At 70.7% G+C, this 53,001-nt stretch carries 51 protein-coding genes and 1 riboswitch (1 of these 52 only partly in view); of the genes, 28 read left to right on the forward strand and 23 right to left on the reverse strand.

From position 1 onward, the window contains the following. Positions 1 to 751: the 5' portion of a DUF3027 domain-containing protein gene (locus AB0J76_RS44840; RefSeq protein ID WP_352320914.1), read on the reverse strand. The gene continues 50 nt to the left of window position 1, outside the view; 751 of the gene's 801 nt are visible here — the first part of the coding sequence; the start codon lies at positions 749 to 751; the stop codon falls past the left edge of the window. Between the two features lie 125 nt (positions 752 to 876). On the opposite strand from AB0J76_RS44840, the gene AB0J76_RS44845 reads away from it, so the two are divergent. Further along, complete coding sequence (locus AB0J76_RS44845; RefSeq protein ID WP_352320912.1) at positions 877 to 2,385, forward strand: MFS transporter; 1,509 nt, start codon at positions 877 to 879, stop codon at positions 2,383 to 2,385. Here the strand turns inward: AB0J76_RS44845 and AB0J76_RS44850 are convergent. Continuing rightward, positions 2,382 to 2,777 (reverse strand): cold-shock protein, encoded by a 396-nt coding sequence (locus tag AB0J76_RS44850; protein ID WP_352320910.1) that lies wholly within the window; start codon positions 2,775 to 2,777, stop codon positions 2,382 to 2,384. The two genes, AB0J76_RS44845 and AB0J76_RS44850, sit on opposite strands and share 4 nt — an antisense overlap. Positions 2,778 to 2,867: 90 nt before the next feature. Next, on the reverse strand, positions 2,868 to 3,476 hold the full coding sequence (locus AB0J76_RS44855) for a haloacid dehalogenase-like hydrolase (RefSeq protein WP_352320908.1): 609 nt from the start codon (positions 3,474 to 3,476) through the stop codon (positions 2,868 to 2,870). 112 nt (positions 3,477 to 3,588) lie between these two features. Here AB0J76_RS44855 and AB0J76_RS44860 point away from each other — a divergent pair, with 112 nt between their 5' ends. Together AB0J76_RS44860 and AB0J76_RS44865 are read left to right on the forward strand one after the other, a co-directional pair. Continuing rightward, positions 3,589 to 3,981: a hypothetical protein gene (locus AB0J76_RS44860; RefSeq protein WP_352320906.1), complete on the forward strand. Its 393-nt coding sequence runs from the start codon at positions 3,589 to 3,591 to the stop codon at positions 3,979 to 3,981. Positions 3,982 to 4,015: 34 nt separating this feature from the next. After that, positions 4,016 to 4,633: a helix-turn-helix domain-containing protein gene (locus AB0J76_RS44865; protein ID WP_352320904.1), complete on the forward strand. Its 618-nt coding sequence runs from the start codon at positions 4,016 to 4,018 to the stop codon at positions 4,631 to 4,633. Here the strand turns inward: AB0J76_RS44865 and AB0J76_RS44870 are convergent. Then, positions 4,626 to 5,264 (reverse strand): hypothetical protein, encoded by a 639-nt coding sequence (locus AB0J76_RS44870; RefSeq protein ID WP_352320902.1) that lies wholly within the window; start codon positions 5,262 to 5,264, stop codon positions 4,626 to 4,628. The two genes, AB0J76_RS44865 and AB0J76_RS44870, sit on opposite strands and share 8 nt — an antisense overlap. Positions 5,265 to 5,330: 66 nt before the next feature. Here AB0J76_RS44870 and AB0J76_RS44875 point away from each other — a divergent pair, with 66 nt between their 5' ends. Further along, positions 5,331 to 7,661: a helicase-associated domain-containing protein gene (locus AB0J76_RS44875; RefSeq protein ID WP_352320900.1), complete on the forward strand. Its 2,331-nt coding sequence runs from the start codon at positions 5,331 to 5,333 to the stop codon at positions 7,659 to 7,661. Positions 7,662 to 7,682: 21 nt separating this feature from the next. Here AB0J76_RS44875 and AB0J76_RS44880 read toward each other — a convergent pair whose 3' ends face one another. After that, the gene (locus AB0J76_RS44880) at positions 7,683 to 9,035 is read right to left on the reverse strand and encodes a hypothetical protein (protein ID WP_352320898.1); all 1,353 of its coding nucleotides are present in this window, start codon (positions 9,033 to 9,035) and stop codon (positions 7,683 to 7,685) included. A gap of 424 nt (positions 9,036 to 9,459) precedes the next feature. Between AB0J76_RS44880 and AB0J76_RS44885 the strand changes: the two genes are divergently transcribed. From AB0J76_RS44885 to AB0J76_RS44895, 3 genes are all read left to right on the forward strand, one after another. Then, entirely contained in the window at positions 9,460 to 10,935 is a 1,476-nt protein-coding gene (locus AB0J76_RS44885) for an AMP-binding protein (RefSeq protein ID WP_352320897.1), read from the forward strand. Between the two features lie 68 nt (positions 10,936 to 11,003). Further along, positions 11,004 to 11,357, forward strand: a complete 354-nt coding sequence (locus tag AB0J76_RS44890) for a hypothetical protein (protein WP_352320895.1) — start codon at positions 11,004 to 11,006, stop codon at positions 11,355 to 11,357. A gap of 67 nt (positions 11,358 to 11,424) precedes the next feature. Next, positions 11,425 to 13,077, forward strand: a complete 1,653-nt coding sequence (locus tag AB0J76_RS44895) for a DNA repair helicase XPB (RefSeq protein ID WP_352320894.1) — start codon at positions 11,425 to 11,427, stop codon at positions 13,075 to 13,077. Between the two features lie 219 nt (positions 13,078 to 13,296). On the opposite strand, the gene AB0J76_RS44900 is transcribed toward AB0J76_RS44895, so the two are convergent. After that, positions 13,297 to 13,632 (reverse strand): hypothetical protein, encoded by a 336-nt coding sequence (locus AB0J76_RS44900; RefSeq protein ID WP_352320892.1) that lies wholly within the window; start codon positions 13,630 to 13,632, stop codon positions 13,297 to 13,299. Positions 13,633 to 13,752: 120 nt separating this feature from the next. Between AB0J76_RS44900 and AB0J76_RS44905 the strand changes: the two genes are divergently transcribed. Both AB0J76_RS44905 and AB0J76_RS44910 read left to right on the forward strand, forming a co-directional pair. Further along, complete coding sequence (locus AB0J76_RS44905) at positions 13,753 to 15,753, forward strand: AAA family ATPase (protein ID WP_352320890.1); 2,001 nt, start codon at positions 13,753 to 13,755, stop codon at positions 15,751 to 15,753. 62 nt (positions 15,754 to 15,815) lie between these two features. Beyond that, entirely contained in the window at positions 15,816 to 16,346 is a 531-nt protein-coding gene (locus AB0J76_RS44910) for a YbhB/YbcL family Raf kinase inhibitor-like protein (RefSeq protein ID WP_352320888.1), read from the forward strand. Between the two features lie 102 nt (positions 16,347 to 16,448). Here the strand turns inward: AB0J76_RS44910 and AB0J76_RS44915 are convergent, their stop codons facing one another. From AB0J76_RS44915 to AB0J76_RS44940, 6 genes are all read right to left on the reverse strand, one after another. After that, positions 16,449 to 16,985: a hypothetical protein gene (locus AB0J76_RS44915; protein ID WP_352320886.1), complete on the reverse strand. Its 537-nt coding sequence runs from the start codon at positions 16,983 to 16,985 to the stop codon at positions 16,449 to 16,451. A 152-nt stretch (positions 16,986 to 17,137) separates the two neighbouring features. Next, positions 17,138 to 18,766 carry a chaperonin GroEL gene (groL, locus tag AB0J76_RS44920; RefSeq protein WP_352320884.1) on the reverse strand — a complete coding sequence of 543 codons (1,629 nt, stop codon included), beginning with the start codon at positions 18,764 to 18,766 and terminating at the stop codon, positions 17,138 to 17,140. A 343-nt stretch (positions 18,767 to 19,109) separates the two neighbouring features. Beyond that, positions 19,110 to 19,310 (reverse strand): cold-shock protein, encoded by a 201-nt coding sequence (locus AB0J76_RS44925; RefSeq protein WP_106250594.1) that lies wholly within the window; start codon positions 19,308 to 19,310, stop codon positions 19,110 to 19,112. Positions 19,311 to 19,553: 243 nt separating this feature from the next. Continuing rightward, positions 19,554 to 19,829 (reverse strand): MoaD/ThiS family protein, encoded by a 276-nt coding sequence (locus tag AB0J76_RS44930; RefSeq protein ID WP_352320882.1) that lies wholly within the window; start codon positions 19,827 to 19,829, stop codon positions 19,554 to 19,556. A 25-nt stretch (positions 19,830 to 19,854) separates the two neighbouring features. Next, positions 19,855 to 21,087 carry a threonine synthase gene (gene thrC, locus AB0J76_RS44935; protein WP_352320881.1) on the reverse strand — a complete coding sequence of 411 codons (1,233 nt, stop codon included), beginning with the start codon at positions 21,085 to 21,087 and terminating at the stop codon, positions 19,855 to 19,857. Between the two features lie 13 nt (positions 21,088 to 21,100). Continuing rightward, positions 21,101 to 21,241, reverse strand: a riboswitch (SAM riboswitch). 80 nt (positions 21,242 to 21,321) lie between these two features. Then, positions 21,322 to 21,876, reverse strand: a complete 555-nt coding sequence (locus AB0J76_RS44940; RefSeq protein WP_352320880.1) for an RNA polymerase sigma factor — start codon at positions 21,874 to 21,876, stop codon at positions 21,322 to 21,324. A 31-nt stretch (positions 21,877 to 21,907) separates the two neighbouring features. Here AB0J76_RS44940 and AB0J76_RS44945 point away from each other — a divergent pair, with 31 nt between their 5' ends. Both AB0J76_RS44945 and AB0J76_RS44950 read left to right on the forward strand, forming a co-directional pair. Continuing rightward, positions 21,908 to 23,332: a trehalose-6-phosphate synthase gene (locus AB0J76_RS44945; RefSeq protein ID WP_352320878.1), complete on the forward strand. Its 1,425-nt coding sequence runs from the start codon at positions 21,908 to 21,910 to the stop codon at positions 23,330 to 23,332. A gap of 41 nt (positions 23,333 to 23,373) precedes the next feature. After that, on the forward strand, positions 23,374 to 24,558 hold the full coding sequence (locus AB0J76_RS44950; RefSeq protein WP_352320876.1) for a hypothetical protein: 1,185 nt from the start codon (positions 23,374 to 23,376) through the stop codon (positions 24,556 to 24,558). Here the strand turns inward: AB0J76_RS44950 and AB0J76_RS44955 are convergent. From AB0J76_RS44955 to AB0J76_RS44965, 3 genes are all read right to left on the reverse strand, one after another. Further along, the gene (locus AB0J76_RS44955) at positions 24,536 to 25,120 is read right to left on the reverse strand and encodes a hypothetical protein (protein ID WP_352320874.1); all 585 of its coding nucleotides are present in this window, start codon (positions 25,118 to 25,120) and stop codon (positions 24,536 to 24,538) included. The two genes, AB0J76_RS44950 and AB0J76_RS44955, sit on opposite strands and share 23 nt — an antisense overlap. Positions 25,121 to 25,216: 96 nt before the next feature. After that, positions 25,217 to 25,987, reverse strand: coding sequence for a trehalose-phosphatase (gene otsB / locus AB0J76_RS44960; protein WP_352320872.1), 771 nt, complete (start codon positions 25,985 to 25,987; stop codon positions 25,217 to 25,219). Between the two features lie 39 nt (positions 25,988 to 26,026). Further along, positions 26,027 to 26,326 carry a DUF3263 domain-containing protein gene (locus AB0J76_RS44965; protein WP_352320870.1) on the reverse strand — a complete coding sequence of 100 codons (300 nt, stop codon included), beginning with the start codon at positions 26,324 to 26,326 and terminating at the stop codon, positions 26,027 to 26,029. A 120-nt stretch (positions 26,327 to 26,446) separates the two neighbouring features. Here AB0J76_RS44965 and AB0J76_RS44970 point away from each other — a divergent pair, with 120 nt between their 5' ends. The 5 genes from AB0J76_RS44970 (at position 26,447) to AB0J76_RS44990 (ending at position 30,487) form a co-directional block, all read left to right on the forward strand. Beyond that, on the forward strand, positions 26,447 to 26,950 hold the full coding sequence (locus AB0J76_RS44970) for an SAM-dependent chlorinase/fluorinase (RefSeq protein ID WP_352320868.1): 504 nt from the start codon (positions 26,447 to 26,449) through the stop codon (positions 26,948 to 26,950). Positions 26,951 to 27,079: 129 nt separating this feature from the next. Next, positions 27,080 to 27,691 (forward strand): hypothetical protein, encoded by a 612-nt coding sequence (locus tag AB0J76_RS44975; protein ID WP_352320866.1) that lies wholly within the window; start codon positions 27,080 to 27,082, stop codon positions 27,689 to 27,691. After that, positions 27,688 to 28,869, forward strand: a complete 1,182-nt coding sequence (locus tag AB0J76_RS44980; RefSeq protein WP_352320865.1) for a S8 family serine peptidase — start codon at positions 27,688 to 27,690, stop codon at positions 28,867 to 28,869. Before AB0J76_RS44975 ends, AB0J76_RS44980 begins: the two co-directional genes overlap by 4 nt. Positions 28,870 to 28,895: 26 nt before the next feature. Further along, positions 28,896 to 29,303 carry an OB-fold domain-containing protein gene (locus tag AB0J76_RS44985; protein WP_352320863.1) on the forward strand — a complete coding sequence of 136 codons (408 nt, stop codon included), beginning with the start codon at positions 28,896 to 28,898 and terminating at the stop codon, positions 29,301 to 29,303. Then, the gene (locus AB0J76_RS44990; RefSeq protein WP_352320861.1) at positions 29,300 to 30,487 is read left to right on the forward strand and encodes a lipid-transfer protein; all 1,188 of its coding nucleotides are present in this window, start codon (positions 29,300 to 29,302) and stop codon (positions 30,485 to 30,487) included. The genes AB0J76_RS44985 and AB0J76_RS44990 overlap by 4 nt, the downstream gene beginning before the upstream one ends. A gap of 48 nt (positions 30,488 to 30,535) precedes the next feature. Here the strand turns inward: AB0J76_RS44990 and AB0J76_RS44995 are convergent, their stop codons facing one another. The 5 genes from AB0J76_RS44995 to AB0J76_RS45015 all read right to left on the reverse strand — a co-directional run bounded on the left by AB0J76_RS44995 (position 30,536) and on the right by AB0J76_RS45015 (position 36,269). Then, positions 30,536 to 31,552, reverse strand: a complete 1,017-nt coding sequence (locus AB0J76_RS44995) for a dipeptide ABC transporter ATP-binding protein (RefSeq protein WP_352320859.1) — start codon at positions 31,550 to 31,552, stop codon at positions 30,536 to 30,538. Further along, a complete protein-coding gene (locus AB0J76_RS45000; protein ID WP_352320857.1) occupies positions 31,536 to 32,573 on the reverse strand; it encodes an ABC transporter ATP-binding protein in 1,038 nt (345 codons plus the stop codon). The genes AB0J76_RS44995 and AB0J76_RS45000 overlap by 17 nt, the downstream gene beginning before the upstream one ends. Positions 32,574 to 32,586: 13 nt before the next feature. Further along, complete coding sequence (locus AB0J76_RS45005) at positions 32,587 to 33,567, reverse strand: ABC transporter permease (RefSeq protein ID WP_352320855.1); 981 nt, start codon at positions 33,565 to 33,567, stop codon at positions 32,587 to 32,589. Then, positions 33,560 to 34,504: an ABC transporter permease gene (locus tag AB0J76_RS45010; RefSeq protein ID WP_352320853.1), complete on the reverse strand. Its 945-nt coding sequence runs from the start codon at positions 34,502 to 34,504 to the stop codon at positions 33,560 to 33,562. The genes AB0J76_RS45005 and AB0J76_RS45010 overlap by 8 nt, the downstream gene beginning before the upstream one ends. Before the next feature lie 130 nt (positions 34,505 to 34,634). Then, the gene (locus AB0J76_RS45015; RefSeq protein ID WP_364393482.1) at positions 34,635 to 36,269 is read right to left on the reverse strand and encodes an ABC transporter substrate-binding protein; all 1,635 of its coding nucleotides are present in this window, start codon (positions 36,267 to 36,269) and stop codon (positions 34,635 to 34,637) included. Positions 36,270 to 36,739: 470 nt separating this feature from the next. Between AB0J76_RS45015 and AB0J76_RS45020 the strand changes: the two genes are divergently transcribed. The 3 genes from AB0J76_RS45020 to AB0J76_RS45030 all read left to right on the forward strand — a co-directional run bounded on the left by AB0J76_RS45020 (position 36,740) and on the right by AB0J76_RS45030 (position 38,824). Next, entirely contained in the window at positions 36,740 to 37,675 is a 936-nt protein-coding gene (locus tag AB0J76_RS45020) for an ABC transporter permease (RefSeq protein ID WP_352320850.1), read from the forward strand. Next, on the forward strand, positions 37,668 to 38,534 hold the full coding sequence (locus tag AB0J76_RS45025) for an ABC transporter ATP-binding protein (RefSeq protein ID WP_352320848.1): 867 nt from the start codon (positions 37,668 to 37,670) through the stop codon (positions 38,532 to 38,534). The genes AB0J76_RS45020 and AB0J76_RS45025 overlap by 8 nt, the downstream gene beginning before the upstream one ends. 134 nt (positions 38,535 to 38,668) lie before the next feature. Continuing rightward, complete coding sequence (locus AB0J76_RS45030) at positions 38,669 to 38,824, forward strand: hypothetical protein (protein WP_185845322.1); 156 nt, start codon at positions 38,669 to 38,671, stop codon at positions 38,822 to 38,824. 511 nt (positions 38,825 to 39,335) lie between these two features. Here AB0J76_RS45030 and AB0J76_RS45035 read toward each other — a convergent pair. Together AB0J76_RS45035 and AB0J76_RS45040 are read right to left on the reverse strand one after the other, a co-directional pair. Further along, on the reverse strand, positions 39,336 to 40,259 hold the full coding sequence (locus AB0J76_RS45035) for a hypothetical protein (RefSeq protein ID WP_352320846.1): 924 nt from the start codon (positions 40,257 to 40,259) through the stop codon (positions 39,336 to 39,338). Positions 40,260 to 40,725: 466 nt separating this feature from the next. Then, on the reverse strand, positions 40,726 to 42,042 hold the full coding sequence (locus AB0J76_RS45040; RefSeq protein ID WP_352320844.1) for a lysine 2,3-aminomutase: 1,317 nt from the start codon (positions 42,040 to 42,042) through the stop codon (positions 40,726 to 40,728). Between the two features lie 175 nt (positions 42,043 to 42,217). Between AB0J76_RS45040 and AB0J76_RS45045 the strand changes: the two genes are divergently transcribed. The 5 genes from AB0J76_RS45045 (at position 42,218) to AB0J76_RS45065 (ending at position 49,465) form a co-directional block, all read left to right on the forward strand. Then, positions 42,218 to 42,778, forward strand: a complete 561-nt coding sequence (locus AB0J76_RS45045) for a DUF1707 domain-containing protein (protein WP_352320842.1) — start codon at positions 42,218 to 42,220, stop codon at positions 42,776 to 42,778. Positions 42,779 to 42,933: 155 nt separating this feature from the next. Next, entirely contained in the window at positions 42,934 to 43,953 is a 1,020-nt protein-coding gene (gene plsX / locus AB0J76_RS45050; RefSeq protein ID WP_352320840.1) for a phosphate acyltransferase PlsX, read from the forward strand. Between the two features lie 41 nt (positions 43,954 to 43,994). Next, positions 43,995 to 46,286, forward strand: coding sequence for an HAD-IC family P-type ATPase (locus AB0J76_RS45055; RefSeq protein ID WP_352320838.1), 2,292 nt, complete (start codon positions 43,995 to 43,997; stop codon positions 46,284 to 46,286). Further along, the gene (argS, locus tag AB0J76_RS45060; protein WP_352320836.1) at positions 46,283 to 48,010 is read left to right on the forward strand and encodes an arginine--tRNA ligase; all 1,728 of its coding nucleotides are present in this window, start codon (positions 46,283 to 46,285) and stop codon (positions 48,008 to 48,010) included. The genes AB0J76_RS45055 and argS overlap by 4 nt, the downstream gene beginning before the upstream one ends. A 162-nt stretch (positions 48,011 to 48,172) precedes the next feature. Further along, positions 48,173 to 49,465: a hypothetical protein gene (locus tag AB0J76_RS45065; RefSeq protein ID WP_352320835.1), complete on the forward strand. Its 1,293-nt coding sequence runs from the start codon at positions 48,173 to 48,175 to the stop codon at positions 49,463 to 49,465. A gap of 6 nt (positions 49,466 to 49,471) precedes the next feature. On the opposite strand, the gene AB0J76_RS45070 is transcribed toward AB0J76_RS45065, so the two are convergent. After that, positions 49,472 to 49,855 carry a cell division protein SepF gene (locus AB0J76_RS45070; RefSeq protein WP_352320833.1) on the reverse strand — a complete coding sequence of 128 codons (384 nt, stop codon included), beginning with the start codon at positions 49,853 to 49,855 and terminating at the stop codon, positions 49,472 to 49,474. 170 nt (positions 49,856 to 50,025) lie between these two features. On the opposite strand from AB0J76_RS45070, the gene AB0J76_RS45075 reads away from it, so the two are divergent. The 4 genes from AB0J76_RS45075 to AB0J76_RS45090 all read left to right on the forward strand — a co-directional run bounded on the left by AB0J76_RS45075 (position 50,026) and on the right by AB0J76_RS45090 (position 52,662). Beyond that, positions 50,026 to 50,796 (forward strand): PhzF family phenazine biosynthesis protein, encoded by a 771-nt coding sequence (locus tag AB0J76_RS45075; protein WP_352320832.1) that lies wholly within the window; start codon positions 50,026 to 50,028, stop codon positions 50,794 to 50,796. Between the two features lie 98 nt (positions 50,797 to 50,894). Next, positions 50,895 to 51,329, forward strand: a complete 435-nt coding sequence (locus AB0J76_RS45080) for an Hsp20/alpha crystallin family protein (RefSeq protein WP_352320830.1) — start codon at positions 50,895 to 50,897, stop codon at positions 51,327 to 51,329. 55 nt (positions 51,330 to 51,384) lie between these two features. Beyond that, entirely contained in the window at positions 51,385 to 51,696 is a 312-nt protein-coding gene (locus AB0J76_RS45085) for a MerR family transcriptional regulator (protein WP_352320828.1), read from the forward strand. Positions 51,697 to 52,206: 510 nt separating this feature from the next. Beyond that, on the forward strand, positions 52,207 to 52,662 hold the full coding sequence (locus tag AB0J76_RS45090; RefSeq protein ID WP_352320826.1) for a hypothetical protein: 456 nt from the start codon (positions 52,207 to 52,209) through the stop codon (positions 52,660 to 52,662). The last annotated feature ends 339 nt before the right edge of the window (positions 52,663 to 53,001 follow it).

The following is a 53,001-nucleotide window of genomic DNA, read 5'->3' on the forward strand; positions in this document are numbered from 1 at the left end:
CCTCCTCGATCAGGTCGTACCCCAGGTCGTCGAGGATGGGGATGGCCTGCTCGACCGGCGGGGGCAGCACGGCCGCCTCCGAGTGGGCGCCGCAGCCGTGGTCGGCGGCGACGACCTTGCCGTCGTCGGGGGCGTACTCGTTGGCGCAGACGCCGAACGACAGCCGCAGCTCACCGGAGAGCAGCCAGTAGAACCCGCAGGTGGAACACTGCGCGGGCGCGGCGTGTGCGATCGGAGTGTGCGGCCCGTGCTCGCCCGCGTGCCAGCGTCTGGCAGCCCGGTCTCTGCCGATGGCCGAGAGCACACGGGCTCGGCCCAGGCCGTACTCGAAAACCATCTGGCGGTCGGCATCTTCGTCGAGCTCGGTGAAACCGGGCGCCAGCCTGTCGTCGTCGTCGGGGGTCGGCAGCAGGTCGCCGACGCCCAGGTCGCCCGGCCGCAGCCGCTCGCTCCACGGCAGCCACTCGGGGGCGAGCAGCGCCCCGGAGCCGGGCAGCAGCACGGCCTCGCTGACCGTGACCTTCTTCGCGCGCGAGGCGCGGGTGACCGTGACGGCCCACCGCCAGCCGCGATAGGCGCGGTCGAGGCAGGCGAAGTAGTGGGTGACGATCCGGTCGCCCTCGCTCTCGAAGCCGAGGTGGTCGCCGGGCTCGCCCGGGTGCGCCAGCTCCTGCGCCGCGGCGCGCGCCAGATCGACTGCGGCGACGCAGGCCTGGTCGGGAGCGGGGACGCGGGCCCGGGTGCGGCTCATCGGGCCGCCTCCGCCTGAAGGTGCTGTTCGCTCACACTTCATTCTCACCCATAGGCGGACCTGGCAGACCCACAACCGCCGATCCGAAGCTGAGAAGAGGGGTGAATCGGGTAAGACTGGTAGGCGTGGGGGGTGGCTGGGAGCAGGCTCGGGACATCTCGCGGCGGATGGGCCAGGCCATCGGCGGCGCGGGCCGTGCCGCCGTGCGCGCGGGCCGGGGCACCGCGAGCGGCGCCGTCCGGGCCGGCCGCGCCACCGCCAGGGGCGCGCGCAGGGCGGGCAGGGCGACCAGGAAGCTGACGTACGCGGGCGGCGCGGGCCGTACCGGGCTCGGCCGGCTGATCGAGCTGTCGGCCGGCAACAGCGCCGCCGACGCGCTGGTCACGGTGGCCCTGGCCAGCACGGTGTTCTTCGGCGTGCCGGTCGGCGAGGCGCGCGGGTCGGTCGCGCTCTACCTGGTCATCACGATGTTGCCGTTCGGGCTGCTCGCGCCGTTCGTGGGGCCGATCCTCGACCGGTTCAGGTCGGGCCGCCGCTACGTGATGGCCGGCACGCTGTTCGGCCGGGGGCTGCTCTGCTTCGCCATGGCCGCCGCCGTGGGGGCGGGCGACCTGCCGACGCTGTTCATCGGCGCGCTGGGCGTGCTGGTGTTGTCGAAGGCGTACAACGTGTCCAGGGCGGCGATCATGCCGAGCGTGCTGCCCGCCGACATCACGCTGGTCTCGGCCAACGCGCGGGTGGCGCTGTTCACGCTGGTGGCGGCCGGGGTGGCGGTGCCGGTCGGGGCTGGGCTGACCGCGTGGCTGGGCAGCGCCGTGGTGCTGCGCGTGGCCATGCCGGCCTTCCTGCTGCTCGGCGTCGCCGCCGTACGCCTGCCGCGGCACGTCGACTCGCCCGACCAGGAGGAGGAGGGCGTGGCGCCGCGCTGGCGCACCCTGCTCAAGGTGGGCCCGGCCGTGGCCGAGGCGGTCTGGGCGAACGTGGCGCTGCGCGTCTTCTCCGGTTTCCTGGTGTTCTTCCTGCTCTTCCTGGTCCAGGACAAGGCGGTGCCGTGGCTGGCCGCGCCGGCGGCGGCCGCCTCGTTCTTCGACGTGCCCAAGACGATCGCGCTGCTCGCCCTGGCCGCCGGGCTGGGCGGCCTGGCCGGGGCCGCGGTCGCCAACTGGACGCGCAGCCACTCCCCCCAGGTGATCGTGCTGGTCACGCTGGCGGTGACGGCCGCGACCACGATCGCCACGGCCGTCCTGTTCGGCCTGTGGACCGCGCTGGCGGTCTCGCTGGTCACCGCGTTCGCCCAGGAGCTGGGCAAGCTCGCGCTCGACGCGATCGTGCAGCGGGAGATCGGCGAGGAGGTGCGCTCGTCCACGTTCGGGGTGGTGGAGGCGGTGCTGCAGTTCGCCTGGGTGTTCGGCGGCCTGCTCGGGCTGGTGTTGTCGCTGACCCGCAGTTCCCTGGCCGGCTTCGTCGCGCCGGCGGTCGCGCTGACCGGGGCGCTCGGCTGGCTGCTGGTCACCAGGCGGGGGCGGGTGCGGGCGGCCGAGGCCAAGCTGGCCGGGCAGCGGGCCGAGGACCCCGATCAGCAACGGACCGAGACCCTCGACCGCACCAAACCCCTGACGAACCCGGGCGGTTAGGCGTCGAGGTCGTCCGCGACGGCCCTGAGCACCTGGGCGATCTTCTTGGCGTGCGCCGCCTCGGGGTGCTTGCCCCGCTGGTAGGAGGTGGAGACGCCGTCGAGCAGCTTGATCAGGTCTTCGACGATGACGACCATCTCGTCGGGCGTCTTCCGCTTGCCCTTGGGCTTCGTCTTGGCCAGGGTCGGCGGCTGGTCCAGGATCCGGACCGACAGCGCCTGCTGGCCCCGGCGTCCCTCGGCCACGCCGAACTCCACCTTCTGGCCTGGCTTGAGCGGGCCGGCGTTTGTGGGAAGCGCGGAGGAATGCACGAAGACCTCACCGCCGTCGTCACGGGTGAGGAAGCCGAAACCCTTGTCGGCGTCGTACCACTTGACCTTGCCACTCGGCACAGGAGGACCTCGTTCAAACAGTCGAAAAGGATGAATGGATGTAGGTTATGCCCCGAAGAGCGCGGAGGCGACCGGAAAAAAGCCCGGCAATTACCGTAGTTCGTCGCGTGCACGCCATCCGGCGAACCAGTCGGCGAATTCGGTCAGGTCGGCGAGCGCCACATCGGCTCCGTGCTCACGCAGCTCTCCCACCGTGTAAGGGCCCGTCGCGACGGTCACGCTCATGGCGCCGCCCGCGCGTGCCGCCTCGATGTCGGCGACATGGTCACCAACATAAGCCGCCGCGCCGAAGCGCGCGAGTGCCGTTCCCTTGGCGGCTCCGAACACCGATCCGACCACTTCGTCCACGGCCAGCCCGAGCAGTTCGACGGTGCCGGCGGCGTCGCGCGGGTTCTTGCCCGTCACCACGATCACCCGGCCGCCGCGGGCCCGTACGGCGGCGATGGCCTCGTACGCGCCCGCCATCGCGGTGTGCACCGGAACGCCCACCGCGGGATAGATCTCCCGGAACAGCTCGGCGGCCGCCGGAATGGCCTCCGCCGGCATCCAGTTGGCCAGCTCGTACTCCAGCGGCGGCCCCAGCCGGGTGATGATCTCACCGCTGTCGATGTGCACGCCCAAACGGCTTGACAGCTCGTCGTAAACGGCCGCGATGCCTGATCGTGTGTCGGCCAATGTCATGTCCAGGTCGAAACCCACTGAGGTAGTCACCCGTGCAGGATGCCAAACGCCGCATCGACGTCGGTAACGACCCTTGTTGTGGGACTCTGGGAATGGGCAGAAAGGAATTACTTATCGGAGAGGAGTGACCGTGTCAGAGACCCCCCGCACGCCCGGCACGGGAGACCGGCTCGTCGCCGCCGCCGCTCCCCGTCCCCATCGGCCCGCCCGGCCGCGCGGCACGCCGGTGACGGCCTGGCGGCGGGTCGTGTCGTTCGTGGCGTACGCGGTACGGCTCGCGTCCAGGCTGGCGGCGCTCTCCTTGGCGCTCCACGCCGTCTTCACGGTGTTCCGGGCCAACCCGGCCAACGGCTGGTACCAGCTCGTCGAGTCGCTGGCCTCGGGGCTCTCGCTGGGGCTGACCAACCTGTTCCAGCTCGCCGACCCGCGCTGGACCACGCTCGTCAACGACGGGCTGGCCGCGCTGGTGTGGCTGGTGGCCGGTTCGGCGCTGGCGGGCCTGGTCAGGCGCACCGCGCCCTGACGACTACTCTCGTTGCGGAGGTATCTGCACAGACATGACCAGATCGACCCGTGAGCGGATCATCGACGAGGCCCTGCGGCTGTTCGCCGAGCGTGGCTACGCCGCCACCTCCGTGGCCGAGATCGAGGCCGCCTCAGGGCTCTCCCCCGGCGCGGGCGGGCTCTACAGGCACTTCAAGTCCAAGTACGAGGTGCTCGCGGCGGCGATCAACGAGCATGCCGCCCGCACCAGGAGCCAGGTCGCCGAGAGCCTGGCCGAGCTGAGCACCGTGGAGGCCGCCGCCGGCCTGGAGGACCGCCTGTCGCTGCTGTGCCGGGCGGGCCTGGCCAAGGTGCGGGAGGAGTCCGAGCTCACCCGGGTGTTCTTCCGGGACCTGAGCCAGTTCCCCGAGCTGGTCGCGGTGGTCCGCGAAGGGCTGCTGCAGCCCATGTTCGACGCGATCACCACCTGGTTCCGCGCCCAGCCCGAGTACGCCGACGCCAAGGTCGACTGGACGGGCATCGCGGCGGTGCTCGGCGGCTCGGTGGTCCACTACCGGCTGTTCCAGGAGACCGTGGGCGAGATGCCGGGCCACGCGGAGAAGGACCAGTTCGTCGCCGCCTGGGTACGCCTGGCCGTCGGCCTGCTGCCCAGCCCCGCGCCGGTCAGCTGACGTCGAGCAGCCGGTAGGCCAGCCAGGCGACGCCGAGGGCCGTACCGATCATGAACATGACCCCGCTCACCTCGAAGAACCGGGCGACGAACGCCTCCAGGCCCGGCTCGGCCGCCTGGAGGCCCCCGACGAGCACGCCGCCGGCCGTGTAGCCGAACAGCGGCGCCCCGGCCCCGGCCAGCTTGTCGCCCACCGTCCAGGTGTCGCTGAACAGCACGGCCGCCGCCCCCGCCGCCCACACCAGCACCGGCACCTGGAAGATCGCCACAGCCGGCAGCCCCACCGGCACCAGCAGCGCGGCCACCGCCAGCACCACGAGGGCGGCGACGTCCCGCGGCTGCCCCCTGACCACGCCCCCGGCGCCCCTGCGGCCGGCCGTCGGCGGCGGGTCGGCGGGCGGGGCGGCGGCGGGGGGCGTGGGTGGGGCGGCCAGGCGGCGGGCCTCGCGTTGCACCAGGGCCACCGGGTCGCCGAAGCGCGTCAGCACCTTGGCGACGTCCCGGGCGTCCTGGCTGCCCCGCCGCTCCGCCTCGATCCTGGCCCGCAGCCGCCGCGCGAAGTCGAGCCGCTGGTCGGGCCTGAGCACGCCGTGCGCCGCGTCGGCCGCCCTGCTGACGTAGTTCAGGACCATTTGGTCCGCGCGCTCTATCACGTCTGGCAATGCTGCCCCGATCAGGGGGGACATACCATGGCAACGATGGAGTTCACGGAGTGGATCAGGGGGCGCACCGACGAACAGCTTCGGGCGCTCGTCTCCGCGCGGCCTGAGTTGATCACTCCGGTGCCCGCGCATCTGGAAGGGCTGGCCGCGCGGGCCGCCAGCCCTTCGGCGATCGGCAGGGTGCTCGACCGGCTCGACCGGTTCACGCTGGCCGTCGTCGAGACGCTGGCCGTACAGGACGGCCCGGTGACGAAGGCGGCGCTGCGCGGCCTGATCGGGCGGGCCCTGGCGGCGGGCAGGCCCGAGCCCGCGCTGACCGCGGCCCTCGACCGGCTGCGTGACCTGGCGCTGGTCTTCGGCCCCGACAACGCGCTCGACCTCGGGCCGGGCGTGCGCAAGGTCCTGGAGGAGCCCGCCGGGCTCGGTCCCAAGGTCGTCGACGTGTTCCGGCACCACCCGCCCGAGCAGCTCGACGAGATGGCCGACGACATCGCCCCCGGCTCCGACGCGCCCGGCAAGGATCGGCTGGCCGCCGCGCTGGCCGCGCCCGAGGCCCTGGTGGCGGCGGTCTCGCCCGAGGCCAGGGGCGCGCTCGACCAGCTGGTGTGGGGGCCGCCGACCGGGCGGGTGCCCAACGCCAGGCGCGAGGTGCGCGTGGCCTCGGCCCGTTCGCCCATCGAGGAGCTGCTGGCGCGCGGGCTGCTCGCGGCCACCGGCGAGGAGAGCGTGACGCTGCCCCGCGAGGTGGGCCTGCACCTGCGCGGCGGGCGCGTCCACCGCGACCTGCTCGCCGTGCCGCCGGCGCTCGGCGGGGCCGCGCGCGACCGCGAGCTGGCCGACCGTACGGCGGCGGGCCAGGCGTTCTCGTTCGTCAGGTCCGTCGAGGAGCTGTGCGAGCGGTGGAGCATCGATCCGCCGGGGGTGCTGCGCACCGGCGGGCTCGGCGTACGCGACATGAAGCGCACCGCGACCGACCTCGACCTGCCCGAATGGGCGGCGGCGCTGGTCGTCGAGGTGGCGCACGCGGCGGGGCTGGTCGCCGCGGGCGGCGGCGTCGACGGCGAGTGGCTGCCGACCTCCGGCTACGGCCTGTGGCGGGTCAGGGCCACCGCCGACCGCTGGGTGACGCTCGCCGCGACCTGGCTGCACATGGACCGCGTGCCCGGCCTGGTCGGCGAGCGCGACGACCGCGACCGGCCGCTCAACGCCCTGCACACCGACCTGCGCCGGGCCTCCGCGCCGGGGGTGCGCACGGCGACCCTCGGCGTGCTGGCCGCCGCGCCGGGCCTGGCGCCCGACCGCGACTCGGTGCTCGAACGCCTGGCCTGGGAGCAGCCGCGCCGGCGCGGGCCGCTGCGCGAGCAGCTCACCGAGTTCGCGCTGCGCGAGGCCGAGCAGATCGGCGTGACCGGGCTCGGCACGCTGTCCGGCCACGGGCGGGCGCTGCTCGACGGCGGCGACGCGGCCGGCCTGCTCGCGCCGCTGCTGCCCGAGCCGGTCGACCACGTGCTGCTGCAGGCCGACCTCACCGCCGTCGCCCCCGGGCCGCTGACCAGCGAGCTCAACCGCTGGATGACGCTCACCGCCGACGTCGAGTCCAAGGGCGGGGCGACCGTCTACCGCTTCGGCGAGGGGTCGATCCGGCGGGCGCTCGACGCCGGGCACGGCGGCGAGGAGCTGCTGGCGATGCTGGCCCGCCATTCGGCCACGCCGGTGCCGCAGGCCCTGTCGTACCTGGTGACGGACGTGGCCCGGCGGCACGGCCGGATCCGGGTGGGCACGGCCAGCGCCTACGTCCGGTGCGACGATCCCGCGTTGCTCGACCAGATCACCGCCGACCGCCGCGCCGCCGCGCTGCGCCTGCGCCGGCTGGCCCCCACGGTGATCGCCTCGCGCTCGTCCAGGGCGGCGCTGGTGGACTCGCTGCGGGCCATGGGGTACGCGCCGGTCGCCGAGTCGCTCGACGGCGACGTGATCATCTCCCAGCTCGACAGCAGGCGTACCGAGGGGGTGGCGCCCGTACGCGCCGTGGCCTCGGTCGGCGGGCTCGATCCCGAGGTGGCCTCGGCGGCCGTACGCGCGCTGCGCGCGGGAGACGCGGCTCACCTGGCGCGCCGCGAGCCGGTCGACGCCCCGGGCGGCGCGGTGCCCAGGGGGCCCGCCACGGCCACGATCTCGGCCCTCCAGGACGCCATCAAGCAGGGCGTACGGGTGTGGATCGGTTACCTCGACTCGCAGGGCAACGCCACCTCGCGCATCCTGGAGCCGGCCCGGATGGAGGGCGGCTACCTGACCGCGTACGACGAGACCAGAGCGGCCGTCCACCGCTTCGCCCTCCACCGCATCACCGGCGTCGCCGGTCTCTGACCCGCCTTCCCGGCTCCCGTCTCAGGGGTGCTGGGTGAGCGCGTGGGCCGCGAGCCGGGACGCGGGGCCGTCCCCGGCGGCCAGGCGGCGCAGGTGGGCCGCCGCATCGGCCGGGTAGCGCAGCGACAGCCCGCCGCACAGCCCGGCGACCGCCGCGACCGCCCGCGGGTCGGCCGGGTCGGATGACCAGGTGAGCGCCAGGCGCAGGGCCTCGGGGGCGAGGGCGTCGTCGGCGCACATGTACGACAGCCCGCCGCCCGCCGCCAGCCGTTCGCCCGCCCGTCCCCTGGCCCACACCTCCAGGAACTCCTGCCGCGCCTCCCTGAACGACCAGGCGGCCAGCAACGCCACGCCCTCGGCCGCCCGCGCGCGCACGTCGTCCCCCTGGAGGGCCAGGGAGCGCGCCCACTCGCGCAGCGGCTGCCAGAGCCAGTAGCCGTACCGGGCGACCAGCTCGCCGAGCACCTGGGCGCGGTGCTCCGGCGCGCGGAAGACGACGTGACCGTCGTGCACGGCGATCAGCGGGTGCGGCGCGCCGGTCGGCCCCGGCCCCGCCTCGTGGGCCTCCCGGCCGCGCTCGAACGCGGCCAGCAGGCGGGCGAACTCCGGCTCGGGCAGCCCGTGCGCGAACGCGAGCGCCGCCACCGCCCGCACCTCACGCATCGGCGGCTTGGTGTCGAACCAGGCGGCCACCTCCTCGCCCGCGGGCTCGTCGTCCCGCACCAGGCGCGTGGCCAGGCGGACGACCTCGGCGGGCGTGCGCAGCGTCAGCGCGCGGACCCGGGCGGTGGCGGCCCCGGCCGGGGCGCTCCGGCCGCCGAACGCGCTCAGGTACAGGTCGAACAGCTCGCCGGGGTCGGGCGCGCACCACGGCTGCTCCACCTCGACCGCCTGCGACGGGACGCCGTTCCGGGTGATCACCAGGTACGACCCCAGCTCGGCGAGCTCGCGGGCCAGGTCGAGCAGTTCGCCGCGGTCGGCGCTCCCGGCGATCCAGTCGTGCAGCAGGTATGCCCGGCCCGGCCCGTACTCGGTTCTGGAGAGCAGGTCGGCGGCGCTGCCGGCCGGTGACAGCACGGTGATCCTGCTCTCGGCCAGCGACATGCGCGACAGCAGGGCGATGGCGCCGAGCCGCTTGCCCACGTCCGCCTCCCCCACCAGGACGAGCAGGTGGCGCGTGGACAGCCGGCGCACCGCGTCGGCGAAGCCGGCGGGCTCCAGGTAGGAGCGCAGCAGGGTGTCGGCCGCACGCCGGTCGAGGTCGCGGGCCACCGGGACGACCAGAGGCCGGAGCTGTTCGTTGATGGCGATGACACGCTCGGTGAGCGTTTTGTCGTCGAGGTCGCTCTCGCCTGCTTCAGGCGTGTCGATCACGAAGTCACCTCGGGCCTGACTGGAACGTTGACTGTGTGGAAAATGTCTTTCGCGAACGTTTTTGTCCGGCGACTTGTTTCCCGGGCTTATGGATTGACCGTTCGCTGCCCGTCAGCCACCGCGCTGACCAGGCGTTACTCGCAGAGCTCGCGGCCACGGCCGCCGGCGCGCGCATGTCGATCATGTCCTCCATTGCTCTGGGCGACGGGCCGGTGACAAGAACCGCGGCAAGCCATCTGGTAGCACGGAACCCTAGTTATCCCACCAATACACGATCTAGCGCCACCCGAAAACTCGAATGACCTTCTAGGCCGATATTGGACATTTACTCGGCATGACAGCATCGTCCACAATCATCAGTCAAGGGTGGACATGAGAACGTTCAGGGTTGACTGCGCGCGGCGCCTCCGATCAGGTTGTGCATGTGACCGAGCAAACGCTGGGCCAGCTGGCCGAGGAGTCATGGAACCGCTTCGACGACCACGACTCGGTGTTCTACGAAGGGGTCTGGCACCGCAGCCACGCGCTGGCGGAACGCGCCCGCCGGATGTGCGGCGGGTTCGTCGAGGCCGGGGTCCGGCCGGGCGACCGGGTGGTCGTGATGATGGCCACCTCTCCCGAGGTCCCGATCGTCTGCCAGGCGTTGTGGGCGGCGGGCGCGGTGGTCACGCCGGTGGTCTTCCTGGTGGGGGCCGAGGAGCTGCGGCACATCCTGCTCGACAGCGGCGCGTGCGCCGTCGTCACCTCGCCCGAGCTCGTGGAGACCGTACGGGCCGCCGCGGTGGACGTCCGGATACATGTGGACACGGCCGAGCTGGAGAGCGCCACCGAGCACGAACGGGTGCGCAGGGACCCCGGCGACCTGGCCGCGCTCATGTACACCGGCGGCACCACGGGCGTCGCCAAGGGGGTCATGCTGAGCCATCGCGGGCTCTGGCAGGTGGCCAAGGACGCGTACGAAATATCCCATCAAGAGGGGAAAAATCGTGCGATCGTGCCTGTGCCGCTCTCGCACGCGTACGGGTTGATCATCACCGTGGCCGGCCTGCACGCGACCGAACCCCAGCAGGCCGTGCTCATGCGCTGGTTCGAGCCGGAGGCGTTCCTGCGACTGGCCGCCGAGCAGCACGTCCAGTACGGCACCGTCGTGCCCGCCATGATCCACATGCTCCTGGCCCAGCCGCTGGAGTCGCACCCGCTCCCCGACCTGGCCTACCTCACCTGCGGCGCGGCGCCGCTGGGCCGGGAGGCGCTGCAGGAGTTCGAGCGCCGGATGCCGGGCACGCAGATCCTGGAGGGCTACGGCCTGACCGAGACCAGCGCCGTCACCACCTTCAACCCGCCGGGCAGACGCCGGCCAGGCAGCGTCGGCCTGCCGCTGGCCGGCTACACGATCACCATCCGCGACTCCGCGGGCGAGGCGGTGGAGTGCGGCGACGTCGGCGAGATCTGCGTCAGCGGCGACTCCCTGATGCTCGGCTACTGGGGCGAGCACGAACCCGACCCCGAGGGCACCGCGCTGGTCGGCGACGAGCTGCGCACCGGCGACATCGGCTGCGTGGACGACGACGGCTACCTCTACATCGTCGACCGCAAGAAGGACCTGATCATCCGCGGCGGCTTCAACGTCTTCCCGCGCGACGTCGAGGACGCCCTCAACCAGCACCCCGACGTGGTCATGTCGGGCGTCGTCGGCCGTCCCGACCCGCGGCTGGGCGAGGAGGTGGTGGCGTTCGTGCAGCTCAGGCCGGGAGCCGAGGAGAACGCCGAGGAGCTGATCGAGTGGGCGCGCGACCGGGTCGGACGGGTGAAGTACCCGCGCGAGGTGCGCTTCGTCGAGTCGATCCCGGTCACCAGCGTGCTCAAGCTGGACAGGAAGGCCCTGCGCGGCCGGTTGTGACCGTCCGCGCACACCGGGTCGGGCACGTCGGTATTCCGTGATAAACGTTGACCTGTCTGGAGGTGAACGTGAGTCAAGAAGATCCGTCCGGCTACCCGCACCTGCCCTACGGGGCGCCCTACGGCGAGCAGCCGCCTCCGCAGTACGGCTACGGCTACGGCGTGCCGCCGCGGCGCGACGAGGGCCCGCAGGCCGCCGCCATCGTCGCCGTCGTGCTCAACTTCCTGTCCCTCGCCTCCTGCCTCAACGTGCTCGGGCTGCCCGGCGGCATCCTGGCCGCCGTGGCGCTGACGCGGGCCCGCGAGCAGCCGGGAAGCGCCCGTTCGCTGCTGGTCTGGAGCTGGGTGCTGTTCGGCGCCGGTTTCGTGCTGAACATCGGGCTCTTCCTCTTCCTGGGCCTCACCGGCCGCCTGGACGACTGATCGATTACCCGTTCCGGGACTGTTCCTGCCGTCGTGTGTGTTGGATAAGGGTCAACCGTAGGAAGGGATGTCCGTGAACGACGGCCCGCTCATCGTCCAGTCGGACAAAACGCTGCTGCTCGAGGTCGACCACGAGAAGGCCGACGCGTGCCGCAAGGCGATCGCGCCGTTCGCCGAGCTCGAACGAGCGCCTGAACACGTCCACACCTACCGCGTCACGCCGCTCGCCCTGTGGAACGCGCGGGCCGCCGGCCACGACGCCGAGCAGGTCGTCGACGCGCTGATCGGCTTCAGCCGCTACCCGGTGCCGCACGCGCTGCTCGTCGACATCGCCGAGACGATGGCCCGCTACGGGCGCCTGCGCCTGGAGAAGGACCCGGTCAACGGGCTGGTCCTGACCTCGACCGACCGCGCGGTGCTCGAAGAGGTGCTGCGCTCGAAGAAGATCCAGCCGATGCTGGGCGAGCGCCTCGGCGCCGACTCGGTCATCGTGCACCCGAGCGACCGCGGCAACGTCAAGCAGGCGCTGCTCAAGCTGGGCTGGCCCGCCGAAGACCTGGCCGGCTACGTCGACGGCGAGGCCCACCCCATCAAGCTGCTCCAGGACGGCTGGGAGCTGCGCCCCTACCAGCGCGAGGCGGCCGACGCCTTCTGGCACGGCGGCTCCGGCGTGGTCGTGCTGCCCTGCGGCGCGGGCAAGACCATCGTGGGCGCGGCGGCCATGGCCCACGCCCAGGCCACCACGCTGATCATGGTGACCAACACGGTCAGCGCCCACCAGTGGAAGACCGAGCTGCTCAAGCGCACCTCGCTGACCGAGGACGAGATCGGCGAGTACTCCGGCAACAAGAAGGAGATCCGCCCGGTCACCATCGCCACGTACCAGGTGATGACCACCAGGCGGAAGGGCGTCTACAGCCACCTGGAGCTGTTCGACGCGCGTGACTGGGGCCTGATCGTCTACGACGAGGTCCACCTGCTGCCCGCGCCGATCTTCCGGATGACCGCCGACCTCCAGGCCCGCCGGCGGGTGGGCCTGACCGCGACGCTCGTGCGCGAGGACGGCCGCGAGGGCGACGTGTTCTCCCTCATCGGTCCCAAGCGCTACGACGCGCCGTGGAAGGAGATGGAGAACCAGGGCTGGATCGCGCCGGCCGACTGCGTCGAGGTGCGGGTCACGCTGACCGACGAGGAGCGGCTGGCGTACGCGATGGCCGAGGCCGAGGAGCGTTACCGGTTCTGCGCCACCACGCCGTCCAAGACGTACGTGACCGAGGCGCTGGTCCGGCGGCATCTGGGCGAGCAGGTGCTGGTCATCGGCCAGTACATCGACCAGCTCGACGAGCTCGGCGAGCACCTCAACGCGCCGGTCATCAAGGGTGAGACCAGGGTCAAGGAGCGCGAGCGGCTCTACCAGGCGTTCCGCGACAAGGAGATCCAGGTCCTGGTGGTGTCGAAGGTGGCGAACTTCTCCATCGACCTGCCCGAGGCGGCCGTCGCGATCCAGGTGTCGGGCACGTTCGGGTCGCGGCAGGAGGAGGCCCAGCGGCTCGGACGGGTGCTGCGGCCCAAGGCCGACGGCGGTGGCGCCCGGTTCTACACGGTGGTCAGCAGGGACACCGTCGACCAGGAGTTCGCCGCCCACCGGCAGCGTTTCCTGGCCGAGCAGGGATACGCCTACCAGATCATCGACGCCGACGACGTGCACGGCGAGGTGTGACGGGTTGAATGCCCGGCCGCTCGTTGCCTGAGCGGCCAGGCACGGCGTTTATGTCACGTCCACGAGACTCCACGGGTCGTCGACATCGAACCACCCCCCTCACCTGCGTACTATCACGCCGCCTGCGACATACCCCCATGATCCGCCAAACGCACCTGAAATGCCCGACTTTTTCGGTATTCCCACGTTCACCCAGAGATACGGTCTTTGCCGGGTTTGCTAGCCGGCCAGCAGGCCGCCGAGGAACAGCACCGCGCCGGCGACGATCCAGGCGGCGACCCCCGTCCCCATGAGCCGGCCGAACGTCCGCGGGTCCTGCCGGGACGCCGGGACCAGCCACGCGGCCAGCGTGGCGCAGGCGGCCAGCGCGGCGAACAACCCCGACACCGTGGAGACCGCCCCGAGACGCCGGGAACACGCCGGCGGGGACTCGCCGCCCGCGCAGAACGCCTCCAGCCCCCATCCGGCGAAGACCGACATCCCCCAGAGCGCCGCCAGCAGGAAGCTCGCGACCGTGGGGATCATCGGCGAGAGGACCAGGCGAAGCCGCGCCACCTTCCCTCCTTACCCCGCCGCGCGCCGGTAAATGCTTTGGAGGCACCGGACGGCCGCCGTTAAACTAGTCGATTCGCTGCCTTGACCACCTCCGTTTTCGACCATGGGAGGCGCTTTCGCATGCCCACACACCAACTGGCTCCCGACATACCCTCCGACGTGCTCGCTGCCGAGCAGGCCCACCTGGCCGAGTCCAGGGCCGCGCTCAAGGCGATGCGGGCCCACGCCCAGTCGTTGTCGGCCGACGCGGCCGGCGACTGGGTCTCGCAGCAGATCCTCCAGTCGCTGCTGGACCAGCGCGTGGCCGCCCTGGCCGACCATCCGGACACCCCGCTGTTCTTCGGCCGCCTCGACCGCGAGGGCGGCGACGACCTGCCGGGCACCCTCTACGTCGGCCGCCGGCACGTGCACGACGGCACCAGCCGGCCGCTGGTCATCGACTGGCGCGCGCCGGTGTCCCGCGCGTTCTACCAGGCCAGCCCGGCCGACCCCATGGGCGTCGTCCGCCGCCGCCGCTTCGGCTACCACGGCGGCGCGCTGACCGCGTTCGAGGACGAGCCGCTCGGCGAGGGCGGCGAGGTCGGCCCCTCGAAGATCCTGACCGAGGAGATCGAACGCCCGCGCACCGGCCCGATGCGCGACATCGTGGCCACCATCCAGCCCGACCAGGACGAGATCGTCCGCGCGACGCTGGCCCAGACGGTGTGCGTCCAGGGCGCCCCCGGCACCGGGAAGACCGCCGTGGGCCTCCACCGGGCCGCGTACCTGCTGTTCACCCACCGCGAGCGGCTGGCCAGGTCGGGCGTGATGATCGTGGGGCCGAACCGGGCGTTCCTGTCCTACATCTCCTCCGTCCTGCCCGCGCTGGGCGAGGTCAAGGTCGACCAGACCACCGTGGCCGGGCTGCTCGGCGAGCACGCCGCCGAGGAGGACCCGATGGTCTCCGCGGTCAAGGGCGACGCCAGGATGGCCGCGGTGCTCGACCGGGCGTTGTGGATGCACATCGTCAAGCCCGAGGACGGCCTGGTGTTCACGAAGGGCGCCTACCGCTACCGGGTCGCCGACCACGAGGTGCGCGAGATGGTGGCCTCCCTGCGCGGCACCACCCGTTACTCGCCGGGGCGGGCCGCGCTGGCCCAGCGCCTGGCCCACCAGGTGCTCGTACGGATGGAGCAGCGCGGCGAGTCGCCCGACGACCGGGTCCAGGACGCGGTGGCCAGGTCGAGGCCGGTCAAGCAGCTCGTCGACGCCGTGTGGCCGAAACTGACGCCGGAACAGGTCCTGCACCGCCTGCTGTCCGACCCGGAATTCCTCTCAAAAGCCGCCAAAACCGATTTGTCGCCTGACGAGCAGGAAATGCTGCTTTGGCGGAAGCCTTATCGGAGCTGGAAGTCCGCCAGATGGTCGGCCGCCGACGCCGCGCTCCTCGACGAGCTGCGCGACCTCATGGAACGCACCCCGTCGCTCGGCCACCTCGTCGTGGACGAGGCCCAGGACCTGTCCGAGATGCAGCTGCGGGCGCTCGGCCGGCGCTGCCGCAACGGCTCGGCCACCGTGCTCGGCGACCTGGCCCAGGGCACCACGCCGTGGTCCACCAGCTCGTGGGAGACCGTGCTGAAGCACCTCGGCCAGGACGAGGGCGAGGTGACCGAGCTGACGCTCGGCTTTCGCGTGCCGCGCGAGGTGCTCGACTACGCGGCCCGCCTGCTGCCCTCGATCGCCCCCGGGCTGGCCGCCCCGCGGTCGCTGCGTCCGGGCGCGGGCTCGCTCACGGTCCGGCCGGGCGGCACGGTCGCCGAGACCGCCCGGGAGGTCCTGGCCAAGGAGGGCTCGATCGGGGTCATCGTCCCCGACGCGATGGTGGCGGCGGTCTCCGAGTCGCTGTCCGGCCTGCCGCACGCGGTGCTCGACCCCGACGCGACGCAGGAGCACCGCCTGCTGATCGTGCCCGCCACGCTCGCCAAGGGCCTGGAGTACGACCACGTGATCGTCGTGGAGCCCGCGGACATCGTCGAGGCCGAGCCCCGCGGCCTGGCCCGCCTGTACGTGGTCCTGACCCGTGCGGTCACCTCGCTCACGGTGCTGCACGACAGGCCGCTCCCGGCGCAGCTGGCAACCTGACGGAGGGCGGGCACGGCCGCTTCTAGGATGGCCTGAAGGAGCTGTCAACCTAGGAGGATGCCGTGCCCGCACCGCTTCCGCATGAACACCTGCCCCCGGTCCCCGCGCTCGTGGTGGAGAGCGACGACATCCGCGACGGCGAGCGGCTGAACGACCTCCACGTCTTCGACGACTGGGGGATGACCGGCGGGAACGTCTCTCCCCAGCTGCGCTGGTCGGGCGCCCCCGAGGGCACCCGCGGCTACGCCGTCACCTGCCACGACCCCGACGCCCCCACCGGCAGCGGCTTCTGGCACTGGGTGCTGTTCGACCTGCCCGGCGACACCACGGAGCTGCCCAGGGGCGCGGGCACCGGCCCCGACTTCAAGGGCCTGCCCGCCGGCGCCGTCCACGCCCGCAACGACTACGGCACCAAGGACTACGGCGGCGCCGCTCCCCCGCCCGGCGCCCCCCACCGCTACGTCTTCACCGTGCACGCGCTCGGGGTCGACGAGCTGGGCGTCGACAGCGACGCGAGCCCGGCCGTGGTCGGCTTCAACATCACCGCCAACACGCTGGCCCGCGGTCACGTCGTCGCGCACTTCGGCGTCTGAGACCGGCACAACACCGCGGCGAAGGCGCCCCGTTCGCGTTCGGGGCGCCTTCGCCGTGGTGCCGCGTCGGGTTCAGGTACGCCCGGCGCCACCAGACGGGGTTCAGTCGCCCTGCACCAGTTCGTCGGCGAACGTGAAGTCCATGGGGGCGTTGGACGACCGGTCCTCGCTCTCGCCGGCCGACCGGCCCTCGAAGGCGTCCGCGACGTCCTCGCGCTCGCCCGACATGTCCTGGCCCTCGTCCGCGACGTCCTCGCGCTCGCCGGACACGTCCGCGCCTTCGTCCGAGCTGTCCTCGCGCCAGTCGGACATGTCCTGGCCTTCGTCCGAGGTGTCCTCGCGCCAGTCGGACCTCTCGTCGGCCTCGTCCGACGTCCTGTCCTCGCCTTCCTCCGACGACCGGTACCCGCCCTCCTCCGACATCTCCCCGCGCTCGTCCCGCGACGTCCATCTCGACGGCGAGGCGCAGTAGTCGCGGTCGTACAGTTCCAGGTAGCCCGCGCAGTAGGGCACGTCGACGTACTCCAGGGCATCGTCCAGGTAACCGTGGTCGTCTGCCTGGGCGGGCATCGTCATGGCGGCCGCGGCGGCCACCATGACGGCTCCGAGCCCGAGAACGCGCGCGGTGCGGGAATTCATGTAACTACTCCTTTGTGCGGTGAATCGTCACTTCGTTTCGTTACTTTCCGTAGTCAATAACTACTAAACGTGATGGGTCCGGACACAACAAAAGGCGGCCGGATCCGTGGAGATCCGAACCGCCTTCTGATGCGTCAGCGACCAGGCGAGGCCTAGAAGTCCATGTCGCCGCCGCCGGGCATGCCGGCCGGAGCAGCAGGGGTCTTCTCGGGCTTCTCGGCGATGACGGCCTCGGTGGTGAGGAAGAGCGCCGCGATGGAGGCGGCGTTCTGCAGCGCGGAGCGCGTCACCTTGGCCGGGTCGATGATCCCGGAGTCGAACATGTTGACGTACTCGCCGGAAGCGGCGTTGAGGCCCTCGCCCGGGGTCAGGTTGCGCACCTTCTCCACGACGACGCCGCCCTCGAGGCCCGCGTTGACCGCGATCTGCTTGAGGGGCTCCTCAAGCGCCTTCTTCACGATCGCCGCGCCGGTGGCCTCGTCGCCGTTGAGCTCGAGCTTGTCGAACGCCTTGGCGCCGGCCTGCAGCAGCGCCACGCCACCGCCGGGGACGATGCCCTCCTCGACGGCCGCCTTGGCGTTGCGCACGGCGTCCTCGATGCGGTGCTTGCGCTCCTTGAGCTCGACCTCGGTCGCCGCGCCGGCCTTGATGACCGCCACGCCACCGGCCAGCTTGGCCAGGCGCTCCTGCAGCTTCTCGCGGTCGTAGTCGGAGTCGGTGCGCTCGATCTCGGCGCGGATCTCGTTGACCCGGCCGGAGATCGCCTCGGCGTCACCGGCGCCGTCGACGATGGTGGTCTCGTCCTTGGTCACCACGACCTTGCGGGCGCGGCCGAGCAGGTCGAGGGTGGCGGTCTCGAGCTTGAGGCCGACCTCCTCGGCGATGACCTGACCGCCGGTCAGGATCGCGATGTCGCCCAGCATGGCCTTGCGGCGGTCGCCGAAGCCCGGGGCCTTGACGGCCACGGAGCGGAACAGGCCGCGGATCTTGTTGACCACCAGGGTCGCCAGGGCCTCGCCCTCGACGTCCTCGGCGATGATCAGCAGCGGCTTGCCGGACTGAACGACCTTGTCGAGCAGCGGCAGCAGGTCCTTGTTGGCCGAGACCTTGCTGTTGACGATCAGGATGTACGGGTCTTCGAGAACGGCCTCCATGCGGTCGGAGTCGGTCACGAAGTACATCGACGTCATGCCCTTGTCGAAGCGCATGCCCTCGGTGAGCTCGAGCTCCAGGCCGAAGGTGTTGCTCTCCTCGACGGTGATGACGCCTTCCTTGCCGACCTTGTCCATCGCCTCGGCGATGAGCGAGCCGATCTCGGGGTCGGCGGCGGAGATGGAGGCGGTGGAGGCGATCTGCTCCTTGGTCTCCACGTCCTTGGCCAGCTTGGAGAGCTCCTCGCTGACCCGCTCGACGGCGGCCTCGATGCCCTTCTTCAGGGCCATCGGGTTGGCGCCGGCGGCCACGTTGCGCAGACCTTCGCGCACCAGAGCCTGGGCGAGCACGGTGGCCGTGGTGGTGCCGTCGCCGGCGACGTCGTCAGTCTTCTTGGCGACTTCCTTGACCAGCTCGGCGCCGATCTTCTCCCACGGGTCCTCGAGCTCGATCTCCTTGGCGATGGAGACGCCGTCGTTGGTGATCGTGGGAGCGCCCCACTTCTTCTCCAGCACGACGTTGCGCCCCTTGGGGCCCAAGGTCACCTTGACGGCGTCGGCGAGCTGGTTCATACCGCGCTCGAGACCGCGCCGGGCGTCCTCGTCAAACGCGATCATCTTGGCTGCCATAAGGCTAGACCTCCCAGATGCAGGGTGGCGTGTCCTGGACCGAGCCGACGCCCGCGACGGCATAGGCCTGCATCTCCGTTCGGCAGACCCCATCGTCTCGATCCGAGTTGTTGGCACTCTGCCACACAGAGTGCCAACGAACTGTTTAGCACTCTACCCTGCCGAGTGCAAGCCACGGGCACCCCACCCCAGCTCATCGGGCAGGTCATCGGGTGCGCCGGTTCGTACGGCGAGCCGCCCCTGAGGCGCGGCCCGCCGTGCGAAGCCGACGGAGGAAACAGTGACGAGCCCGTACGGACTGCGCTGCCGCACGTCCCGCCTGGTGCATACCAGCGAGGGTGAATCAGACCGTGCGGACGGACTCCGCCTGCGGCCCCTTCTGGCCCTGCGTGATCTCGAACTCGACGCGCTGTCCTTGTTCGAGAGAGCGGTACCCGTCCATCATGATCGCTGAGTAATGGACGAATACATCCTTACCACCGTCTACCGCGATGAAGCCGTAGCCCTTGTCCGCGTTGAACCACTTGACGGTGCCCTGCGCCACTTCCGACTCCTCTTACTGGGCTCGCAGATCTCGCCCATTCCTTCGCGAGACCCGTAATCGCCTGACTTTTGGGAAAATCAGCCAGACGATCGCCCTCGACCATACCTGTGGCACGGGGTTTGGCAACAGAGTCAACCGACAAAACGCTAATTTCATCGAAGGCTGAGTCGTTCGAGGTTGAATTTGGTTCTAAAACAAGAAGGCGCCCACAAGGGGCGCCTTCAAGAGTCGGTGGTCCGGCGGTCAGCCGCCCGCGACGGCGGGGATGATGGAGATCTGAGCGCCTTCAGGGGCGGGAGTGTCCAGCCCCTCGGCGAAACGGACATCCTCTTCACCAACGTATACGTTGACAAAACGACGAATCTTGCCCGATTCATCCAGAATTCTCGCGCCGATCCCCGGGTAGTCGGAGTCGAGCTTGGCGAGAACGTCACGAAGAGTCGCCCCTTCGCCACTCACCTCGGCGTTACCCCCGGTGTAAGTGCGCAGAATGGTGGGAATCCGCACAGAAACGCTCATGGTTTTTGTTGCCTTTCCTGGATTGTCAGACAGTCGCGCGGAACGCGTCGAGAGAGGGCCGGATCACGGCGGTGGGCCGCGCGTCGTCGCTGATCGCGTCGAGCGTCTTGAGGCCGTCGCCGGTGTTCAGGACCACGGTCTCGGCCTCGGGGTCGAGCCTGCCCGTCTCGACGAGCTTCTTCAGCACGCCCACCGTGACGCCGCCGGCGGTCTCGGCGAAGATGCCCTCGGTGGAGGCCAGGAGCTTGATGGCGGCGACGATCTCGGGGTCGGTGACGTCCTCGACGCCCCCGCCCGTGCGCCGGGCGATGTCCAGCACGTACGGCCCGTCGGCGGGGTTGCCGATGGCCAGCGACTTGGCGATCGTGTCCGGCTTGACCGGCTGGACGACGTCGTGCCCCGCCTTGTACGCCGTCGAGACCGGCGAGCACCCGGCCGCCTGGGCCCCGAACACCTTGTAGGGGGTGTCCTCGACCAGCCCGAGCGCGATCAGCTCCTTGAACCCCTTGTCGATCTTCGTGAGCTGGGAGCCGGAGGCGATGGGGATGACGATCTGCTCGGGCAGCCGCCAGCCGAGCTGTTCGGCGATCTCGTACGCGAGCGTCTTGGACCCCTCGGCGTAGTAGGGCCGCAGGTTGACGTTGACGAACCCCCACCGCTCGCCCAGCGGGTCGCCGATCAGCTCCGAACAGAACCGGTTGACCTCGTCGTACGTGCCGTCGATGCCGATCAGCCGGCCGCCGAACACCCGGGCCATGGCGATCTTGGCCGCTTCGAGGTCGGCCGGGATGAACACGCACGCGTCGAGGCCGGCCCGCGCGGCGGCGGCGGTGACCGCGCCGGCGAGGTTGCCCGTGGAGGAGCAGGAGAGCGTGTGGAAACCGAAGTTCCTGGCCGCCTCGACGGCGATGGCGACCACCCGGTCCTTGAAGGAGTGGGTGGGGTTGCCCGAGTCGTCCTTCACGTACAGGGACCGGATGCCGAGCGCCTTGCCGAGGTTGCCGGCCTTGACCAGCTTCGTCCAGCCCGGGTTCATGTTGGGCTTGCTCGCCACGTCGGCGGGGACCGGGAGCAGGTGGCGGTAGCGCCAGATGTTGGCGGGGCCGGACTCGATGTCCGCGCGGGTCACCTGGCCGAAGGAGTAGGCCGCTTCGAGCGGCCCGAAACACTCCAGGCAGGCGAAGCTGGGACCCAGGGGGTAGCGCGTGCCGCACTCGCGGCAGGACAGAGCGACGGCAGGACCAAAGTCGAGCGACATGAAGCGAGGCCTTCCCTCATCTTCGCCCGCGGCCACCTTGACCGCGAACCGGAATTGGCACCTTGTCCCGGTCGGCCTCGCCAGGTCGCGAGCACAAGCCGGGAGGGTTGCCGGGGCTTCGCAGGGCCGGTCCCTCCACCCCTCTGGATGAGCAATATTCAGTTGTTCGAAAAGGACTCTACCTTCTCAAGTGGTGGAAACGACCACCCGTCTCAGCATGCGAGAGAACGCGTCTCACCGATAGTCCTCCCCGAGGACTCCCTGCACGTACTTGCGGGCCTGGTGGATGCGGGACTTGGCGGTGCCGAGCGGGATGTTGAGCTGCTCGGCCACCTCGCTGTAGTCGAGCTGGACGATGTCGCGCAGCACCAGCGCCTGGGCCAGGTCGGGCTTGTCGGCCTCCAGCGCCTCCATCGCGTCGAGCAGGTCGAGCCGCGAGCCGGCGATCACGCTGACCCGCCGCGCGTCCGGCTTCTGCATCGGCAGCTCCTCCGACGTCTGCTCGGCGGCCCTGCGCTTCAGCGAGCGGTACGTGGTGCGCGCGCAGTTGGCGGTCACGATGTGCAGCCAGGTGCTGAACCTGGCCCGCCCCTCGAACCGGCCGATGTTGCGCGCCACGGCCAGCAGAGTGTCCTGCGAGGCTTCTTCCGCGTCCTGGTGATAGGGCAGGATCCGGGCGCAGTGGCGCATCACGTCAGGCTCGATCCTGGCCAGGAGCTCGCCGAGCGCGCGATGGTCTCCGGCCGCGGCCGAGCGGGCGAGTTCCTCGGTTAGCTCATCTAGCGCCATAGCTGGGATCCTATGGGCGAAGGGAGCCCAAATGAACAGCGTTCTCGTGGCGTCCAACCGCGGGCCGGTCTCCTTCACCGTCGACGACGACGGTGAGCTGACCATGAAACGCGGTGGTGGCGGCCTCGTCTCGGGCCTGTCGGGGGTGGCCAAGGAGCACGGCGTGCTGTGGGTGTGCGCCGCGCTGTCCGACGGCGACCGCAGCGCCGTGCGCCTGGCCCCGGGGGGCCGGCTCGACCGCGGCGGCTACGACACGGGCGCCCTGCGCATGCTCGACATCCCCGCGGCCACCTTCCACCGCGCCTACAACGCCGTGGCCAACTCGACCTTGTGGTTCGTCAACCACCTGCTGTACGACATCCCCAACTCCCCCAGTTTCGGCACCAGGTTCCGGCGCGAGTGGGAGTCCTACCGCGACTACAACGGCGCGTTCGCGCTGGCGCTGGCCGAGGAGGCCGGGCACGGCGCCCGCGTGATGGTCCAGGACTACCACCTCACGCTCACCCCGGCGATGCTCCGCGCCGAGCGGCCCGACCTGCGCATCGCCCACTTCAGCCACACGCCGTGGGCGCCTCCCGAGTACTTCTCCCTGCTGCCCGACGCGGTGACCGGGGAGGTGCTCGACGGCATCCTGGGAGCCGACCACGCGGGCTTCCTCACCGCCCGGTGGGCGGCGGCGTTCATGGACTGCTGCGAGGCGCTGCTGGGCGCGCGGGTGGACCGCGCGGCCCGCACGGTCACCCACGAGGGCAGGACGACCCGCGTCGGCGTGCACAGCCTGGGCGTGGACGGCGCGGCGCTGTGGGCGCGGGCCTGCGAGCCCGACGTCGAGTCGCACATGGCCGCGCTGGCCGAGCAGGTGGCCGGACGCCGGCTGATCGTCCGCATCGACCGTACCGAGCTGTCCAAGAACATCGTGCGCGGGCTGCTGGCCTACCGGGAGTTCCTGGCCGCCCATCCGGAGTGGCACGGCAAGGTCGTCCACCTGGCCTTCGCCTACCCCAGCCGGCACGACCTGCCCGAATACCGCGAGTACACCGCGTCGGTGCAGCGCTGCGCGCGCGAGATCGAGGACGAGTACGCCACCGAGGACTGGGACCCGGTCATCCTCAACGTCAACGACGACTACCCGCGCTCGCTGGCCGCCTACCGGCTGGCGGACGTCCTGCTGGTCAACCCCATCCGCGACGGCATGAACCTGGTCGCCAAGGAGGGGCCGGTCCTGTCGCCGCGCTGCGCCCTGGTGCTCTCGCGCGAGGCGGGGGCGGCCGCCGAGCTGGGCCCGTACGCGCTGGTGGTCAACCCCTACGACGTGAGCGGCACCGCGGACGCGCTGCACGAGGCGCTGGTGATGCCCGAGGACGAACGCCGGCGGCGCCGCGACCGGCTGCGCGAGGCGGCCACCGCGCTGCCGCCGCACCAGTGGCTGGAGTCCCAACTCGACGCCCTGCTTTAACATGAGAAGTCGGGTTCACTGCCAATGACGGAGGCTGCCGGGTGTCGACGGTCTCAGTGCCCATCAGACTCGTCCGGGACCGTCCGACCTGGCTCATCTACTTCCTGCTCGGCACGTTCGCCACGTTCGTGTACGGCCTGAGCGCCGCCCTCCCGCTGCTGCGAGCCGACCAGCGCACCACGGCCACCGTCGCCGGGCTGCACGGCACCGCCATGGCGGTCGGCACGATCGGCGCCGGGCTCGCGCTCCCCCTGCTCACCAGGCTGCTCGGCCGGCGCTCGACGTGCTGGTTCGGCCTGGCCGGGATGAACGCCGGCGTGCTGCTGGTCATGGTCACCTCCGCGCTGCCCCTGACGCTGCTCGGCTACGGCCTGGCCGGCGGCTTCGGCTCGGTCATGCTCTACGCGGCGATGGCCGAGCTCAGCGACCACCAGGGGGCCGCCGGGCCGGCCGCGCTCAGCGAGGCCAACGCCGTGGGCGTGCTGGTGGGGATGGTGGCGACGTTCGTGCTCAGCCAGGTGGCGCAGAGCGCGCTCGGCTGGCGGGCCGCCCTGCTGGTCACCCCGGCCGTCAGCGTGCTGCTCGCGTTGTCGCTGGGCCGCTCCTGGCCCGCGCCCCGGGGGGCCGGCGGCGGGCGGGACGACGCGGTCGCCGGGCAGGCCGTCCCGGCGCGGGAGGGCGTCGGGTGGCGCTTCCACCTGGCCGGGGGCGTGCTGTTCTGCTGCGTGGCCCTGGAGTTCTCGTTCAACCTGTGGGCCGCCGACCTGTTCGCCCTCAGGACGGGCGTGCCGGCGGCCGTCGCGGCGACCGGGCTGACGGCGTTCGTCAGCGGCATGGCGGCGGGCAGGTTCGCCGGCGCGCAGCTCGCACTGCGGCTGTCGGCCACGCCGCTGCTGGCCGGCGCTCTGGGGCTGATGGCCTTCGGCTGGGTGCTGTTCTGGGCGAGCACCGTGCCGGTCCTGTCGTACGTGGGGCTGGCGCTGAGCGGGCTGGGCGCGTCGCTGCAGTTCCCGCTCGCGCTGAGCACGCTGATCGCCGCCTCCGGCGACCGGGCGGACCGGGCGGCGGCCGCCTCGCCCGTGTGGGCGGGCGCCGCCATGGCGATCGGCCCGCTGCTGCTCGGCGCGCTGGCCGACGGCTACGGCACCGGGAACGCGTTCCTGCTGGTGCCCGTGGTCATCGGCCTCGCGGTCGCCGGGGTGCTCATGTCCAGTCGGCGTACTTGAGCGTGTCGGCCAGGCCGGGCGTGTCCCACTGGTCGACGACGAGGATCTGGCTCTTCGGCAGGTACCACTCGCGCTGCGTGAAGCGGGCCTTGACGCCGCCGCCCGAGTAGCTGACGCAGGTGGCCTGCCAGGCGTTGTAGGCGGCCTTGTGCCCGGCCCCCATCTGCCGGTAGCCCCTGGTGACCTTGGGGCCGACGACCTCGCCCCACTTGCGGTTGATCGGGCACGGCTGCACGTCGCTGGCCGGATAGTACGGGTTCTTGCCCGTGTAGGGCCCGAACCCCTCGGCGCCCCGCTTGATCGCGCCGGGGCCGAGGACGTAGAACGCGTCGCACTCCGGCGAGCCCCAGCCGTGCGGCTTGGCGCACCGGCCGGTCACCACCTGGACGACGTCGCCGCCCTTGCGGTGGACCACCCACTCGATCGGGATGTAGAGCGTCAGCCCGCCGCGCAGCCTGAGCTGCTGGGCGGGGGCGGCGGAGGCGGCGCCGGGGACGGCGAGCACGGCGGCCAGGGTGGCCAGAGCCGCGGCGGAGGCGGCGGCGAAAGATCGTCGTGACATGCGCACCACCGTAGGATCCGCCACTTGCAGCCCAATCACGAACGGCTGAAAGCCGCGAGCCGGCCCGAAGCGAGCCGGCTCACGAACGGCTGGACCCTACGGACGGGTGAAGGCCGTCGTCAGCTCCCGCAGCAGCGCCACCACGCCGTCGGGCCCGTCGACCACGATGTCGGCCCGCTCGGCCAGCGCGGTCACCTCGGCCGAGCCGCTGCACACGGTCACGCCGGGCAGCCCCGAGGCGCGTACGGCGTCGAAGGCGGCCAGGTCGCCGAGGTCGTCGCCGACGAACATGACGGACCTGGCGTCCCGCTCGGCCAGGAACAGGCCGAGCGCGTGGCCCTTGTCCATGCCGGGCGGGCGCAGCTCCAGGACCATGCGTCCGGGCTCGATCACCAGGCCGTGTTTCCCGGCCAGCTCGGCCAGCGGCTCGCGCAGCACGGCGAGCGCGCCCTCGGGGTCGGGGGCGCGCCTGGTGTGCACGGCCACCGCCCTGCCCTTGTCCTCGATCGCCACGCCGTGCAGGCCGAGCGCGTCGAGCAGCAGGGGCAGCTCGGCCCGCACGCGCGGCACGCCGGGTGGCGGCGGCGGCGCCGAGACGCGTCCGTGCTCCCACCGTTCGAAGCCGTAGTGGCCGAGCACCACGAGGCCGGGCACGTCGGCCAGGCCGGGCCCGAGTTCGAGCGCGGTGGCCGCCGGCCTGCCGGTCACGACGGCCACGGCGCCGACGTGCGCGCCCAGTTCGGCGAGCACGGCGGGGGCCTCGGGGTGGATCTTGGCGGAGGCGGGATCGGGCACGATCGGCGACAGGGTTCCGTCGAAGTCGAGCCCGATCACGGCGCCGGACGGATCTTTAAGGATCGCTTCCATACCAGGGATGTTCCTCACGCGGCTGCCGTACCCAGCCGGTCAGGGACGCATGCCGAGCCGTCTCGCCGCACGGTCGCGCTGACGGGTGGAGCGCAACCGTCGCAACCGTTTGACCAGCATCGGGTCCTGCTCCAGCGCCTCCGGTCTGTCGATCAATTCGCCGAGCAACTGGTAGTAGCGGGTGGCCGAGAACCCGAAGGTCTCCTTGATGGCCTGCTCCTTGGCGCCCGCGTGCCGCCACCATTGGCGTTCGAAGGCGAGGAGTTCGAGATCGCGGTCGTTGAGGGATGTCCGGGACGGTTCCTGGGCAGCACTGTCACCGCTGAGCGGTGCTCCCATGATGTCCTCCTCGGGAAGGGGCGTGCGACGATCACATCGCACGCTTCGCGGCCCGTGGCCAATCGTAATGTGCGATCTGCGGCTGTTCACGGCGGATTACCGGACGTACAGTCACGAAATGTGACCCCAGTCATCACGCTCCTCACGGACTACGGGCTCGAAGACGGCTATGTGGCCGCCTGCCACGGAGTGATCGCCGGGATCGCGCCCGAGGCGCGGGTGATCGACGTGTGCCACCTCGTCCCGCCCGGCGACGTACGGCGGGGCGCGGCGATCCTCGCCCAGACCATCCCCTACCTGCCTGAGGGCGTGCACATCGGCGCGGTCGATCCCGGCGCGGGCGGCGCGCGGCGGTCGGTGGCGGTCGAGGCGGGCGGCCGGATGTTCGTCGGCGGCGACCTGCAGGCGCTGGGCGTCCAGGTGGGCGACACGCTGGGGGTGTGGCTCGGGCGGCGGCAGCTCGCCCTGCCCTTCCGGGCGACGTTCGCGGCGGTGCCGCCGGGCGAGCTGGTGGCGTTCACGGACTCGGCGGGGCTGATCGCCATCGCGGTCAACTCCGGGGACGCGGCCCAGAGGCTGGGCCTCCCCCCTGGGGCCCATGTCCGACTTTCGCCGACACCCTAGGGCGAATGGCCGCATAACAGCAATTACTCCGCGTATCGGGCTGTTTACCGAAGCGTCGGAACGAATCATCGGCCGCGTGCCAGAATGCACGGCAGATCGGGCGTCCCTCCCCTCCCGTTCGAGGTTGACGTGTACCAACTGTCCGTCGTGCTGCTCTCCATCCTGTCCGTGTTCTGGCCGCAGGCCGACGTGCCCGTGCCGGAGCGCTGGCACACCTGGCCGGTGGCGCGGATCTTCCCCTCGGTCGTGCCGGGCCTCAGCCCGTCGGGGGCCAGGGTGACGTACGTGCTGGCGGGCGTGGCCCCCGAGGCGCCGTGCCGGGTGGCGTTCCAGCCCGCCGCGGTGCGGCCCGGCTGCCTGACCGCCCTGCGGGCCACGTACGCCGACAGCACCCGGACGTACGTGGCCACCGTCGGCATCGCCGTGCTCGGCGCGCCGGGCACGGCGATGTACCCCGGGACGTACCCCGGGACGTACCCCGGGACGTACCGCGGGACGTACCGCGGGACGCGCCCGGCCACCGTGCGGCCCGTCGCCTTCCCCGGCGGGCCGGCCGAGCGGTTCGGCCGGCGGCAGTACGTCACCGGGGCGGTGGCCGGCACGGGTGAGCCCTACCTCGTGGCGACGGCCGCGGGATACGCCGACGGGCGGGCGTACCGGCCGGGCGACCGCGCCGCGCCGCGGCTGCGCGGGGTCGCCCGGCAGCTCGCCGAGGCGTTGTACCGGGCGCTGACCCGATGAGGGTGCTCGCGTCCCTGCTGCCGGCTCTGATCCTGGCGGCCGGGGTCGCGGGCGTGGCGTCCAGCGCCACCGACGACGTGCGGACGGCGGCCTCGCCGAGCGCCCCCGGCGCGGGGGCGGCCGCGCGGGCCCGGCAGTGGCAGCTCGCGGCGCTGCGCGCGCCCAGGGCGTGGCGGGAGAGCCGGGGCGCGGGCGTGCTGGTGGCCGTGCTGGACACCGGCGTGAACGCCCGCCACCCCGACCTGCGGGGGGCCGTCACCCAGGGCCCCGACCTGACCGGCGCGCCCCCGCGGCTCTGGGGGCACCACGGCACCGCCATGGCCGGTCTGATCGCCGGCCGCGGGCACGGCGAGGGCCGCGCGGAGGGCGTGGTCGGCGTGGCCCCCGCGGCGCGGGTGTTGTCGATCAGGGTCACGCTGGAGAACGCCGACCCGCTGCGCGCCGAGCAGCGGTCCGGCCGCCGCGACGCCCTGGCCGCCGGCATCAGGTACGCGGCCGACCACGGCGCGGACGTGATCAGCATGTCCCTCGGCGGCGGCAGCGGCGCGTGGGAGGGCTCGGCGGCCGAGGAGGAGGCCGTGCAGTACGCGCTCGCCCGCGGCGCGGTCCTGGTGGCCTCGGCGGGCAACGACGGCGACACGGCCAACAGGAAGAACTTCCCCGCCGCCTACCCGGGCGTGATGGCCGTGGGCGCGGTGGACCGCCGGCTGCGGGTGGCCCCCTTCTCCAACCGCCAGGACTACCTGTCGGTCGTCGCGCCGGGCACGGACGTCGTCACGGCCGACGGCGGCGACGGATACGTGGTGGGCGACGGCACCAGCTCGGCGGCGGCCATGGTCGCGGGCGTGGCCGCCCTGGTGCGGTCGGCCCATCCGGAGCTGTCGCCGTACCAGGTGCGCACGGCCATCGAGCGCGGCGCCAGGAGACGGCCCGCGCGCGGCCACAGCCCCGCCTACGGGCACGGGGTGGCCGACGCGCCGCTCGCCCTGCGGGAGGCGCGGCGGCTGGCCCACGGAGGGGTCTCACCGGCCGCCCGGCCCGGCCCGTACTTCGGGCGGGGCCCGGCCCGGCCGCCCGCCTCCAGGACGCCGGTCGTGGCCGGGATGGTGGTGCTGGCGGCGGCCATGTCGGCGCGGGTGGTCGCCACCCGGCGGCGGCGCAGGAGGGATTCACCCTAACAAGCGCTTGTGCAATACTCCTGGCTATGACCTTAGCGATCGACGGCTGGTTCGCCATCGACGGGGACGGCGTCACCCACCTCATCGGCACCACCTGCCTGACCTGCGGGACCGTCGCCTTCCCGCCGCAGCCCGGCCTGTGCCCCAATCCGCGCTGCGAGGGCGAGGAGACGGCCGAGGCCCGGCTGCCGCGGCGCGGGCGGGTCTGGTCCTACACCGAGGCGTGTTACCCGCCGCCGGAGCCGTACGTGGCGGCGGAGCCGTACCGGCCGGTCACGCTGGCCGCCGTCGAGCTCGGGGACGCCGGGCTGGTGGTGCTCGGCCAGGTCAAGGACCTCACGGCCGGCGACCTGGAGGTGGGCATGGAGCTGGAGCTGGTGCACGGGCCGCTGGCCGACGGGCCGCTGGTGTGGATGTGGGGGCGGGCCTCGTGAGCGCGGTGGTGGTGCTCGGCGCGGGCATGCACCCGTGGGGCAAGTGGGGGCGTCCCTTCGCCGAGTACGGCGTCGCCGCCGCCCGCGCCGCCCTCCGCGACGCCGGCGTGGCCTGGACCGACGTCCAGTACGTGGTGGGGGCCGACACGATCAGGAACGGCTACCCCGGCTTCGTCGCCGGCGCCACCTACGCCCAGGCACTCGGCTGGACGGGCGCCAGGATCGCCTCCTGCTACGCGGCCTGCGCGTCGGGGGCCCAGGCCGTGGACATCGCGCGGACCAGGATCATGGCCGGGCTGTGCGACGTGGCGCTGGTGGTGGGCGCGGACTCCACCCCCAAGGGCTTCTTCAAGCCGGTCGGCGGCGACCGGCACGACGACCCCGACTGGCTGCGCTTCCGCCTGCTCGGCGCGACCAACCCGGCCTACTTCGGCCTGTACGCCCGCAGGCGCATGGCCCTGTACGGCTCCACCGCCGACGACTTCGCCGCCGTCAAGGTCAAGAACGCGCGCGCCGGCTCGCTCAACCCCATGGCCCGCTACCGCCGCCCGGTCACGGCGGAGGAGGTGCTGGCCTCGCCCATGGTGGCCGACCCGCTGCGCCTGATGGACATCTGCGCCACCTCCGACGGCGGGGCCGCGGTCGTGCTGGCCTCCCAGGCCTACGCCAGGCGGCTCGGCGCGACGGCCCCCGTGCGCCTGGCCGCCGTCTCCACGGTGACCCCGACCTTCCCCAACACGATCCTGGAGCTGCCGAACTTCGCCACCGAGTCCTGCGCCGCCGTTCCCGCGCCGGAGAGGCCCTTCAGAGCCGCGATCGCGCACGCGGCCTACGAGGAGGCCGGCCTGGGCCCCGAGGACGTCTCCTTCGCCGAGGTGTACGACCTGTCCACCGCCCTGGAGCTGGACTGGGTCGAGGACGTCGGCCTGTGCCCGCCGGGCGAGGCGGACAAGCTGCTGCGGGCGGGCGAGACCGCGCTCGGCGGCCGGGTGCCGGTCAACCCGTCGGGCGGCCTGGCCTCCTTCGGCGAGGCGATCCCGGCCCAGGCGATCGCGCAGCTGTGCGAGCTGACGTACCAGCTGCGCGGCGCGGCGGGCGGGCGGCAGGTGCCGGGCGCGCGCGTCGGCCTGGCGGTCAACCAGGGGCTGTTCGGCCACGGCTCGGCGATCGTGGCCACCACGTGACAAGGCCCTCCGGGAGGTTCTCCCGGAGGGCCTCACGATCGCTCGCGGTCAGCCCGCGTGCACCACGTCGTGCGTCTCGGCGAAGTGACAGGCGCTCTCGTGGCCGGTCCCCGTCCGGATCTGCAGCAGCGGCTCCTCCTCCGCGCAGATCTCCTGCGCCTTCCAGCAGCGGGTGCGGAAACGGCAGCCCGACGGCGGGTTGGCGGGCGAGGGCGGGTCGCCCTGCAGGATGATCCGCTCGCGCTGCTCCCGGCCCTCGGGGTCGGGAACCGGCACCGCCGACAGCAGCGCCTGCGTGTACGGATGAGCGGGCTTGTCGTAGATCTCGACGTCCTTGCCGAGCTCGACGAACTTGCCCAGGTACATCACGCCCACCCGGTCGGAGATGTGGCGGACCACCGACAGGTCGTGGGCGATGAAGATGTAGGCCAGGTTGAACTCGTTCTGCAGCCGCTCCAGCAGGTTGATCACCTGGGCCTGGATCGACACGTCCAGCGCCGAGACGGGCTCGTCGCAGACGATGATCTCCGGCTGCAGCGCCAGGCCGCGGGCGATGCCGATGCGCTGCCGCTGGCCGCCCGAGAACTGGTGCGGGTAGCGGTTGATGTGGTCGGGGTTGAGCCCGACGACCTCCAGCAGCTCCTGCACCTTGCGGCGGCGGTCGCCCTTGGGCGCCACCTCCGTATGGATCTCGTACGGCTCGCCGATGATGTCGCCGACGGTCATCCGGGGGTTCAGCGAGGTGTACGGGTCCTGCATCACCATCTGGATGTTGCGGCGCATGCGCTTGAGGTCGCCGCCCCTGGCCTTGGCGATGTCCTTGCCGTTGATCTTGACCGAGCCCGAGGTCGGCCGCTCCAGCGCCATCAGCACCTTGGCCAGCGTGGACTTGCCACAGCCCGACTCGCCCACGATGCCCAGCGTCTCGCCCCTGTTGAGGTCGAACGAGACGCCGTCCACGGCCTTGATCGCGCCGATCTGCTTCTTGAGGACGATGCCCTGGGTCAGAGGGAAGTGCTTGACCAGGTCGCGAACCTCAAGGATGCGCTCACTGCCGTTCGCCATCGAGGACCTCCCTCCAGTAGTGGCAGGCGCTGGAACGCGTGCCGCTGATCTCGTAGAGCTGGGGGGCGACGGTCACGCAGTTGTCCTGCCGGTACGGGCAGCGGGGATTGAACGCGCAGCCGCTCGGCAGGTCGAGCAGGTTGGGCGGCAGGCCCTTGATCGCGTACAGCTCCTGGCCCTTGAGGTCCACCCGGGGGATGGACTCCAGCAGGCCCTTCGTGTACGGGTGCGCCGGCGCCCGGTAGATGTCGTGCACCGGGGCGTTCTCCACGATCCGGCCGGCGTACATGACCGAGATCTTGTCGGCCACGTCCGCCACGACGCCCAGGTCGTGGGTGATCAGGATCATGCCCATCTGGCTCTCGCGCTGCAGCTCGGCCAGCAGTTCCATGATCTGCGCCTGGACGGTCACGTCCAGGGCGGTGGTCGGCTCGTCGGCGATCAGCACCTCGGGGTCGAGCGCGATGGACATCGCGATCATGATGCGCTGCCGCATGCCGCCCGAGAACTGGTGCGGATAGTCGTTGACGCGCTGCCGGGCGGCCGGGATGCGGACCTTGTCCATCAGCTCGACGGCCTTGTTCATGCCGTCGCGCTTGGACATGCCGCGGTGGACCCGGAACATCTCGCTGATCTGCCAGCCCACGGTGAACACCGGGTTGAGCGCCGAGAGGGCGTCCTGGAAGACCATCGCGATGCGCTGGCCGCGCACCTGGGTGCGGGCGTCCTCCGAGAGCTTGAGCAGGTCGGTGCCCTTGAAGCGGATCTCGCCCTTGGGGATGACGGCCGGCGGCATGTCCAGGATGCCCATGATCGCCTGAGCGGTCACGGACTTGCCCGAACCCGACTCGCCGAGCACCGCCAGCGTCTCACCGGGGTTGACCGTGTAGCTCACGCCGTTCACCGCGCGCACGACGCCCTGACGCGTACGGAACTCCACGTGCAGGTCGTCCACCGCGAGCAGCGGTTCGTTGCCCAGCCCTCCCTCGGCGGGCAACACGTCTGTCGACGTCTTCTTCACTTGATCCCCCCTTCTACCTGAGCTTCGGGTCGAGAGCGTCGCGCACGGCGTCGCCCAGCATGATGAACGCGAGCACCGTGATGCTCAGGAACAGGGCCGGGAAGAACAGCGGCAGCGACGCGTCGAGGAAGCGCGGCCGGGCGTCGGCGATCATGAGGCCCCACGAGATGTCCGGCGACTGCACGCCGACCCCGAGGAACGACAGCGCCGCCTCCGCCGCGATGTAGCCGCCGAGGTTGATCGTGCTGACCACGATCACCGGCGCCAGCGAGTTCGGCAGCAGGTGCTTGAACATGATGCGCCACTGGCCCGCGCCCACCGCCCGCGCGGCGACCACGAAGTCCTGGCTCTTCGCCGTGATCACCGAGGCCCGCATGATGCGGAACACCATCGGCCAGCCGAGCACCGCCAGGGCCGCGATGACCAGCATGATGCTGTTGATGCCGCTGTCGCGGAAGGTGGCGGCGATCAGCAGGGCGCCCAGGATCGGCGGGATGGCGAAGAAGATCTCGGTGACCCGGGAGGAGACCGAGTCGATCAGGCCGCTGCGGAAGCCGGCGAACAGGCCGAGCAGACCGCCCAGGATCATGGTGATGATCGTGGTGGTCACGCCGATCACGATCGAGTTGCGGGCGCCGTAGATCGTCCTGGCGAACACGTCACACCCCTGGCTGTCCTTGCCGAACGGGTGCCCCACGCTGGGGAGCTGCCGGGCGGTGGACAGGTCGCAGGTCTGGGCGTTGGTCGGGTCGATCGAGGTGAACAACGACGGCCAGAACGCCATGACCAGCAGGATCGCGATCAGGATCGCGGAGATGATGAACATCGGCCGGCGGCGCAGGTCGTACCAGGCGTCGGTCCACAGGCTGGCGGGCTTCTCCTGCTTCTGCTTGCCGCGCCGGCCCTGCTTGTCGGGGGACGGTGGCGCCGGGGCCTCCGTGACCAGCGACTTCGCTTCCGGCAGCATGGGCCCGACGTTTGCTTCGTTACTCATAGCGGATCCTCGGGTCGAGCACTGCGTACAACATGTCGACGACCAGGTTGGCCAGGATGTAGATCAGCACCAGCACGGTCACGATGCCCACGACGACCGGCTGTTCTCGCAGCAGGATCGAGTTGAACAGCTGGTTGCCGATGCCCGGCAGGTTGAAGATCGTCTCCGTGATGACCGCGCCGCCCATCAGGTTCCCGAGGTCGGCGCCGAGGTAGGTGACCAACGGGATCAGGGCGTTGCGGAGCCCGTGCCTGCCGATGACGCGGCGTTTGGCCAGACCCTTGGCGGTGGCCGTGCGGATGTAGTCCGCGCGCAGCGTCTCCACCAGGCTCGTCCGCGTCAACCTGGTGAGATAGGCGATCGACGTGCCGGCGAGCACGAAACCGGGCAGCAGGTAGCTGCGGAACCCGGCCGAGATGCCGGCCACGGGGAAGATGTCGCTCCCCGTCCACAGCTTGAGCTTGACTCCGAGCACGAGCTGCAGCACGAAGCCCGTCACCAGCGTGGGGACGGAGATCAGCAGCAGCGTCGAGGCGAGGATGGCGGTGTCGGAGGCCCTGCCGCGGCGCAGCGCCGCCCACAGGCCGAGGCCGACGCCGATGATGGCCTCCATGACGAGCGCGGTCAGCGCGAGGTTCAGCGTGACCTGGAACTTGCCGGCCATGAGCTGCGAGACCGGGATCCTGGAGAAGGTGGTCCCGAAGTCGCCGTGGAACAGCACGCCGCTGAGGTAGTACCAGTACTGCAGCAGCAGCGGGTCATTCAGGTGGTATTGGTCGCGCAGGACCTCGGCCACGGCCGGGTCCAGGCGCTTCTCGCCCGCCAGTGCCTGGATGGGGTCGCCGGGCAGGGCGAAGACGATCGCGAAGATGAGTAGCGTGGCGCCGAGCAGGACGGGTATCGCCTGCAGCAGTCGCCTGATGACATAACGGCCCATTCAAGCCCTCCGGTACATGCGTGGAGGCAGTCACCCTCGTAGCCGCGGTTTGCCCGGCCCCAAAGTGACTGCCTCCAAGCTCAGTCCTCCGATGGGCGGACGGCAAGAGCCGTCCGCCCGGCGAATGACGTCAGGCCTTCTCGATGTCGGCCCACTGAACCTGGTTGAGCAGGTTCAGCTTGACGCCCTTGACCTTGGGGGAGTGTCCGAAGTTGCTCCGGTAGAAGTACACCGGGATGTACGGCATGTCCTTGATCAGGATGTCGTCGGCCTGCTGGTAGAGCTTGAGGCCCTCGGCAGCGTCGGCGGCCTGGTCACCCTTGGCGACGATCTCGTCGAATTCCTTGTTCTCGTAGCCGCCGTAGTTCGAGCCGGTCGAGATGGCCTGGGTGCCGAAGATCGGCGTCAGGTAGTTCTCGGCCGACGGGTAGTCGATCGACCAGCCCATGCGGAACAGGCCCTTGTACTTCTTGGCGTCCAGGTCGTCCAGGATGGCCTTGAAGTTCTCGAACGGCTTCGGCGTGACCTCGATGCCCAGGTTGGCGCGGAGGTTGTTGGCGACGGCCTCGATCCACTCCTTGTGGCCGCCGTCGCCGTTGTAGCCGAGCTCCAGCTTGGCCGGGCCCTTGGCGTCGGCGTAGAGCTTCTTCGCCTCGGCCGGGTTGTACGTGCAGGCCGTGCAGGCGCCCTGACGGTAACCGGGGATGGCCGGGTTGATGAAGTCGTCGGCCGGGGCGCGGGTGCCCGCGAAGACCGTCTCGGTGATGGTCTTGCGGTCGATGGCCATGGAGATGGCCTTGCGCACGTCCGGGTTCTTGAACTCGGGGTTGTACTTCAGCGGGACGCCGATGTAGCCGACGGAGGCGTCGGGCTCGTCGAAGTAGCGGTCGCCGAGGACGGACTTGGCGGTCGCGATCGCCGAGGCGGGCAGCGAGTCGTCCACGTCCAGGTTCTCGGCCTGGAGGTCCTGGAAGGCGGTCTCGGCCGAGCTGTAGATCTTGAACTGCAGCTTGGTCCAGTTCTTCGGCTTGGGGCCGGGGAACTTGTCGTAGACCGTCATGTCGATGGTCTGCGCGCCGCCCTTCTTGTAGGGCTTGTCGACCTTGAACAGGCCCTGGCCGATCGGCTGCTCGCCGTAGGCCTGGGTCACCTTGCCGTCGGCGCCGAGCGCGGAGGCCGGCAGCGGGTAGAAGGCGGTGTACCCGAGCATCGTCTTGAACTGCGAGAACGGTGCGGACAGCGTCACCTCGAGGGTGCTGTCGTCGACAGCCTTGAGGCCCTTCATCTCCTTGGCCGTCGGCGTCTTGCCCTCGCCCGGGTGGACGTCGGCGAAGCCGTCGATGCGGGAGAAGAAGGCGGAGGAGCTCATGGCGTTGTCCTGGTTGGCGCCATAGTTCCAGGCCCGCGCGTAGTCAGCCGCGGTGACCGGCTTGCCGTCGTGCCAGGTGTAGCCGGACTTGAGCTTGATCGTCCAGACCTTGCTGTCCTGGGTGGTGATCGACTCAGCGGCCTCTTCAACCGGCTGCTTGTTCTCGTCGTACTTGACGAGCGGCGAGAACACCGCGGCGAGGACTTCGGAGCCCTCGGTCTCGGTGGTGTTCAGCGGGTTGAGGAGCTCCTGAGGCTCACCGATCTCCATGCGGACCGGCGTTTCGCCGCCGCCCGCGGCAGTGCCGCCGTCCGAGGCACCGCCGCCACACGCGGCAACCGCGAGGGCGAGCAGCGCGGTACCGGCGACGATCTGTGCGCCCTTAGTAACACGCATGGTGAAAAAAATCCTCCCTCTACAGGTGGGCGACAGCGCTGAGCTGCGGTGATGGTAAGCAGCCTGACGGGGGGTTCCTGGTATCCCCCGGATTTGGCTGACATGGTCAAACCAGCCGACGCCCTGCCAGTCGATCGCGACTATCCCTTACTACTTGCCACCAGCGAGTCTCTGGCGCGTTGCAGTTCGGTCACACGTGCGCCAATCCAGCGTCACAGACATTCTTCCTATAACTCTACAAACACCCCAGGGATGCTCAAACAGGTCAAGCCTCGACGTGAACGGCGGATGAAAATTACCCCCTACAGGACCGTGGTCGCGCCCTTCCCGCCATGGCCCGCCTCGCTGGGCTACGGTTGAGCGAGTCTTGACGGCACCTTGGAACCTGGCGCCCCAAGACTCCGTCCAAGCATCTGCCGCGTCCCTCGCGGCAGGCACCCCACCGACCTGGATCCAATAGAGTCCTAGCCATGAGCCAGCCGGAATCCGCTGTCGCGGACGCCCAGGCGGGCGGCCGAAGCGGGCAGGAGCCGCTGGCCAAGCTCGCCGAGAGATACGGACTTCGCCGTGCCATCGCGCGGCCGAGGTTCCCTGTCTATCTGCGCCAGCTCTGGGAGCGGCGACACTTCATCCTGACGTACGCGACGTCCCGCAACGTCTCGAAGTACTCCAGCTCGGCCCTGGGCCAGCTGTGGCAGGTGCTGACCCCCCTCCTCAACGCGGGCATCTACTACGTGATGTTCGGCGTCATCCTGGGCGGCCGGGGCGGCATCGAGAACTACCCGGCCTTCCTGCTGACCGGGATGTTCGTCTTCACCTACACCCAGCGCGTGGTCACGGCGGGCGCCAAGTCGATCTCCGGCAACCTGTCGATGATCCGCGCCCTGCACTTCCCGCGCGCCTCGCTCCCGCTGGCGTACACGATCCAGGAGCTGCAACAGCTCGCCATCTCCATGGGCGTGCTCCTGGTCATCGTGACGGCCACCGGCGAGTGGCCCACCTGGTTCTGGCTCATGATCCCGGTGGTGCTGGCGCTCCAGACGATGTTCAACATCGGGGCCAGCCTGGTGATCGCCCGGATGGGCGCCCAGATGCGCGACCTCAACCAGTTGCTGCCGTTCATCACCCGCACCTGGCTCTACGCCTCGGGCGTCTTCTTCTCGATCCAGGACAAGGTGGTCGGGTCCGCGAAGCTGCCGCAGTGGGTCGCCGACGTGATGTACCTGAACCCGACGGCTTCCTACATCGAGTGGATGCGCGACATCCTGATCAAGAGCTACCACCCGCAGAACGGACACTACCCCCCGACCATGGTGTGGGTGTCTTGCGTATTCTGGGCAGTGTTCTCACTCGGCTTCGGCTTCTGGTACTTCTGGCGGTCCGAGGAGAGGTACGGGCGTGGCTGAACTGACCGAGGAGCTGTCACAGGTGAAGGGCGAGGAGCCCGGCGTCCCTGGCAAGGACGTGAGGGTGCACCCCAACCCGGAGCCCCGGGGCAAGAGTCCGCTCGACGTTCCCACGGGCACCCCGACCGTCATCGTCGACGACCTGCACATCGTCTACCGCGTCTACGGCACGGCCACCGACAACGAGAAGGGCAACGCGGTCAACGCCCTCACGCGCCTGCTGAAGCGCCAGGGCCGACCGCAGATGAAGGAGGTCCACGCCGTCAAGGGCGTGACCTTCGTGGCCTACCACGGCGACGCCATCGGCATCGTGGGGCGCAACGGGTCGGGCAAGTCCACGTTGCTGCGCGCCATCGCCGGCCTGCTCCCGCCGCACGAGGGCGCCGTCTACACCGACGGGCAGCCCTCCCTGCTCGGCGTCAACGCCGCGCTCATGCGCGAGCTGACCGGCGAGCGCAACATCGTCCTCGGCTGTTACGCCATGGGCATGACGCCGGCGGAGGTCAAGGAGAAGTACCAGGAGATCGTCGACTTCTCCGGCATCGACGAGTTCGTCCAGCTGCCCATGTCCACGTACTCGTCGGGCATGGGCGCGCGGCTGCGCTTCGCCATCTCCTCGGCCAAGACCCACGACGTCCTGCTCATCGACGAGGCCCTGGCCACGGGCGACCGCGAGTTCCGTAAGAAGAGCGAGGCCCGCATCCGGCAGATCCGCGAGTCCGCCGGCACGGTCTTCCTGGTCGCCCACGACCTCAAGGTCATCGAGGAGACCTGCAACCGGGTCATCTGGCTGCACAAGGGCAAGATCCGGATGGACGGCGACCCCAAGGAAGTCATCGCCGCCTACAACAAGGGCTGAACACGCCCACTTTTCGATCACCTGCGCGAAACGTGGGTGACTCGCGCGCCGAAACACTGACAGCGTGACTGCCGTTCCGATAGTATTCGAACGCGGATTCGATCCAAGGAACGCTGATGGAGTGGGGGCGCGCGATGGGAGAGCTTTCGGCCGCGATCGACCACCTGGCCATCGAAGACGTGGCCGAGATCCCCAGGATGCAGCTCGCCGAGCAGCTGCTGGAGCTTCACTGGCAGATGGCCCGGTTGCAGGCCCAGATAGCCCGACGCACCGGCGTCCGGCTGCCCTAGCGGCCCGGCGCCGTACGAGGGGGGACAAGACAAGGCCGCCGACCCCGTGACGGGGCCGGCGGCGGGCTCGGCGCGGCGCCGCTGCCCTGCAGTCAGCGGCGGCACGCGGGTGCGAACCCCCGGGCCGGAGCGCATCCGCCCAGACCCGTGGCGGGCCCGTCCGCCCGAGCGGCGGACCCGCGACCGACGCGCGGCAGTGCCGCCGGGGCGCTCGGCACCTTGTGAGCGCACACCATCGGCCTGTCCTGTCGGTGCGACGACGCCCCCGTCGTTCCGCGGGCGTCCACCGACGCCGGGGAGAGCGGGAACCCGCCGTCGCGGGAACAACCTGGCACCTGAACGCGGGCCACCGCACGGCCGTCACGGCCGGTTCGCGAGCGTCGGCACCTGGGACGCCGGCGAACCGTCGCACAGCCCTCGGCGGGGCCGCGTGCGCGCGTCGTCACGTCATGTCCGGGACGCGCCCGCGCGGGTCACGTCCGCGGCACGTCCGGGACGCGCCGCGCTCGCCTCAGTCGCGAACCCAGGAGCCCCGCACCGAGCTCGTCAGCGCGTCGCTGCTCCAGCCGAGGGCGGAGACCATGTCGCTGTAGGAGCCGGCGGCCTTGGAGCCGTTGGCCGAGACGAGGCCCGCGGTGTCCTGCATGAGCGGGGTGATCTCGTCGACGGAGGCGGTCCTGGTGGTGCCCGGCAGCGCCTCGGCGATCGGCGCGGCCTCGACGGGGGCGACCTGCCCGACCATCGGGGCCAGCTCGCCGCCGGACGCGTGCGGCAGGGCCATCCTGGCGGCGCGGGTGAGCCCGCCCATCCCGGACTCCATGGACAGGTCGCGCAGGCCCTTGGTGGCGCCCGTCATGCTCGTGGTGGCGGTGCCGGCCGTGCCGGAGCCCGTGCCGGGCAGCAGCGCGCCGCCGCCCACCTTGCCCATCGCGCCGCCGACCGAGGCCCCGGCCAGGGCGGTCATCGTGTCCATGGCGCCGCGCAGCGGGGCGCTGGTGCCGGTGAGCCCGCCGTTGCTCTGGGGCGCGCCCTTGACCAGCGGCTGCGCCATGCGGGCGCCGCCGAGCAGCGGCAGCGACTTGGCCAGGCCCCGGCCGCCGCCGCCGACCGCGCCGCCGCTGAGGATGGGCGACAGCTCGGGCAGCGGGCCGCTCGCCTGGGTGACGTCCTCGGCCGCGTTGGGCGTCATCGCCAGGCTGGCGCGCCGGTTCTCGTCGGCGATGTCGCGTGCCCTGGCCTCGCCGGCGGCGTCCGCCGCCTTGGCCTTGTTGGCCCCGGTCAGGCCGCCGAGGCCGCCGCCCAGGCTGCTGAGCAGCCCGCCGCCGAGCAGCCCGCCGAGCAGGTCGAGCGGGCCTCCGCTGGTGCCCCCGCCCAGGCCGTCCAGCGGGACGATCTTGGCGGTGTGAGTGAATTGAACTTCTGCTTGAGCTGGCACGGCCAAAGCCGCCGCCAAGCCGAATGCTGTGACGGCAACGGCCGCCTTGACTACTCGATTCATGATTGCCTTCCCGGCTCGTGATCGATCGCTCTCGAATGCGGTGGAAATGCGAATCGATAACCCCCGAATGCCGTGGCGCACACGCTATGGGCACCACACGAAGCGTGCTGTCACGGCTGAGCTACGGAAGCAGTTGTATCACTGACGGTGATCGCCCGCAGGCGGCCGGAAAGCCCATGTAGCAGGGTTTGCAGGCCGGTTACCGAGTAAAGGGGGAGCGTTGAGCGGAGAGACAAAACGGGAAATACCCCGGTTTTGATTTCGATTCCGCGCGGACCCGATCGCCATCAGGCCCCGCGCCGCCGACGTGCGCCCGCACGGCCCGCGAACAAGTGGTCGCATTAACAAATGTCCCGGGCCGGGGGCGCACAATTCAGTGGCGGTGGTGCGAGAACGCGACCACTCAGATGGGCAGCAACGCGTCGGCCGGCTCGAACGGAAAACGCTCGGCGAAGGCCGGCCGCAGATCCGTCAGCCAGACCGCCGACGGGTCGTACCGGGCGAAGAACGGCCGCCCGACCAGCTCGGGGTCGCGGGCCTGGATGAGGTGGAGCACGAAGACGCGCTCACCGGCGATCTCGGTCACGCCGTCCACGCACACCTTGCCCGGCGTGGCCGACATGGACGGCCCCCGGACCGTACGGCAGAGCCCGGAGACGGTCGAGTAGGCGTCCCTGAAGATCTCGTACGCACGGGCCAGCGGGACCGCGAAGTAGTCCTGCGGCCCGGTGTCACGCTCGACGAACATGTAATAGGGAATCAGCCCCATCCGCAGCTGCCGCCGCCACATCGACGACCACACGGCCGGATCGTCGTTGATGGACCTGATGAGCGGCGCTTGAGTCCTGATCGTCGCCCCGCTGCCGAGGATGCGTTCGACCGCCGACTCCACCAGCGGCGAGTCCAGCTCCCGCGGATGCGAGAAGTGGGCCATGAACGCCAGGTTCTTGCCGGCCTTCACCACCTCCTGGAACAGGCCGAGCGTGGCGTCGGCGTCGGGGTCGGTGGTGAAGCGCTGCGGCCAGTAGGCCAGCGCCTTGGTGCCGATGCGGATCGATTCGAGCTGGTCGAGGCCGAGCAGCGGCTCGATGTACCGCCGGATGACCGGCTCACCCATGATCATGGCGTCGCCGCCGGTGATCAGGACGCTGGTGACCTCGGGGTGGTGGCGGATGTAGGACACCATCCGGTCGACGTCGTCGGAGGCGAACTTCAGGTCCGCGTCCCCGATGAACTGCGCCCACCGGAAGCAGTACGTGCAGTAGGCGTGGCAGGTCTGCCCCTGTTTAGGGAAGATGAGCACTGTCTCTGGATATTTGTGCTGCATGCCGGGCACCGGCTCGTCGTCCATCCTCGGGACGTTGAGCTCCTTCTGCCCGGCGGGATGCGGGTTGAGCTGCGCGCGTACGCGGTTGGCCTCGGCCTGGACCTCGCTGTTGGGCGCCTCGGCCTTGAGCAGGTCGGCCAGCCTGGCCACGTCCGCGGCGGGAAGCATGTCCTCCTGCGGGAAGACGAGGCGGTAGATGGGATCGTCGGGCGCCGCCGACCAATCTATGAGTTCATCCACGACATAGGCGTTCGTCCGGAAGGGCAGCACCGTGGCCACGGCGCGGACCCTCAGCCGCTCCTCGTCGTCCAGCCCCGCCCGTCGCAGGAGCTCGTCGAGGTGCTTGGACGTGTACGCCTTGAAGCGTCGGGTACCTGCCTGGTTCAAGATCACTAGGCCTTTCCCATCTTTTTTGTTCGATCGCGTGTAAACCTCACGACCCAGTCGCGCGTCTACGGTTCTTAATATCCGGACGCGACGCGCCGCGTCCCCGGTTCCACTGGGCTCCAAGTTTCCTTGCAGGTTTGACACTCGCGACATATCGCGATTCGACATACACTGATTCATCGTGACCGAGGATCTCGATCTGCGCGCCTCCGACGCCGACCGCGACCGCGTCGCAGCCCTGCTGGGCGACGCGCTCGCCACCGGAAGACTCACCAGCGTCGAGCACGCCGACCGTCTGGAGATCGCCTACACGGCGAAGACGATCGGCGAACTCGTCCCCCTCACCCGGGACCTGCCCCAGGTGTCCGCCCCGTCCGCCCTGCCCGAGGCCATCGAGCACCAGGTGATCAGCTCGAAGTTCAGCAAGATCGTGCGCAAGGGGCGCTGGGTCGCGTCCCGGCGCACCAAGCTGTCGGCCCGCTTCGGCGCCCTCGTCATCGACCTGTCCGACGCCGTGCTCCCCGGCCGGGAGATCACCATCGAGACCGACGCGAGGTTCAGCAAGATGATCGTCCGGGTGCCGGAGAACGCCCACGTGATCGACGAGGGCAGCTCGATCTTCGGCAAGCGCAACGTCAGCGGCGGCTCGGCGGGCGACGGCCCGCTGATCCGGGTCACCGGCTCGTCGAAGTTCTCCAAGGTCATCGTGACCCGCGGCCTCGACGACTGGAACCTCCACTGACGGCCCCTCGCGACTGGGACCGCCGCGCCGGGGAAGCAGGGAGGTCCACCCGCCGGTCGACCTGACGTCCGGCCTGCCTACGATGCGGACATACACGAGCCCGCGTACCGGCCCGGCCGGGCGACGGCGGGCTCGTCTGTCCCACGAGGTGACCATTGTCCGACAGCAGGCCCGTCGCGCTCGACGCCATGGGCGGCGACCACGCTCCCCACGAGATCGTGGCCGGCGCGGTCCACGCCGTCCGCGAGCGCAAGCTGCCCATCGTGCTCGTCGGTTCACCCCGCATCCTGTACGAGGCCCTGGCCGACCACGACGCCACCAAAGAGGTCCCGATCGTCAGGGCGGAAGAGGCCCTGGCCATGGACGAAGGCGCCCTGGCCAGCCTGCGCCGCCCGCGGTCCAGCATCGCCATCGCCTGCCACCTCGTCCGCCGCGGCGACGCCTCGGCCGTGGTGTCGGCCGGCTCGACCGCGGGCATCGTCGCCACCGGCAGGCTCCGGCTCAAGGCCCAGCAGGGCGTCCTGCGACCGGCCATCGCCGTGGCGCTCCCGACGCTCCCCACCCCCACCCTCCTGGTGGACGCCGGCGCCAACGCCGAGGTCAAACCGGAGATGCTGCTGCAGTTCGCCCACCTCGGCGCGGCCTACGCCGAGCTGGCCTACGACATCCCCGAGCCCAGGATCGGCCTGCTCACCATCGGCAGCGAGGCGGAGAAGGGCAACAAGCTCGTCAAACGCGCCCACGAACTGCTGCAGTCCTCCCCCGGCATCCGCTTCACCGGCAACGTCGAGGGCCACGACCTGCTCACCGGCAAGGTCGACGTCGTCACCACGGACGGCTTCACCGGCAACGTCGCGCTCAAGACCATGGAAGGCGCGGTCCGGTACGCGTTCGGCGAGCTGGCCGAGACCATCGGCGAGAGCAGGATCGCCAAGTTCGGCGCGCTCATGCAACGCGGCCGCCTGCGCGAGCTGCGCAGACGCCTCGACGCCGAGGCCCACGGCGGCGCCGTCCTGCTCGGGCTGAACGGGACGGTGGTGATCGCCCACGGCTCCTCCAGGGCGCCCGCGATCAGCGCCGCCTGCCAGGTCGCCGCCGACCTCTCCGCGGGTGGCATCGTCGCCAGGATCGGCGACCGGATCGCCGCCGCACATCGCTCACACCGACTCTGGTGACGCCGTAGTGTGTGAGACCGATCCACAGAAACGGGGGGTATGTGGACGGCCTCACCTCAGCACAGGTCGCGGAGGCGAAGACCAACGAGGTGCCGCGGCGGTCGAGCAGATCGCTCAGCGCGATCATCAGGGCGAACGTGTTCACCCTGTTCAACCTGGTCATCGGCGTGCTCTGGGCGCTGATCCTGATCTTCGGCGAGTGGCAGGACGGCCTGTTCGGCCTGGTGATCGTGGCCAACGCGCTGATCGGCATCGTCCAGGAGCTGCGCGCCAAGCGCACCCTCGACAAGCTCGCCGTGATCAACGAGGCCCCGGTCCGCGTCCGCCGCGACGGCCGTGAGCAGCAGGTCGAGCCGCACCGGGTGGTCCTCGGCGACCTGGTGCTGCTCGGCTCCGGCGACCGCCTGCTGGTCGACGGCGAGGTCGTCGGCTCCGACGGCCTGGAGGTCGACGAGTCGCTGCTGACCGGCGAGGCCGACCCGGTGCACAAGAAGCCCGGCGACCAGGTGTTGTCGGGCAGCTTCGCGGTCGCCGGCTCCGGCGCGTACGTCGCCACCCGCGTCGGCACCGACGCCTACGCCGTGCGGCTGGCGGAGGAGGCCAGCAAGTTCCACCTCGCCCACTCCGAGCTGCGCGAGGGCGTGGCGAACTTCATCAAGTACATCACCTGGCTGGTCGTGCCGATCGGCGCCCTGCTGATCTACAGCCAGCTGCACAACTCCGCCGACTTCTCCACCGCCATCACCGGCGCGGTCGCCGGCATCGTCACCATGATCCCCGAGGGCCTGGTGCTGATGACCTCGATCGCGTTCGCCGTCGGCGTCATCCGCCTCGGCCGGCGCAAGTGCCTGGTCCAGGAGCTGCCCGCGATCGAGGGGCTGGCCAGGGTCGACGTGCTCTGCCTGGACAAGACCGGCACCCTCACCGCCGGCGGCATGGACCTCGACCAGGTGCTCCCGCTGCGCGACGACCAGCCGGTCGAGCCCGCGCTGGCCGCCCTGGCCCACCTCGACGCCCGTCCCAACGCGACCGCCCAGGCCATCAGGGCCCGCTACCCCGCCCCCGCCGACGGCTGGTCGGCGGCCTCGTCCGTGCCCTTCTCCTCGGCCCGCAAGTGGAGCGGCGCCGACTTCGGCGGGCACGGCGCCTGGCTGCTGGGCGCCCCCGACGTGCTGCTGCACGACGGCGACGGCTACGACAAGGCCGCCGAACTGGCCGCCACGGGCACCCGCGTGCTCGTCCTGTGCCGCACGCCCGACCTGCGGGCCGCCCAGGACGGCGGGCCCGTCGAGCCCGTCGCGCTGGTCACCCTCAGGCAGCGGATCAGGCCCGACGCGCTCAAGACCCTCGGCTACTTCGCCAAGCAGGGCGTCACGGTCAAGGTCATCTCCGGCGACAACCCGGAGGCGGTCTCCGCCATCGCCATGAGCCTGAAGATCCCCGGCGGCGACCGTTCCGTCGACGCCAGGACGCTCCCCCAGGACGACCCCGACAAACTCGGCGAACTGCTCGACTCCCACACCGTGTTCGGCCGGGTCAGCCCGCAGCAGAAACGGCAGTTCGTCGGCGCGCTGCAGGCCCGCGGGCACACCGTGGCCATGACCGGCGACGGCGTCAACGACGTCCTCGCGCTCAAGGACGCCGACCTCGGCATCGCCATGGGCGCGGGCAGCCCGGCCACCAAGGCGGTGGCCCAGGTGGTGCTGCTGGACGACAAGTTCGCCACGCTGCCGCACGTCGTCGGCGAGGGCCGCCGGGTGCTGGCCAACATCGAACGCGTCGCCAACCTCTTCCTCACCAAGACCTTCTACGCGATCGTGTTGTCGCTGGCTGTCGGCGTGGCCGGGGTGATGTTCCCGTTCGCGCCCCGCCACTCCACCCTCACCAACGCGCTGACCATCGGCATCCCGGCGTTCTTCCTGGCGCTCGCGCCCACGGTCGAACGGGCGCGGCCGGGGTTCGTCCGGCGGGTGCTGCGCTTCGCCGTGCCGGCGGGGGTCTTGTGCGCGATCGCGGTGCTGCTGTCGTTCTGGGCCGCGCACAGCGGCACCTCCACCCTGACCGAGGACCAGACGTCCGCGGTGATCACCCTCTTCCTCACCACGTGGTGGGTGCTCGTGCTGATCACCAGGCCGCTCAACTGGTGGCGGATCACGCTGCTGGCGTCCATGGCGGGGCTCTTCGCGCTCGCCCTGTCGCTGCCGCCCGTCAGGCGCTTCTTCGCCCTCGCGCCCGGCGACCTCAGCAACGACCTGACCGCCGTCGGCATCTCCCTGGTGGCCGCTGCGGCGATCAGCATCGCGGTCAAGGTCGCCGGTACCCTTAGAACATGACCGACCCGCAGATAGTGCTCACCGAGCGCGTCCAGCAGGCGCTGGCCAACGCGTTCGGCGCCGAGCACGCCGACGCAGACCCGCTGATCCGGCCCTCCCAGTTCGCCGACTTCCAGGCGAACGTCGCGATGAGCCTGGCCAAGCGCCTGCGACGGTCCCCGCGGGAGGTCGCCGAGGCGATCAAGGCCGAGCTGTCCGACTTCCCCGGCACGGTCGAGGTCAGCGGCCCCGGCTTCCTCAACATCACGCTCGCCGACTCCTGGATCGAGTCCCAGGCCGCGGGCATGCGCGACGACCAGCGCCTGGGCGTCGGCACCAGCACGCCCGCGCAGACCATCGTGATCGACTACTCCGCGCCCAACGCGGCCAAGGAGATGCACGTCGGCCACCTGCGCACCACCATCGTCGGCGACTCCCTGGCCCGCCTGCACGAACACCTCGGCAACAAGGTGATCAGGCAGAACCACCTCGGCGACTGGGGCACCCCGTTCGGCATGCTCATCGAGCACCTGCTCGACATCGGCGAGCCGGCCGCGGTCGCCCAGCTCGAAGCGGGCATGGGCACCGAGTTCTACCAGGCGGCGCGGGCCAAGTTCGACGCCGACGAAGGCTTCAAGCAGCGCGCCCGGGTCCGGGTCACCACCCTCCAGTCGGGCGACCCGGCCACCATGCGCCTGTGGCACGTCTTCATGGACGCCACCGTCCGCTACTTCAACAAGGTCTACTCCCTGCTCGGCGTCACGCTGACCGACGCCGACCTCGCGGGCGAGAGCATGTACAACCCCATGCTGGAGAAGACCTGCGCCGACCTCGAGGCGTCGGGCGTGGCCGTCCACAGCGAGGGCGCGCTCTGCCTGTTCCCGCCCGGCTTCACCGGCTCCGACGACAAGCCCCTGCCGCTCATCATCAGGAAGAGCGACGGCGGCTACGGCTACGCCTCCACCGACATGGCGGCGATCCGCTACCGCGTCCACGACCTGAAGGCCGACCGCATCCTCTACGTGGTGGGCGCCGACCAGGCACTCCACTTCCGCATGGTCTTCGCCTCCGCGCAGATGGCCGGCTGGCTGCCCGACACCGTCTCGGCCGAACACGTCCAGATCGGCATGATGCTCGGCAAGGACGGCCGCCGCTTCAAGACCAGGTCGGGCGAGTCCATCAAGCTGATGGACCTGCTCCAGGAAGGCGTCGACCGGGCCTCGGCGGCCATCGCCGAACGCGGCTACGACGAGGCCACCCGCAACGAGATCGCCCTGGCCGTCGGCATGGGCGCCGTGAAGTACGCCGACCTGTCGGTCAGCCACGACAGCGAATACGTCTTCGACTACGACCGCATGCTGGGCTTCACCGGCAACACCGGCCCCTACATGCAGTACGCCACCGCCCGCATCCGGTCCATCTTCCGCAAGGCGGACATGGAGCCGGCGGCCGCCACGTCCCCGATCCTGCTGGCCGAGCCCGCCGAGCGTGCCCTGGCCCTGCACCTGCTCGGCTTCGGCACGCTCATCGAAGAGGTCACCGCCCGCTCCGAGCCCCACCGGCTGTGCAACTTCCTCTTCGAGACGTCGAGCCTGTTCAGCACGTTCTACGAGCAGTGCCCGGTGCTGCGGTCCGACGTCGAGCCCGAGACCCGCGCCTCGCGGCTGGCCCTGTGCGCGCTGACCCTGCGCGTGCTCGAAACCGGCCTCGACCTTCTGGGCGTCCCCGTCCCCGACCGCATGTAACAGGCAGTTGGCTCAAAGTCTCCCGTTCCGTCATGGGCGCGCCTCCACCGGGTTGGCGCGCCCTAACGGCTAGGCTTTACGCGGTCATGAACTGAGGCCGAAATGGGGGAGTTCTCTGCCTTGAGCACGGACCTGACTGCGAGCCCCCAAGCAGCGACGGAGTTGCAACGCTACGCCGAGGCGCTGCTGGCGCACCTCGCCGCCAATGGCACCGCTCCTCCCGCCGCTCCGGGCTTTCGCGACATACCCGGCCACTGGCTGCCTCCTGCCGTCGAAGCACTGGTCGCCATCCTCGCCGGCGACGACCCGCTCGAACCACTGAGCAGGGCCGCCGGCCGCGACCAGCAGCAGACCGCGCTCTTCCTGTGCCTGGCCCTGGCGGTGTCCGGGCAGGGCAGCCGCATCCACGCCTCCTGGCTCGGCACGGCCTTCGGCGAGCTGTCGCTCGACCGTCCCGTCACCCACGGCCAGCGCTCGCTCTGGCTGGCCGCCGCCCGCGGCGCCTACGGCCCGGCCGGCAAGATCTTCGTGCTGCGCAAGCTCGACGCGCTGGCCGTCCAGGAGCACGCCGACGTCGAGGAGTGGGTGCAGGCGCTGGTGCCCGGCGAGCCCGCGGTCGTCGTGCCGCCGTCGCTGGCCGACTTCCCGGAGATGGCCGAAATCCCCGACCTGGCCCGTCCGGCGGTCGCGGCCGCCCGCCTGGCCAGGCTGCGCGGCCGCTGCGCCGAGATCACCTCGGCCCGGCAGGCCGACCACGACTCCGCCGCCCCGCTCAGCAACAGCTCGGCCAGCCCGGCCGCGTCCTGGGCCGAGGACGAGCCGCTGGCGGTCCTGCGCGCCCAGATCGGGCAGGGCGGCCCCGCCGGCCCGATGGCCTCGCTGATCTCCCACCTGCTTGACGACCTGCGTCCCGGCGCCGACCCGCACCTGGCCGCCATCGCCCTGCACGTCGCCGCGCCCATCCTGCGCGGCCTGGCCGAGGAGCTCGAAGCCGACAGCCGGCTTACGCCGCCCGCCACGCTGACCGTCCCGCTGCTCGGCCACCGCATCCACCTGCGCCCCGAAGGCCCCGACGAGACCTCGATCGCCACGGCGGAGCACGCCATCCTCACCGAGGGCGTCGTGCCGCGCGGCCGGCCGTGGGCCGCGTTCGTGCTGATCGTGGCGGGGGTCGCGTGCCTGGCCGGAGCGACGTTCAGCGCCTCGCTCCTGCTGGCCGCCGCCGGGGTGGCCATGCTCGGGCTGGGCGGCTGGCAGCTCTGGCAGCGCCACAAGACGATCGTCGCCGACGCCCGTTACGTGGCCGCCCAGGTCAACGAGCTGAAGGAGCTGGCCGAGGGCGCCGTCTGGGCCCTGCACGCCTACGCCAGAGAAGCGGACGCACGTGCGAAACAGGCCGCTGACGATGCAGCCGAGCTCACCCGGCTGATTCGTCGCGGCCCGCGCGCTGCTTAGACCCGATCAGGTCGTCTCGATCTCCACGTGCGCCGGCGCGAGCAGGAACACGCGATCGGCGATGCGCTCGATCCGACCCTCGCAACCGAACGCGAGCCCGGCGGCGAAGTCGACCATCCTCGTCGCCTCGGGCATCGCCATGCCCGTGACGTCCATGATCACCGTCTGCCCGTCACGGAAGTGCTGACCGATCAACGGTGCGTCGTTGTACTTGAGCGGCTGGACCATCACGATGCGCGACGCGTCGACGTTCGCGCGCCACCGCCGGGCGGCCCGCTCCGTCGCCGGAACGTACTCGTCCTCGTAGTGCTCGTCGTCGTCATAGCCGTCGTCGTAGTGATCGACCCCGCTCAGGCCAAGGTAGTTCACCACCTTGCGCACTGCCCCCATCGGCTTGTCCTTTCCTCAGGAACTCACCGTAATCGGCACGTCCCTACACATTGGACGGTAACCGACGATTCCGCATTCGCCACGCGACACGCCCAGCCCTAATTCCATTTTGTACGGCTTGCAACCCGCTTGCATCTGGATATCCGTCCCCCCCGTATAGCATCGGCCACATGCGCCTGTTCACTGTAGACGCCTTCACCGACACAGCTTTCAAGGGTAATCCCGCAGGTGTCTGCCTGCTGGACTCTCCGGTTACTGATGGGTGGATGCAGAGCGTAGCCGCCGAGATCAACCTCTCCGAGACCGCCTTCCTGCTCGGCGATTCCCTACGGTGGTTCACCCCTGTGGTCGAGGTCACTCTCTGCGGTCATGCCACGCTGGCGACCGCTCACGTTCTGTATTCGACCGGCGCCGCCACCGGCCCCGTCGAATTCCGCACGGCCAGCGGAACGCTAACCGTGAATCGCGCCGCCGGAGACCTCATCACGATGGATTTCCCGGCCAAGCAGGTGACGCCCGTCACGGTTCCCGACGGCCTGGAGAAAGCGCTCGGAGCCACCCCGGTACAGGTCGGGAAAAGCGACCTGGACCTGCTGGTCGAGCTCGATTCAGAGCAGACGGTACGCGCTCTGCGCCCCGACATCCCGGCCCTGTCGGCGGTGGAGGCGCGCGGCGTCATCGTCACCGCCCGCGGCACCGGCACGGATTTCGTCTCACGATTCTTCGCTCCCAAAGTGGGCGTCGCCGAGGATCCGGTGACCGGCTCGGCCCACTGCGCCCTGTCGCCGTACTGGTCCGCGCGGCTCGGCCGCACGACCCTGACCGGTGCACAGCTGTCCGCCAGAGGCGGCCTGGTCCACACCCGCCTCGACGGCGACCGCGTCCACCTCGCCGGCCATGCCGTGACCATCCTCACCGGCACACTCCTCACGCCCGGGTAAAAACTTCCTTACCTTCCTTGCTTCCCTCTGCTCAGCTCTCTAACCTACAAATCGAGTTGGAGGTTAGCTACTACGACAGAAGCAGGAGGTTCGGAACCATGCTGCTGACTTCGATCGACCCGTTCTTCCAGGAGTTCGAGCGCCAGTTCAACCGGCTGGCCCGCCAGACCTTCGACAACGGCAGCGCCGCCACGATGCCGATGGACGGCCTCCGCCGCGACGACGACGTGGTCCTGCGCTTCGACCTGCCTGGCATCGACCCGGACTCCATCGAGGTCACCGTCGACCGGGGCGTCCTCACCGTCAGCGCCCGCCGCGAGGAAGAGATCGCCGAGAACGAACGCCTGTTCGTCCGCGAGCGTCCGATGGGCACGTTCACCAGGCGCGTCTACCTGTCGGAGCACCTCGACAGCGACCGCATCGACGCCGGCTACGCCAACGGGGTGCTCACCGTCCGCATCCCCGTCCTCGAACGCGCCAAGCCGCGCAAGGTGGAGATCCGGCGCAACGACACGAAGGCCATCCAGGCCTGAACCGGCACCGGGGGCGGGGCAACCCGGCCCCGCCCCCGAATCCCGAGGAGGCCCGATGCCCGAGCTGCCCTTCGACGACGAGCACGCCCCGCTCTACTCCCTCGGCCAGGTCGCCGAGATGCTCCAGGTCCGCCAGGCCTACCTCCGCCGCCTGGACGAACACGACGTCATCAGCCCGACCCGCTCATCCGGCGGCCAACGCCGCTACTCCCGCAACGACATCCTGATCGTCCAGCACGTGACCGACCTCGCCGACCAGGGCATGACCCTGATCGCCATCCGCCGCATCCTGGAACTCGAACGCGAACTCGCCGACGTCCGCCGGCAACTCAAAGAAGCCCGCACCCGCCTCGACGAGGCCACCTGACCCCCGCCGCCCCCAGGACAAGCTGGCCTTCCTGCCCTCTCCCCCGACAAGCCCCCTTCCAGAGTCCCGCCCAGCCCGCCGGCCACGAAATTCCCGCCCCCAGCATCCCGACGGGCCTGCCCCACCCCGCAAGGCCGTCACATACAAACGATCCCCGCCCTCAGGCGACCGGCGCTGGGCCCCTCAGGCGACTGGCGCTTGGCGCTCCCGGCGCCCGGTGTCCGGAGCCCGGCGCTCCCGAGCCCGTCCTCCGGCGGTTGGCCACCCGGAGCTCCAGGGCTCAGTGACCGGCTCGCCCTGAATCCTCGCCACCGGCGCCGACTCAGGCATAAACGCCATCCCGACCTGTCGGGCGTAGGATGCGCCCTTGCCGTACCACCGCCCACCCCCCGACAGGACTCGCCCGTCATGAATCCCCACCACGAACACCTTCGCGCCCGGTTCCGAACCGCGCCGCTCCAACCCCCACCCGCACCCTGGCGCCCCCTGCCGCCAGTAGCGGTCGGAGGCTTGACCGGCGTCGGCTTCGCCATGTACCCCGAATCGGGCGAAGACCTCATCCTCGTGACCTCTCACCAGGGCCGCGGCGTCCTCAACTGCGTCACCGGCCAACGCATAGCACGCGACCCCGACCCAGAACCAGCCTGGCCGGACGACTACACCCTCACCTGCCAAGGCATAGGACCTCTTGCAGGCACCACCGTCAAAATCTCCGGCCTCCTGGGCGGCGGACTGCACACGACCACCACGCATGGATGGTCCATCGATGTCGTAACACCCGACTGGCCCATCGAAAGCGTCCTGCTCTCCAACGGCGGGGACCCCTACCGCGACGAAGCCGGATCAACCTGGTGGCACATCCACCGCGAAGAGGGCTGCGAGCTCCGCACAGCCGGCTTCTCCCCCACAGGCCGAACCCTGGCCCTCGCCTCCAGCTGCACACTGACCCTCTTCACCCACCCCTGACCCCCAGCCAGCCACCATGGCATCAGAACAGCGGATCTTCAAAACCTCGCTGGACTCTCGATGCCCCCAGCCCAGAGCCGGACTCCTGGAATACACAGCTACGCCACCACTCCGGACAGTTGAGTGCGGGCACCCGCGGCGCCCCGCGACAAACACCCTGGAAAGAGGAACACCCCGCCGGAAATGCGGAAAAGGGTCCCGGCCGAAGCCGGAACCCTCCCCGAACGCGAAGAAGCCCCACACAAACCGTGTGGGGCTTCTTCGAAAGATTGTCCGGCGGTGACCTACTCTCCCACACCCTCCCGAGTGCAGTACCATCGGCGCAGAGAAGCTTAACTT

Source organism: Nonomuraea sp. NPDC049624, from assembly GCF_040675255.1.
Classification (GTDB): Bacteria; Actinomycetota; Actinomycetes; order Streptosporangiales; family Streptosporangiaceae; genus Nonomuraea.

Excerpts from the sequence above, each read along its gene's own strand:
- AB0J76_RS44865 (WP_352320904.1), top strand. The coding sequence starts at position 4,016 with ATGACCAGATCGACCCGTGAGCGGATCATCGACGAGGCCCTGCGGCTG.
- AB0J76_RS44870 (WP_352320902.1), bottom strand. The coding sequence starts at position 5,264 with ATGGTCCTGAACTACGTCAGCAGGGCGGCCGACGCGGCGCACGGCGTG.
- AB0J76_RS44875 (WP_352320900.1), top strand. The coding sequence starts at position 5,331 with ATGGAGTTCACGGAGTGGATCAGGGGGCGCACCGACGAACAGCTTCGG.
- AB0J76_RS44895 (WP_352320894.1), top strand. The coding sequence starts at position 11,425 with ATGTCCGTGAACGACGGCCCGCTCATCGTCCAGTCGGACAAAACGCTG.
- AB0J76_RS44905 (WP_352320890.1), top strand. The coding sequence starts at position 13,753 with ATGCCCACACACCAACTGGCTCCCGACATACCCTCCGACGTGCTCGCT.
- AB0J76_RS44915 (WP_352320886.1), bottom strand. The coding sequence starts at position 16,985 with ATGAATTCCCGCACCGCGCGCGTTCTCGGGCTCGGAGCCGTCATGGTG.
- groL (WP_352320884.1), bottom strand. The coding sequence starts at position 18,766 with ATGGCAGCCAAGATGATCGCGTTTGACGAGGACGCCCGGCGCGGTCTC.
- AB0J76_RS44930 (WP_352320882.1), bottom strand. The coding sequence starts at position 19,829 with ATGAGCGTTTCTGTGCGGATTCCCACCATTCTGCGCACTTACACCGGG.
- thrC (WP_352320881.1), bottom strand. The coding sequence starts at position 21,087 with ATGTCGCTCGACTTTGGTCCTGCCGTCGCTCTGTCCTGCCGCGAGTGC.
- AB0J76_RS44940 (WP_352320880.1), bottom strand. The coding sequence starts at position 21,876 with ATGGCGCTAGATGAGCTAACCGAGGAACTCGCCCGCTCGGCCGCGGCC.
- AB0J76_RS44945 (WP_352320878.1), top strand. The coding sequence starts at position 21,908 with ATGAACAGCGTTCTCGTGGCGTCCAACCGCGGGCCGGTCTCCTTCACC.
- AB0J76_RS44955 (WP_352320874.1), bottom strand. The coding sequence starts at position 25,120 with ATGTCACGACGATCTTTCGCCGCCGCCTCCGCCGCGGCTCTGGCCACC.
- otsB (WP_352320872.1), bottom strand. The coding sequence starts at position 25,987 with ATGGAAGCGATCCTTAAAGATCCGTCCGGCGCCGTGATCGGGCTCGAC.
- AB0J76_RS44965 (WP_352320870.1), bottom strand. The coding sequence starts at position 26,326 with ATGGGAGCACCGCTCAGCGGTGACAGTGCTGCCCAGGAACCGTCCCGG.
- AB0J76_RS44980 (WP_352320865.1), top strand. The coding sequence starts at position 27,688 with ATGAGGGTGCTCGCGTCCCTGCTGCCGGCTCTGATCCTGGCGGCCGGG.
- AB0J76_RS44985 (WP_352320863.1), top strand. The coding sequence starts at position 28,896 with ATGACCTTAGCGATCGACGGCTGGTTCGCCATCGACGGGGACGGCGTC.
- AB0J76_RS44995 (WP_352320859.1), bottom strand. The coding sequence starts at position 31,552 with ATGGCGAACGGCAGTGAGCGCATCCTTGAGGTTCGCGACCTGGTCAAG.
- AB0J76_RS45005 (WP_352320855.1), bottom strand. The coding sequence starts at position 33,567 with ATGAGTAACGAAGCAAACGTCGGGCCCATGCTGCCGGAAGCGAAGTCG.
- AB0J76_RS45010 (WP_352320853.1), bottom strand. The coding sequence starts at position 34,504 with ATGGGCCGTTATGTCATCAGGCGACTGCTGCAGGCGATACCCGTCCTG.
- AB0J76_RS45015 (WP_364393482.1), bottom strand. The coding sequence starts at position 36,269 with ATGCGTGTTACTAAGGGCGCACAGATCGTCGCCGGTACCGCGCTGCTC.
- AB0J76_RS45020 (WP_352320850.1), top strand. The coding sequence starts at position 36,740 with ATGAGCCAGCCGGAATCCGCTGTCGCGGACGCCCAGGCGGGCGGCCGA.
- AB0J76_RS45030 (WP_185845322.1), top strand. The coding sequence starts at position 38,669 with ATGGGAGAGCTTTCGGCCGCGATCGACCACCTGGCCATCGAAGACGTG.
- argS (WP_352320836.1), top strand. The coding sequence starts at position 46,283 with ATGACCGACCCGCAGATAGTGCTCACCGAGCGCGTCCAGCAGGCGCTG.
- AB0J76_RS45070 (WP_352320833.1), bottom strand. The coding sequence starts at position 49,855 with ATGGGGGCAGTGCGCAAGGTGGTGAACTACCTTGGCCTGAGCGGGGTC.
- AB0J76_RS45075 (WP_352320832.1), top strand. The coding sequence starts at position 50,026 with ATGCGCCTGTTCACTGTAGACGCCTTCACCGACACAGCTTTCAAGGGT.
- AB0J76_RS45080 (WP_352320830.1), top strand. The coding sequence starts at position 50,895 with ATGCTGCTGACTTCGATCGACCCGTTCTTCCAGGAGTTCGAGCGCCAG.
- AB0J76_RS45085 (WP_352320828.1), top strand. The coding sequence starts at position 51,385 with ATGCCCGAGCTGCCCTTCGACGACGAGCACGCCCCGCTCTACTCCCTC.